The 55334-nt window shown below is 41.6% G+C and carries 43 protein-coding genes and 1 pseudogene (1 of these 44 cut by a window edge); 22 read left to right on the forward strand and 22 right to left on the reverse strand.

The window, feature by feature from the left end; all coding sequences use genetic code 11:
* From L2764_RS00495 to L2764_RS00505, 3 genes and pseudogenes are all read left to right on the forward strand, one after another.
* Positions 1–671 carry the 3' portion of an EamA family transporter gene (locus L2764_RS00495; RefSeq protein WP_248938278.1) on the forward strand. The gene continues 226 nt to the left of window position 1, outside the view, so 671 of the gene's 897 nt are visible here — the last part of the coding sequence; the start codon falls outside the window, past its left edge; it ends in the stop codon at positions 669–671.
* 600 nt (positions 672–1271) lie between these two features.
* Positions 1272–1526 carry a hypothetical protein gene (locus L2764_RS00500; RefSeq protein WP_248938279.1) on the forward strand — a complete coding sequence of 85 codons (255 nt, stop codon included), beginning with the start codon at positions 1272–1274 and terminating at the stop codon, positions 1524–1526.
* Positions 1527–1613: 87 nt separating this feature from the next.
* Positions 1614–2524: pseudogene (locus L2764_RS00505) on the forward strand (IS3 family transposase).
* Positions 2525–2753: 229 nt separating this feature from the next.
* On the opposite strand, the gene L2764_RS00510 reads toward L2764_RS00505, so the two are convergent.
* A complete protein-coding gene (locus L2764_RS00510; RefSeq protein WP_248938280.1) occupies positions 2754–3932 on the reverse strand; it encodes a S8 family serine peptidase in 1179 nt (392 codons plus the stop codon).
* Positions 3933–4570: 638 nt separating this feature from the next.
* On the opposite strand from L2764_RS00510, the gene gloA reads away from it, so the two are divergent.
* The 5 genes from gloA to L2764_RS00530 all read left to right on the forward strand — a co-directional run bounded on the left by gloA (position 4571) and on the right by L2764_RS00530 (position 8740).
* Positions 4571–5008: a lactoylglutathione lyase gene (gene gloA / locus L2764_RS00515; protein WP_248938281.1), complete on the forward strand. Its 438-nt coding sequence runs from the start codon at positions 4571–4573 to the stop codon at positions 5006–5008.
* A gap of 364 nt (positions 5009–5372) precedes the next feature.
* Positions 5373–5585: a hypothetical protein gene (locus L2764_RS00520; protein WP_248938282.1), complete on the forward strand. Its 213-nt coding sequence runs from the start codon at positions 5373–5375 to the stop codon at positions 5583–5585.
* Positions 5586–6015: 430 nt separating this feature from the next.
* Complete coding sequence (locus L2764_RS00525; protein ID WP_248938283.1) at positions 6016–6249, forward strand: hypothetical protein; 234 nt, start codon at positions 6016–6018, stop codon at positions 6247–6249.
* Between the two features lie 18 nt (positions 6250–6267).
* Positions 6268–6885, forward strand: a complete 618-nt coding sequence (locus L2764_RS28100) for a transposase (protein WP_376708359.1) — start codon at positions 6268–6270, stop codon at positions 6883–6885.
* 802 nt (positions 6886–7687) lie between these two features.
* Positions 7688–8740, forward strand: a complete 1053-nt coding sequence (locus L2764_RS00530; protein WP_248938284.1) for an OmpA family protein — start codon at positions 7688–7690, stop codon at positions 8738–8740.
* Between the two features lie 532 nt (positions 8741–9272).
* Here the strand turns inward: L2764_RS00530 and L2764_RS00535 are convergent.
* Positions 9273–11291 carry an alkyl/aryl-sulfatase gene (locus tag L2764_RS00535; RefSeq protein ID WP_248938285.1) on the reverse strand — a complete coding sequence of 673 codons (2019 nt, stop codon included), beginning with the start codon at positions 11289–11291 and terminating at the stop codon, positions 9273–9275.
* Between the two features lie 137 nt (positions 11292–11428).
* Here L2764_RS00535 and L2764_RS00540 point away from each other — a divergent pair, with 137 nt between their 5' ends.
* The gene (locus L2764_RS00540) at positions 11429–12337 is read left to right on the forward strand and encodes a LysR family transcriptional regulator (protein WP_248938287.1); all 909 of its coding nucleotides are present in this window, start codon (positions 11429–11431) and stop codon (positions 12335–12337) included.
* Between the two features lie 1413 nt (positions 12338–13750).
* Here L2764_RS00540 and groL read toward each other — a convergent pair.
* Together groL and L2764_RS00550 are read right to left on the reverse strand one after the other, a co-directional pair.
* A complete protein-coding gene (gene groL / locus L2764_RS00545) occupies positions 13751–15403 on the reverse strand; it encodes a chaperonin GroEL (RefSeq protein ID WP_248938288.1) in 1653 nt (550 codons plus the stop codon).
* A gap of 104 nt (positions 15404–15507) precedes the next feature.
* On the reverse strand, positions 15508–15798 hold the full coding sequence (locus L2764_RS00550; RefSeq protein WP_248938289.1) for a co-chaperone GroES: 291 nt from the start codon (positions 15796–15798) through the stop codon (positions 15508–15510).
* 225 nt (positions 15799–16023) lie between these two features.
* Between L2764_RS00550 and L2764_RS00555 the strand changes: the two genes are divergently transcribed.
* The 5 genes from L2764_RS00555 to L2764_RS00575 all read left to right on the forward strand — a co-directional run bounded on the left by L2764_RS00555 (position 16024) and on the right by L2764_RS00575 (position 22915).
* The gene (locus L2764_RS00555) at positions 16024–17355 is read left to right on the forward strand and encodes an MATE family efflux transporter (RefSeq protein ID WP_248938290.1); all 1332 of its coding nucleotides are present in this window, start codon (positions 16024–16026) and stop codon (positions 17353–17355) included.
* 172 nt (positions 17356–17527) lie between these two features.
* Positions 17528–17695 carry a hypothetical protein gene (locus L2764_RS00560; protein WP_248938291.1) on the forward strand — a complete coding sequence of 56 codons (168 nt, stop codon included), beginning with the start codon at positions 17528–17530 and terminating at the stop codon, positions 17693–17695.
* Between the two features lie 15 nt (positions 17696–17710).
* Entirely contained in the window at positions 17711–18289 is a 579-nt protein-coding gene (locus tag L2764_RS00565; protein WP_248938292.1) for a VWA domain-containing protein, read from the forward strand.
* 427 nt (positions 18290–18716) lie between these two features.
* Positions 18717–19799 (forward strand): efflux RND transporter periplasmic adaptor subunit, encoded by a 1083-nt coding sequence (locus L2764_RS00570; RefSeq protein ID WP_248938293.1) that lies wholly within the window; start codon positions 18717–18719, stop codon positions 19797–19799.
* A gap of 2 nt (positions 19800–19801) precedes the next feature.
* A complete protein-coding gene (locus L2764_RS00575) occupies positions 19802–22915 on the forward strand; it encodes an efflux RND transporter permease subunit (protein ID WP_248938294.1) in 3114 nt (1037 codons plus the stop codon).
* 92 nt (positions 22916–23007) lie between these two features.
* Here L2764_RS00575 and L2764_RS00580 read toward each other — a convergent pair whose 3' ends face one another.
* The 3 genes from L2764_RS00580 to L2764_RS00590 all read right to left on the reverse strand — a co-directional run bounded on the left by L2764_RS00580 (position 23008) and on the right by L2764_RS00590 (position 27883).
* Positions 23008–24168: a tetrahydrodipicolinate N-succinyltransferase N-terminal domain-containing protein gene (locus tag L2764_RS00580; RefSeq protein ID WP_248938295.1), complete on the reverse strand. Its 1161-nt coding sequence runs from the start codon at positions 24166–24168 to the stop codon at positions 23008–23010.
* 240 nt (positions 24169–24408) lie between these two features.
* Complete coding sequence (locus L2764_RS00585) at positions 24409–26514, reverse strand: neutral/alkaline ceramidase (protein WP_248938296.1); 2106 nt, start codon at positions 26512–26514, stop codon at positions 24409–24411.
* A gap of 433 nt (positions 26515–26947) precedes the next feature.
* Positions 26948–27883: a response regulator transcription factor gene (locus L2764_RS00590; RefSeq protein ID WP_248938297.1), complete on the reverse strand. Its 936-nt coding sequence runs from the start codon at positions 27881–27883 to the stop codon at positions 26948–26950.
* A 123-nt stretch (positions 27884–28006) separates the two neighbouring features.
* Between L2764_RS00590 and L2764_RS00595 the strand changes: the two genes are divergently transcribed.
* Together L2764_RS00595 and L2764_RS00600 are read left to right on the forward strand one after the other, a co-directional pair.
* Positions 28007–28879: an acetoacetate decarboxylase family protein gene (locus L2764_RS00595; protein ID WP_248938299.1), complete on the forward strand. Its 873-nt coding sequence runs from the start codon at positions 28007–28009 to the stop codon at positions 28877–28879.
* Positions 28879–29898, forward strand: a complete 1020-nt coding sequence (locus L2764_RS00600) for a ketopantoate reductase family protein (protein WP_248938300.1) — start codon at positions 28879–28881, stop codon at positions 29896–29898. The genes L2764_RS00595 and L2764_RS00600 overlap by 1 nt, the downstream gene beginning before the upstream one ends.
* A 97-nt stretch (positions 29899–29995) precedes the next feature.
* Here L2764_RS00600 and L2764_RS00605 read toward each other — a convergent pair whose 3' ends face one another.
* The 3 genes from L2764_RS00605 to L2764_RS00615 form a co-directional block, all read right to left on the reverse strand.
* Complete coding sequence (locus L2764_RS00605; RefSeq protein WP_248938301.1) at positions 29996–30346, reverse strand: hypothetical protein; 351 nt, start codon at positions 30344–30346, stop codon at positions 29996–29998.
* A 357-nt stretch (positions 30347–30703) separates the two neighbouring features.
* Positions 30704–34435 (reverse strand): response regulator, encoded by a 3732-nt coding sequence (locus L2764_RS00610; RefSeq protein ID WP_248938302.1) that lies wholly within the window; start codon positions 34433–34435, stop codon positions 30704–30706.
* Between the two features lie 397 nt (positions 34436–34832).
* Positions 34833–36227, reverse strand: coding sequence for a PhoH family protein (locus tag L2764_RS00615; protein ID WP_248938303.1), 1395 nt, complete (start codon positions 36225–36227; stop codon positions 34833–34835).
* 584 nt (positions 36228–36811) lie between these two features.
* On the opposite strand from L2764_RS00615, the gene rapA reads away from it, so the two are divergent.
* Complete coding sequence (gene rapA, locus L2764_RS00620; protein ID WP_248938304.1) at positions 36812–39712, forward strand: RNA polymerase-associated protein RapA; 2901 nt, start codon at positions 36812–36814, stop codon at positions 39710–39712.
* A 137-nt stretch (positions 39713–39849) separates the two neighbouring features.
* Positions 39850–40593, forward strand: coding sequence for a glycosyltransferase family 2 protein (locus L2764_RS00625; protein ID WP_248938305.1), 744 nt, complete (start codon positions 39850–39852; stop codon positions 40591–40593).
* 78 nt (positions 40594–40671) lie between these two features.
* Here the strand turns inward: L2764_RS00625 and L2764_RS00630 are convergent, their stop codons facing one another.
* A complete protein-coding gene (locus L2764_RS00630; protein WP_248938306.1) occupies positions 40672–41478 on the reverse strand; it encodes a crotonase/enoyl-CoA hydratase family protein in 807 nt (268 codons plus the stop codon).
* Positions 41479–41640: 162 nt separating this feature from the next.
* Between L2764_RS00630 and L2764_RS00635 the strand changes: the two genes are divergently transcribed.
* Positions 41641–42660: a response regulator gene (locus L2764_RS00635; protein ID WP_248938307.1), complete on the forward strand. Its 1020-nt coding sequence runs from the start codon at positions 41641–41643 to the stop codon at positions 42658–42660.
* Positions 42650–43621, forward strand: a complete 972-nt coding sequence (locus L2764_RS00640) for a GGDEF domain-containing protein (protein WP_248938308.1) — start codon at positions 42650–42652, stop codon at positions 43619–43621. Before L2764_RS00635 ends, L2764_RS00640 begins: the two co-directional genes overlap by 11 nt.
* 110 nt (positions 43622–43731) lie before the next feature.
* On the opposite strand, the gene rraB is transcribed toward L2764_RS00640, so the two are convergent.
* The 6 genes from rraB to L2764_RS00670 form a co-directional block, all read right to left on the reverse strand.
* Entirely contained in the window at positions 43732–44142 is a 411-nt protein-coding gene (gene rraB, locus L2764_RS00645) for a ribonuclease E inhibitor RraB (protein WP_248938309.1), read from the reverse strand.
* 35 nt (positions 44143–44177) lie between these two features.
* On the reverse strand, positions 44178–44918 hold the full coding sequence (locus tag L2764_RS00650) for a 1-acylglycerol-3-phosphate O-acyltransferase (protein ID WP_248938310.1): 741 nt from the start codon (positions 44916–44918) through the stop codon (positions 44178–44180).
* Between the two features lie 163 nt (positions 44919–45081).
* Complete coding sequence (locus L2764_RS00655) at positions 45082–45891, reverse strand: metal ABC transporter permease (protein ID WP_248938311.1); 810 nt, start codon at positions 45889–45891, stop codon at positions 45082–45084.
* 80 nt (positions 45892–45971) lie between these two features.
* Complete coding sequence (locus tag L2764_RS00660; protein ID WP_248938313.1) at positions 45972–46895, reverse strand: metal ABC transporter solute-binding protein, Zn/Mn family; 924 nt, start codon at positions 46893–46895, stop codon at positions 45972–45974.
* Positions 46879–48027: a hypothetical protein gene (locus L2764_RS00665; protein WP_248938329.1), complete on the reverse strand. Its 1149-nt coding sequence runs from the start codon at positions 48025–48027 to the stop codon at positions 46879–46881. The genes L2764_RS00660 and L2764_RS00665 overlap by 17 nt, the downstream gene beginning before the upstream one ends.
* 303 nt (positions 48028–48330) lie before the next feature.
* A complete protein-coding gene (locus L2764_RS00670; protein ID WP_248938314.1) occupies positions 48331–48618 on the reverse strand; it encodes an ABC-type zinc uptake system zinc chaperone in 288 nt (95 codons plus the stop codon).
* A gap of 261 nt (positions 48619–48879) precedes the next feature.
* On the opposite strand from L2764_RS00670, the gene L2764_RS00675 reads away from it, so the two are divergent.
* Positions 48880–49965, forward strand: a complete 1086-nt coding sequence (locus L2764_RS00675; protein ID WP_248938315.1) for an MBL fold metallo-hydrolase — start codon at positions 48880–48882, stop codon at positions 49963–49965.
* 91 nt (positions 49966–50056) lie between these two features.
* Here L2764_RS00675 and L2764_RS00680 read toward each other — a convergent pair whose 3' ends face one another.
* The 3 genes from L2764_RS00680 to L2764_RS00690 form a co-directional block, all read right to left on the reverse strand.
* Positions 50057–51205, reverse strand: a complete 1149-nt coding sequence (locus L2764_RS00680; protein WP_248938316.1) for an acetyl-CoA C-acetyltransferase — start codon at positions 51203–51205, stop codon at positions 50057–50059.
* Positions 51206–51643: 438 nt separating this feature from the next.
* On the reverse strand, positions 51644–51931 hold the full coding sequence (locus L2764_RS00685) for a type II toxin-antitoxin system RelE family toxin (RefSeq protein ID WP_248938317.1): 288 nt from the start codon (positions 51929–51931) through the stop codon (positions 51644–51646).
* Positions 51921–52172, reverse strand: coding sequence for a type II toxin-antitoxin system Phd/YefM family antitoxin (locus L2764_RS00690; RefSeq protein WP_248938318.1), 252 nt, complete (start codon positions 52170–52172; stop codon positions 51921–51923). The genes L2764_RS00685 and L2764_RS00690 overlap by 11 nt, the downstream gene beginning before the upstream one ends.
* Before the next feature lie 426 nt (positions 52173–52598).
* Here L2764_RS00690 and L2764_RS00695 point away from each other — a divergent pair, with 426 nt between their 5' ends.
* On the forward strand, positions 52599–53618 hold the full coding sequence (locus L2764_RS00695) for a Vgb family protein (RefSeq protein ID WP_248938319.1): 1020 nt from the start codon (positions 52599–52601) through the stop codon (positions 53616–53618).
* A 14-nt stretch (positions 53619–53632) separates the two neighbouring features.
* Here the strand turns inward: L2764_RS00695 and L2764_RS00700 are convergent, their stop codons facing one another.
* Entirely contained in the window at positions 53633–53848 is a 216-nt protein-coding gene (locus tag L2764_RS00700; protein WP_248938320.1) for a hypothetical protein, read from the reverse strand.
* Positions 53832–54557: a hypothetical protein gene (locus L2764_RS00705; RefSeq protein ID WP_248938321.1), complete on the reverse strand. Its 726-nt coding sequence runs from the start codon at positions 54555–54557 to the stop codon at positions 53832–53834. The genes L2764_RS00700 and L2764_RS00705 overlap by 17 nt, the downstream gene beginning before the upstream one ends.
* Positions 54558–55334 lie beyond the last annotated feature (777 nt).

The raw sequence follows: 55334 nt of genomic DNA on the forward strand, positions 1-55334 counted from the left end.
TGTATTATGCATTACAGGCTGATATACAGGCTGGTATTGCGGCTTTGCTCATGCAGTCTCAAGTGCTGTTTACTATATTGCTAAGTATGATTTTTTTCGGTGATAAAATGAAAAAAAATCAGATGATTGGATTTGCTGTCTCACTACTCGGCTTCAGTGTTTTCTTTATACATGCCAAAGGAGGCGGTTCAAGCTCACTCATTGGATTACTTTTTATACTCTGTGCCGGTTTTTTTTGGGCCATAGCAAATATGTTTTTTAAGCGCATGAAAGACGTTAACTTATGTCATTTTATGATTTGGACTTCTCTTATTCCGCCATTGCCTCTATTGTTAATATCTTATACCAAAGAAACTCATCATTCGATAGATTTATTGCTGAACACCAGCATATCAGCTTGGCTATCAATACTATACCAAAGCGTCATTGTCACTGTGATTGGCTATGCTTTATGGGGCGATCTGTTACGCCGTTATTCATCAATAAACATTGCCCCTTTTAGCTTATTAATGCCCGTAGCGGGTTTAATTGGCGCCAATATTATTTTGGGCGAAAAGCTCACGGTGATGGAACTAGTAGGCACTATTATTATCATGATAGGTTTAATGATTTGTGTGTTGGGCCATCATTGGAAACGATTCACCCCTGATTCGTTAGACCTCAAACCATAACATCAAACTGTATTGGCCAAGCCCGCCTCTCTTAATGGACGTTTTTCAACATTTTCCCCTTGGATCACCATTCTCTGCATTAGCTTAATGGATACAATTCGAAATATCAGGCCATTGCATTATTTGATACTTGCGATTTTGGCCTATTGATCTTTGATTATGTCTGTAGCCGTTTATGGATTATTTATACCAGTCAGATCTGGTGTGGTATCGTTGTTCTCGGCTGGGGTGCAAATGTCGCCCTACCGGCCCCATCCATGAGGATCCCGTCACTGATATTTACAGTGTACTTAGAGGACATCGAAGTCGTTCCCTATATTAACGCTCAACATCTAGCAAAGTGCGCTTGAGTAAGATTAAACTGTAAAGCGAAGTCAAAATAGCACATTATTTAAAACATTGATGTTGAAGATAAGGCTATTGAGGGCAATCCAAGTGAAGAGTCAGAGTCAGAGACATAACGTTTACTCTGACCCGATATTTCATAGGCCTCAACACTCCGTTAAATTAAGCCTCTAAAGTTGCCCCCCCCCTGATAATTAAATAAACACTGTAATTTTTACTATAATATAGGCTGTGATACTTACAATGGAAGTTGTTATGTACAAGGAATTTAGAGAGTGTTTACATGATGAAATTGAAACCATGAAAGATATGGGAGTTTCAATCACTGCCAGTACTATCAAGTATTACGAAACAACCTATGCCCAAGGTGGCTGTCCCTGCCCTGCATGTTTCATACGTAAAAACAAAAATGTTGCTATGCAATGCTTAAGTCATGATGGAGAGAAAAATATTCATGCCGATCTTTTTGAATGCCCAGAGTGTGAAGGATTTATTGAAGTTGGAGGTTAATCGGTCTATTTAGGGAGTATTAAATTGATCCTAGGCAGTACTTTCGGACACTCGGCTAAGTGAGTAAAATACTAACCGAGGTGTAATATAATGACAAAGAAAATACGCAAAATACACACAGATGAGTTCAAGACAGAAGCACTTGCTTTAGCTGAAAGAAACGGGGTTTCCAAAGCCGAAAAAGAACGGGGTATTCATGAATCACAAATCTATAGTTGGCGTGCAAAAACAGCCAAAAAAGTCAGTACTAGCCAGAGGGAAGCCGAGCTTGCCGCCGAAGTCGCTAAGCTTAAGCTTTCGGAGCAAGCAGAGGATTTAGCTATCTTAAAAAAAGGCGGCCACCTACTTCGCAAAAAATCAAAAATAGCCCGTTTTGAATTCATGCTCGAGCACCAACATTATTTATCAACGAAACGTATGGCGCGGGTGCTTCGAGTATCACGAAGTGGGTATTATCACTGGCGTCATTATGCTCAAGAGCCTAGCAATAGAATTCTTAATCGCGATTATAGAGATATGAAAATAAAACAAATTCTCGATGAAAGTAAAGAGCGTTATGGTGCCATTCGTATTCAACGAGAGTTGATAGAAGCTACAACTGCAATCAAGACCATATCTGATAGCATTCGTAGACAAAACTTGGTGGCCAAGGCAGCCAAAAAATTCAAGGTGACGACTGACAGTGACCATCAATTAGCTATTACTGATAATGTGTTAGAGTAAAACTTTGATGCTAGCGCGCCTAATCAAAAATGGGTGCAGGATATCATTTACGCTTGAGCATGAGCCGAAAAGGAAACTGTTGGGACAACGCTGTTGCTGAGATTTTCTTCCATTCACTCAAAGTTGAAGCTATCCAATATGAACCAATAATGACTTGTGACGAGATGCGTCATGCTGTCTTCTAATACATTGAAGTTAATTACAATCGTACAAGAAGGCATAGTGCAATTGGGTATCAAAGCCCACTGCATTATGAACAGCAAAAAGTCGCTTAATTGAGTGTCCAGTTTTAGTGCGGGGTATCACTAGCTTAGTACCAATTTAAACTGTAAACAACAATAACAGAAAAGATAACGGAATAACAAAACAGAATAGCTATCAACATGATAAATAGTGAACATAGCAGAAACAAATTAAGCCTATTCTAATGTACAGAAATGAACCTTTGAGTATGAATTTACCATTATCTTTACCGATCACAAAAAGTGGTAAAATTGACGTAAGTTAAAAATGAATAATGAGATCTGGATTATTATCCGGATCATTTTTAGCTGTGCCATCTGAAGTTGGCGAGCCTCCTGTGTATAAAATAACGCCACAAGCTGCTGGTGCTGCCATTGATGTCCCCGACATCGTACTCGTACCGCCACCACGTTTTAATGATAAAACATTGACACCTGGAGCCGAGAAATCAACGGGAGGGTTCCCCCAATTAGACCAACTGGGCATCGTATCTGTAATATCAATGGCCGAAATGGTGAATATATTCGAGCCCTCAACCCTCGCAGGGGAGTGATTATTGGCATCATCACTATCATTACCAGCAGCCAATACAAAAAATATGCCTTTGTGAGAGGCGGCTAGAACTGCGGCATCTAATGAAGGACTAATACCTCCTCCAAGACTCATATTCGCACAATCCCCCGCAGAGGCATGAGCCGCGACATGATCAATACCAGCAATGACACCAGAGGTTGATCCTGAACCTCTAGAATCAAGCACTTTTATCGGTACCACGGTTGCGCCTGCGGCAACCCCCACTACATCAATATCATTATCAATCGCTGCGATGGTACCAGCAACATGGGTACCATGACCATGACCATCATTCATTCCCGCATTTTTACCTTTAGTAAAAGCTGAAAAACCTACACTTGAGTCGATATGTAAATCTTGGTTGCTAAGATCGATTCCAGTATCAATTACCCAAGCTCTCATACCGACAGCGGAATGACTTCCGCCGACTCGCGTTACCCCCCAAGGTGTGCTTTGCAAAACAGTATTAGCACTGTCACCTTTACCCGGCTTTATCGGTTTGCCTCGATTAATCGTAATAATACTATCAGGAGTAAAGGAGTCTATTTCGGTGTCATCACCGAAGGCTCGCTGCGCCGCTGCGCAGGGCATTGATATGGTAAAACCTTTAATACTGTGCTGGTAAACGTGTTTCAGCTTGACTTGAGTTGTTGAACCTTTATTGGCTTTTGCGAGTAAATTGTTTGCGCGACCCGTTATTTCGCTCGAAGGTAAGTTATCATGAAAGCGCACAATACACTGTAAATGTACATTGTGTAGCTCTGATGAACTGGAATAAGTGGGCTCATTATCAACGGCCATAACCGAAATAGAAGTGATACCTGCAATAGCAAACGTAATAGATGATGCAAGGGCTGATTTCAACATGGTACCGCCTCCGAAAACCATCAAATCCTTCGCACGACACACCACACTAATGAGCCAAGAGCCCCATTAGTGCAATTTAATTAGTAAGTATTTTATATAGTGTAATAGCATGAATTAAATAATGAGTGGGTCTTAAGTATGATATTGACCTAAACTAATGAATATACTTTTAATAATAGATAGTACTTGTGTACTATTTTGGCGCTCGCTCTTAATCATGTTTTAGCTTTACCACATTGATTATGGGAGAGACTCGGAAATGCCAGATTAGCATGGGGTTAAAGTCAGCGAGAAGAAGCTTAACGACTGCCTCTATGGTTTTCCTTACCAATAATTAGCAGTACCAATAAGGATATGGGAAATGCCTTACTGTTGTCAGGAACAACAAAGGCCATTAGCATCACCTTTAATCAAAACTTTTCTAATCCCCGTCCCAATGCAGTACTCTTAAATGATAAAGATTAGCTATAGTAACAGTAATCACAATCTGGCTGTCATCGTCATCTTAACAATACATCTACAAGGTATAAAAATCATTCATTGAAAACAACTCAGCAAGCGATACAAAAAATGTTAGCCTAAAGCACTAATGGGATAACCAAACATAATCCAACCGCTGCCGATTAAATGGAGTCAATATGCGATATCTACACACTATGGTGCGTGTTAAAGACTTAACGCAATCACTTGTATTTTATTGTGACCAACTAGGATTAATGGAAGTACGCAGAATAGACAATGAAAAAGGCCGTTTTACTCTGATCTTTCTTGCCGCTCCAGAAGATCGGGAACAAGCAACAACCCAAGCACCGTTAATTGAATTAACCTATAACTGGGATACAGAAGACTATGGGAGCGGGCGGAACTTTGGCCATCTTGCTTTTTGTGTCGACAATATCTACGAGACTTGTCAAAAATTACTTGATAATGGCATTGCCATTAACCGCCCTCCACGAGATGGCCATATGGCCTTTATCCGATCACCGGATGGTATTTCAATTGAATTACTGCAAAAAGGTGAAGCGCTTCCTTTCAGTGAACCTTGGCAATCTATGGAGAACACAGGTAGCTGGTAGGCTCTAAAAGCATCTCACATGTTAGTTTAACTCAATAACATGTGAGTTCACAGCGTTAAAAAAATTGGGGTTTATTATACATCAAAATGCTGATTGTCAATGTCGGCTAAATCAGAACTTCAAGGCCTTTGTTCGCCACCAGATTGAGTAGTTTTAATGACCTGCCACGAGGTTTTTTACTGCCTTGCTCCCACTGCCGAATGGTCGATGGACTCGTATTTAGGTAAGCGGCACTTCTTGTTTAAGTAAGTGTTTTACTCACATAGGTTTGTTCACGAATAGACTTAATAGCTGCGACGTCAAATTCACGTATGGTTTACACATCCATGACCCTGCTTTAAAAGGGATTAATGAAAGTCCACCAATGTTTTTTAGTGTATCGAAACGAGGATATCCTAATGAAGTTGATAATCCCCTTTTAAATTTAACAATGGGTGGCTCAGTTAATTCTGCATGTTTCATACGTAAAAACAAAAATGTTGCTATGCAATACTTAAATCATGATAGAGATAACAATATTCATGCCGATCTTTTTGAATGCCCAGAGTGTGAAGGATTTATTGAAGTTGGAGGTTAATAGGTCTATTTAGGGAGTATTAGATTGTATAGGTTCATTTGAATGGTGATGTTATGCATATTTCCCATCACCCATAGCTGTATAACTAGAGCGTACTCATATAAATCATCTTTCCCTGTACACGACCAAACAGAATTAAAGTAACCTACTGATACATATACTTAATTTGGTTATAATATTTTTACTAAAAAACAATTATAAAATCTATCAGCAAGTTGTCATCTATTTTAAATACTTCTTTATCTTGGAACAAGCCTAGGATCACCTTATTATCTCATTTCTTGATGTCACTGTTTGCAGTAAGGACGGTCAACCTAAAACAAATTGCCAATGCAATGAGGGATACTGCAAAACCTGAATCAAATTATCGTAGACTCCAACGTTTTTTTCATCATACAACTTTTGCTACGATGAATTAGCAAGATTTATTGTGGGACTCTTTTTCAATGAAAAAGCCCATTGGTACTTAACCATGGATAGAACAAACTGGAAATATGGCAATTTAAACATCAACATACTGATGCTTGGTATATGTTACAAAGGAAGAGCTATCCCAGTGTGCTGGTCAATGCTCAATAAAAAAGGGAATTCAAATACTGCGGAGCGCATTGAGCTTGTCAGTCGATTCATGAGTATTTTTGGTAAAGAGCGGATCAAAGGTTGACTTGCAGACAGATAGTTTATTGGTGGCGATTGGTTCGGTTGGATTAACGAGGAAGCGCTCCCTTTTATTATCAGGCTCAAGAAGAATGAAATCACGACCAATAGCCGAGGATTAGAAGTTGATATTCATGGGTTATTTTTTCATTTAAAAGCAGGTCAAACACAATCCTTAGCAGGGGCCCGCATCCTCTGGAATAAAAAGGTTTATTTAGCCGCTAAACGTTTGTTAGATGGAGAATTGCTTATTATCGCTACAAACCATTTGTTACCTGATAGTGTTAACGTTTATTTGAAGTGCTGGGAAATTGAAACATTATTTGAATGCTTAAAAGGGCGTGGATTTAATTTTGAGGACACCCGAATTACTGAGCGAGAACGAGTGAGTAAAATGATTGCTGTTCTATCAATTGCATACTGTTGGGCTCACAAAATGGGGGAATGGCGCCGAGAACAAGGCGATGGGGTCAAAACGAAAAAACACGGGAGGCTCGAAAAGAGCTTATTTCGACACGGATTAGATTTATTGCAGCAAATATCCATCGGCTCATGCCGTGTTATAAAAACCATTAACCGTTGTTTGAATTTACTCATCCCAAGACCGATTCAGCCCAAAAAGATTGAGCTGTTCATATGGTGAACAAGAAAATGTCGTGTACAGGGATCATCTTTATGACTGATACTACATGGGATTATGTGCATGCAACCCATTGGACTAAAAACGTTTTTATTATTTATAGACTTTCTTGTAGGCTTCGATCATAAATGATATTGCGATGAATATCTTTTGGGTTAATACTCTAGTGGAAAACAGTATTGCGAAGCAAGTGACTTGACCCTTTGGCGAATTCAACCCGCAAGTGCAACACTCGCCTATGCCGCCTGACGTAGCTCTTCAAATGTTACTTTAACCCTCTTTTAGCCCATTGAATATCACTCAAATCCAGTTAAACATAAACCCCGATTGTCATCTCGGAGTTACTTAATGACTCTCTGACAAATATTGCCATCACTCCTTGATGATCCTATTGCTCGCTAACCAAACACATAACACATGACCAAAAAGATTTAACCGCGTGTAACTTAATCGATTTTTTTAATCAATTTCATACTCTACTATTTCACTAAAAATTCAAAAGTATGGATAACATGACCGTAATAAATCATTCCATTTTAAATGCAAAAGTTGTGTGTAAACTATCACTATTTAGTCAAGCTACTTCCAAACTTTACCACCACTCAACAAATTGTTTATTAAGTCTTTATAATGTATCGCCGTCGAATGCAGAATCCACTATTGAGTGAAGATTAGTGGTATGACATTGCCTCGGAAAGTAACAATGTCATATAGCACTTAAGTATAATACCTGATTTTATCTCATCACCTATTTATTTAGATTATCTGGCGAATTAAATTCTAATAAAAAAATAATAAGGGTTGTATGAAAAATAAAATATTACTAGCGACATTACTAACATCATTCATTTCATTTGCAGCATCTGCAGACAGTGAATTAAGTCCTTGGTATGTCGGGGCAGGTCTTGGCATCAATGATTATCAGAACCAATGTGCCAAGAGTGTAACAACATCTTGTGATGACAATACCCCTTATGGATGGGAGTTGTTCACAGGTTTTATGTTCAACCAATATATTGGTATCGAACTGGGTTATCGAGACTTAAGCAAAGCCAATTGGACAAATTTCAACGGCGAAGTCAATGATTACGGCTCTATCGATACTAAAGGTACCACATTAGGCCTAGTCGGTTATTACCCTTTCGCCGAACGCTGGAATCTTAATGCCGAAGTCGGGGCGATGCGTTACACTTCGAAGATCACCAATCAATGGGGTGATGTTTTTGGTGATAGCGAGACAGGGCATCATACCGATTACACTCCTTATATTGGCGCAGGTGTTGGTTTTAATGTTACTGACAACGTCATGCTCTCCGTTTTATATCGACATTATCAAGATTTGAACCCTACTCAAAACAATTTCTACGATCTGGAAAACAATTACTGGGGCATTAAACTGAGTTATCGCTTTGGCAGCAAGGCAAAAAGTCTACCTACGAGCACAGCGATAGTGACCAAGGTAGATACGATTGTTGCAGATAAAGTCCCCCTCATTGATACTCCTTATCGATTTGATATTGATTCAAAGTTTGATCATGACTCCACAGTCATTAATGAAGCCGCTTATCAAGACATTAAAAAAGTGGCTGATTTTATGAAAGCATACCCGAATAGCAAAGTCACGATATCGGGTCATGCTTCTAATATTGGCTCGGCGAAATATAATCTGTCACTATCAACACGCCGCGCTCAGGCCGTTGAGGCACTGTTAATTTTGAAGTTTAATATTGACCCTTCTAGAATTACCTCAAAAGGCTATGGGTTCACTCAGCCACTCATTAAAGGTCATTCGGCCGCTGCAAATGAGGTTAATCGTCGAATTGAAGCGGAAATAACAATAACGTCACCCACCCCGTAATATTTTTAATGACATAATTGACATAAATAAGGACCTGAGCGATTAACTGGGAATATCGTTGAGTCCCCCTCCCCTTATTTTCCCACTTTTTATAATAGAGAGTGGGATTTCACAACCTTTAATCGCACAAAATCTTACGTAAAAGTAGGTTTACAGCATTTAACAATGAATGGCTTCCTTGTTTTTTTATCAACAAATCAATGTCTGCTAAGCCAGTACTTCGAGTCCCTTATTAGCAACAAGATTGAGTAACTTGAGTGAAGTGCCACGCGGTTTTTTACTGCCTTGCTCCCACTGCCGAATGGTCGATGGACTCGTATTGAAGTAAGCGGCACTTCTTGTTTAGGCCAGTGTTTGACTCACATGCATTTGTTCACGAATTATCTTGAATACGTACAGCATCATACAGCCCAACTTCAGGAAAACAGAAGGTAACAATGTAAATTTAACAATGGGCGGCTTAGTTGATTGCTCTGATTAAATAGACAAAAGGCAAGCGATTTAACGCTTGCCTTTAACGTCAGACTAAGTGCTATTGAGTTGGCATTGGCAGGATTTCAAATAGGCCATCAAAGGTATCGAGTCCGTCTACAAGTTTACTTAATAAATCTGCATCCCCCTTAACTTGAGCTTGACCAGAATTAAGCAACTCTTTTAGCTCAACTTCTTTAAGAATAATCTTAGTGAAGTCTGTTTTATCGATGACTAACTCAACATCAACAATAGGCAACTTGTCTACAGCGATGTTTGACATGTTAGCATTGGATACCTCGCCATAGTATTGCTCGCCTAAGTCCGGGTGAGAGACTGCAAAGTTAAAATCTAGGTTTGTAGCCTCTGCTTTTTCAGCATTTAACCTAACAGCCATGAAGTCGAGGAACATACCTGTTGGAGTATTCGCAATAACATCAGAAGATGCCATTTTAATTGTTGGCTCAATCTTGCCTGTACGTAGCTCTACAGCACCTTGTAGATAGCTATTACGCCAAGCCATTGTTTCGGATTGATACCCCTGCTGTTCAAAACTATTGGCTAGTGCATTACGGTATTCAACGTTATTGGGATCACATTGAACTAAGTTATTGAATAGCTGTGATGCTGCTTGATACTCACCATCCTTAAAGTGCGACATACCCGCTTTGTAAAGTGTTTCTACACCAGAAGCTTCGACATAAACACATGACTTATCTTTAGTTTGTAATGGGTTCGTGTTGACAGGATTAAGATCATGGTAGCCAAGATATAAATTCACAACTGCACGCGCATTGTGGTTATATGAACCATGGTAACCGTTAGTATGCCATGTATCTAATTGTGCCTGAGGAACGAGTTTTTCAATTTCACGACCAACATCATTGATACTGACACCGTGGTTAGCCAATCTCATCGCTTGGTTGTGGATAAAGCCATAGTTGTCACGCTGTAGTGTGATGTAATCAGAGATTTCATTTTCACTCGTGTTAGGATCATTCCAAACAGGTGCAGAGTGAGCGGAGTGAATATTATCGACAAGGCCGCTATCAATGAAACGCATCTTCATTTCCGTTAGATACTTAGTCCAGATCAGGGAGTCACGCACTTTCGCGCCACGAAAGGTATAGATATTGTGCATACCATCGTAAGTAAGCTCTGCTGTATTTAAGCTTCGATACTTAGGTACATACATTACTACCTCAGCAGGTGCTTCGGCACCAGGCATGTTAATCATGTGGAAGTCTAGACCGTCGATGGTCACAACTTTTTCGCGCTCTTTAATTTCCACCGTTGGTGCGACTAAGGTTACCGTACCACGGGAAGTGCCAAGACCAAGAGCGTTATCAACGATACCTTTAGTACTATTTTCAAGATTCATGCCGTACTGGTAACCAGCACGACGTCCCATTGCGGTACCAGCAATAATATTTTCATCAGCAAGTTCTTTCAGGAAGTCCTTGGGTGCGTAAATTTCAGCATTATCGGCAAAGTCACCAGAATCAATAATGGCTCTAGAGCCTCCAAAATGATCTGCGTGCATGTGAGAGTAAATCATACCAGTGATTTTGTGCTTATCATTAATGGCAGGAAGATGTTTTTTCGCAAAATTCCAAGCGGCTGCGGCTGCAACATCAGAAAGAAGTGGGTCATGAATAACATAACCATTTTCAGTACGATAGATGGTCATGTTTGAAAGGTCAGCACCACGGATCTGATAGACGCCATCAGTGACTTCGTACAGACCCCCTGCCGCATAGTTAAGTAGGCCTTGACGCCACAGTGAAGGGTTTACAGAAGATGGGTATTTCTCAGGCGTTTGGCCATTCATGTAATCAAATCGATTCTTTAACTCACCCGCATCATGATCGTCAAATGCTGCAATGAGTCCTTGAGAAGTGCGTTCAAATGCAGCCCTATCAGCCCATGGTAGATTTTTTGCCACTTCTGCATTGGCTTTAACGGTATGCTTTGTCGCTGGCAGCCCCTCGTAGTTCTCTAGTGATGTGTAATCAGCATGTGCGCCGAAAGACATTAGGATTGCAAGAGAAACAGTCAATGGTGTGAAAATCTTGTTCATTTTGAGCCTCCAAAATTGTGTTTTTCAATTCTTGAGTTGAAATTACCACGTGAAAATATACGAATAAATAATCAATTTCGTATATAATACATAACAAGTTGCTATGTATTATCTAATGAAGTTAGACTGGTGTTCACATGTTGAATAAATTAGATTTAAACCTATTAACAGTATTTATCGCTGTTTACAGACATTGTTCTATAACGCTTGCAGCAGAAGAGATGGGGTTAACTCAGCCCGGTGTGAGTGGTCTACTGAAAAGGTTGCAGCAGCAGGTAGGCGTAGAGTTATTTGTCCGCTCAGGTAGAGGAATAGTCCCTACCACCCAAGCAAAAGAGTTGATCCGCACTGTGGAGCCCGCTCTTATTCAACTTAATAATGCAATCGAAAACTTAAAAACCTTTAGCATTGAGTCTTCAAGAACGTTTGTGGTTTACGCATCTGAGCCAGCAATGCTGTTATTGGCTCCAAAAATTGAAACAGACGATAGCTTGGGTAACATTAAGATAGAACTTCAATCTACATCTACAGATGATCAACAATTGGCAGATGATCTAAGTCGTAGCCAAGCTGATCTGGCTATTGAATATTCCAGTAATTATCGACCTTCCTTGTTTTCAGAAGAATTTCTAAAGGAAGACATTTGTGTGATAGCAAGAAAAGGTCATCCTCGTATTTCAGATCACATATCGAGGGAGCAGTATTACAAAGAAAAACACATCACCTTAAAGCTGCGCCGAGAAAATACCTATCTCATCGATTATTTTACAGAAGAAGCTATTGAAGATAGAAATATAGCCGCAGAATGTACCTCTCTTATGTCACAAATGGCAATGGTTTCAACGACGAATTCCATTGCAGTTATGCCTGTGAGTACCGCAAAACTACATGCGGATAATATGAGGATTCAGGTCATTAACAGCCCATTTAACACCCTGCCTGTTTTTTATCGAATGATTGCTCATAATCGAGAACGTAAAAGCCCCTCTAATATCTGGTTAAGAGAGAAATTGAAATCTTATTTTATTCAAGATAGTGAGGCCTAATAATACTAATCTGCACTTGTTACTTTTTCTTAATCTAAAAAAGCAGACAACTCACGAGCAAGGATGTTCAAGTGAAATTGACAACTCTCTTTTCTTTTAAATTTAACAATGGGTGGCTTAGTTAATTTTCATACAATAGCAATACTGGATACTTAAGCCATGAATACTTCGATGGAGATGACCGTTGTTTGACACGAGACAGTAATAACCATAACGCGCGAATTACTACACCGCTTTGCGCAGTTGCAACAGAGCTTTCTGAATGGGACTTCTAATATAAGTCACTCATATCAATTCCTACCATATCAGGAATATCACTGAAATCTCTGTCATCAGAAAAAGGGCCCTATTTCAAGCTGAGGCCCTAATGATGGTTAAACACTAATCGAGGAAAATGATAAAAGTAGAATTCAAAAAGAAGCTATAATAGCGTCTCAATAACGTATTTTCCCATCAGCCTGCGGAAGGCAATAAATACAAAAAAGGTTACAAGTTGAGAAACTCTAGCCAGTATCTGAATAGTTAAACGCTAGTTGATAATAACCCTATAATGTGGATGGGGCTCCACGATCTTAACCTGCGGCAGGCAATCAATACAATTGAACCAATGTAATCCAAACACACTGACGGATTACAATACTTATTACCCCATCGAAGTGGCTGAGATCATTCAATCAAAAATAGCGTGAGAGAGGCACGGGCGGCTCCTTAACATCCATGTTATCACCGCATTTGTGAATCCTTTCACATCACGTCGAGATAGCCTTAGTTGAGTCAGGACGACGAATATGAGGCGATAGCGAGACTGTGAATAAAATAGTGAGGTGTTTAACTTCGTCTGGGGCAGCAAAGGTGATCCAAGAGGGGATTGCTGTCGATCCCCTTTTGGCCTAGTGTGGATGGGGATCCACGACCTTAGCCCGCTGCAAGCGATAAGTCACTCTGAAGTAAATTAATCAAATACACTTAAAGATGACAATTTCACATAGGAATGTTACCCGCTTTCATTTAAAGCTTACGCACGCAGGGAGATTATTAGAGGGCGAAGTTTTACAGTGTAAAACGTTCTGAGCGAGAGATCGGGCCGTTCCTTAGCATCCTTGTTATCACGGCATTCATAAATCCGTTTATATCGACGTCTAACTGGCTTTTAGATAAGGATATCGATAAGGACGAGCAGTCCTCTTTACCCCACTCTCTATTACAAGAGGGAGTGGGCACTCACGACATTATCTTCACCGCAGGTGAGTGTTATCAATAACCCACCAAAAATCAGATACAAAAAAACCTCAGTCCTTTTGCTAATACTCGCGCAAGACACTGAGGTTTTTGATGAAGCTAAGTTGGAAAATTTAACCCTTAACTCGCTTAGTGAATAGCATAAGCGCTAAATCATCATAGGCTTAGGTATAATTACATCATACCGCCCATGCCACCCATACCGCCCATGCCACCCATGCCGCCCATATCTGGAGCAGCAGGTGCATCTTGAGCCACTTCAGCCACCATAGCTTCGGTGGTGATCATTAAGCCTGCAACCGATGCCGCAAACTGTAATGCACTACGGGTCACTTTAGTTGGGTCAAGAATACCCATTTCTAGCATGTCACCATAAGTATCGTTACCGGCATTGTAACCATAGTTACCGCTGCCGTTTTTCACATTGTTCGCGACAACAGAGGCTTCTTCACCCGCATTAGAGGCGATTTGACGAAGCGGTGCTTCCATGGCGCGAAGGGCAATAACAATACCGTGCTTTTGATCTTCATTAATCACGTCAAGCTCACCAATCTTACTGGCAGCGCGGATCAATGCAACACCACCACCTGAAACCACCCCTTCTTCAACGGCGGCGCGAGTCGCGTGTAATGCATCTTCTACACGGGCTTTCTTCTCTTTCATTTCAACTTCAGTCGCTGCACCGACTTTGATGACTGCAACACCGCCAGCCAATTTGGCCATACGCTCTTGCAATTTTTCTTTATCGTAATCAGAACTTGATTCTTCAGCTTGAAGTTTAATCTGTGTCACGCGTGATTGAATTTGCTCTTGCTCACCGGCACCATCAATGATAGTCGTATCATCTTTGGTGATCAGTACGCGTTTCGCTGTCCCTAAGTCTTCAAGGGTGGCTTTTTCTAGTTCTAGACCAATCTCTTCAGCGATAACTGTACCGCCCGTTAAGATGGCAATATCTTGTAGCATAGCTTTACGACGATCACCAAAACCAGGCGCTTTAACGGCAGCGACTTTAACGATGCCGCGCATGTTGTTCACAACCAATGTTGCTAAGGCTTCACCTTCAACATCTTCGGCAACAATCAATAATGGCTTACCCGTTTTCGCTAATCCTTCAAGGATAGGTAATAACTCACGGATATTAGAAATTTTCTTATCAACAAGTAGAATATAAGGGGTTTCTAATTCAACACTGCCTGTTTCTGGCTTATTGATGAAATAAGGAGAAAGGTAACCGCGATCAAACTGCATGCCTTCAACAACATCCAGTTCATTTTCTAACGCTTGACCTTCTTCAACTGTGATAACACCTTCTTTACCAACACGCTCCATGGCCGTGGCGATGATTTCACCAATTGACTCATCTGAGTTGGCTGAAATCGTACCGACTTGAGCAATAGCAGTGTTATCGGCACACTCTTGCGATAATATTTTTAATTCAGCTACCGCAGCAATAACCGCTTTGTCGATACCACGCTTAAGATCCATTGGATTCATGCCTGCGGCAACCGCTTTTAGACCTTCGGTAACAATAGATTGTGCTAACACTGTCGCGGTTGTGGTGCCATCACCAGCAGCATCATTGGCTTTAGAAGCAACTTCTTTCACCATTTGCGCGCCCATATTTTCAAACTTATCATCAAGTTCGATTTCTTTGGCTACCGTCACACCATCTTTAGTGATTAACGGCGCGCCAAAGCTTTTATCCAGCACGACATTACGCCCTTTTGGGCCTAACGTTACTTTAACTGCGTTGGCCAGTACATTGACGCCCTTTAACATTTTTACGCGTGCGTCATTACCAAATAATACTTCTTTAGCTGTCATTTTGATTATCCTTTAAGTTCTTTAATGCTTAATTTAAGTGCTACTTATTAGGTGAGCGACTTAATCATTAAGTTCGGTATTGGTCTATATGAATGAGAGGGTGATTAGCCCACTACCGCCATTAGATCGGATTCAGAAAGGATCAGTACTTCTTCACCATCAATCTTTTCTTTTTTAACGCCATAACCTTCATTAAAAATAACCATGTCACCCACTTTCACGTCTAATGACATTACTTCACCATTATCAAGAATACGGCCATTACCCACTGCGAGAACTTCACCTCGGCTCGACTGCTCTGCCGCACTTCCGGTCAGCACGATACCGCCAGCTGACTTTGATTCAACTTCTGAACGTTTAATTATGACACGATCATGTAATGGACGAATATTCATCGATGGATGCTCCTAGTAGGTTTTCCAACATTCATTGTTGGTCTTAAACAAATGTAATGGGCACTTTCATTCATAAAAATGCCGTTTATGTACGATATATGGGGGCAAATTAAGCACTTCCAAGGGGGGCTTTAAAAAAAATTCATTTTTATTGGCAAGATTTTATTAAACTTGAATAGATCCTGTTAGAATCTGCTTTTAATACCTGATTTGACAGACTTCTGAATGAATGACAGACATGGGCTACTCACTCAGCCTATTGGTCGTGTGCTATTGAAAATGAGCCTAGGGAACCTGATTGGTATCTTAACCATTTTGGGATTTAGTCTCGTTGATACTTTTTTTATCAGCCAATTAGGCACTCACGCCCTCGCCGCCATCAGTTTTACCTTTCCCATCACCTTGATTGTGTCGAGTATTGGCATCGGGATTGGCGCAGGCATCTCAACCAACCTTGGCCGTTTAATCGGCAGTAATAATCAGCCGCAAGCGAGACTTTTTTTACACGACACCTTGCTCATTACCTGTGCACTAATCTGCGCTGTCTCCTTGCTAGGCAGTTTAACGATCACGCCATTATTTACCTTATTGGGCGCCACTCCGGCCAGTTTGTCTTATATCCAAGATTATATGTTGCCTTGGTATTTAGGCGCACCGCTACTCGTTGTCCTCATGGTCGGCAATCAAGCGCTTCGTTCCACCGGTGACACTCGCTCTCCAGCGATGATCATGTCACTGGCCGCCATTATCAACCTGATCCTCGATCCCTTACTGATTTTTGGTCTCGGCCCTTTCCCGCGACTGGAAATGCAAGGCGCTGCCATTGCGACTCTGATCGCGTGGTTAGTGGCTTTTTTACTGTCAGGTTATCTGCTGATCATCAAAAAAAGAATGTTGCAATTCGCTCGAGTTGATTTCAAGCGCTATCAAAAAAACTGGAAAAAACTAGCCCACATCGCCCAGCCCGCCACCTTAATGAATTTATTAAACCCTATTGCCAATGCCTTAGTCATGGCGATGCTTGCCAGACAAGATCATCTCGCTGTGGCCGCTTTTGGTGCCGGTATTCGACTCGAGTCACTCATGCTCATTGTGGTGATGGCGCTTTCATCCAGTCTGGTGCCTTTTATTGCTCAAAATCTGGGTGCAGGACAAAACGCGCGCGCCCATCATGCGTTAATGTTATCGCTTAAATTTATTTTTATTTTTCAAAGCTTACTTTATTTACCTCTCATATTACTCGCCACCCCTGTGGCAATGCTTTTTAGTCAAGATCCTCAGGTAGTTACTTGGTTAAGCTTTTATATTCAAACTCTTCCTAGTGCTTATGGCTTCTTAGGGATCATTATTTTAGTGGCGACCAGCCTAAATGCTTACCATAGGCCCATGAGTTCATTAGTGATTAATGTATGCCGATTATTTTTCCTTATGCTGCCATTAGCCGCGTTGGGCTCTTATCTTTATGGCGTAGAAGGCTTGCTTTTAGCCCTGCCTATCACTAACGCCTTAATGGGAATAGCCTGTTATATTCTCGCCACTAAAATCTGCGAGCCTTAACGCCGCCTTTTAAAGGTTCCCCATACAAGCCATAAAAATAATCAATAAATAGACTTTAGTTTTATTGTATCGTCTCTTTTTTGAACTAGTCTATATTCATCCTCAACAAACATTGAGGAAAAAATAACATGTCGTTATGGAAGACGATTACATTTAAAAGGAATTATTCGTAATGAAAAAAAATCTCATCTCTCTGGCACTCCTGTGCAGCGCCAGTGCACTCCCAATATTATCTGCCACCGCAGCCGTGCCTTCTTACGGTGTACTCGTCATGGACAGAAGTGGCTCAATGATGAGTACGCGTACCGACGGTCAAAGTCGCTGCTCTTACTCCAAATAAGAAGCGATTGATAAAGTGTCTCGCTTCTTCTTTAACGTCAATATTAACGGGCAACTCATCGAGGTGCGCACCTTTAATTCTGCCAATAACATGCAGTCAGTGACGGGCGGTTTCGTTGATTTTGTCGGTGCAATGACCGCCATGAACAACCTCGATGCCGAAGGCTGCTCTGGCAGTACCGCGCTTGCTCAAGCCATGTGTAGCGCCGCCGATGATCTGCGCGCACAATTTACAGGAGAAGCCAATAACGGCGCAACATTACGCGTTTATGGTTCAACTGATGGCGATGAAAATTCAAGCCCATCAACGCCTTGTGGTGGCAGTAACTGGCAAGATGAAGTACGCAGTAAATATGTCGTAGAAACACCTGCTGTAGAATTTAATCCAACCATCTTTACGGGCACCGTCAGCATTACTAGCCAACATCTTGATGCCGTTGAGCAAGACAGTGGCAAAAAAGGAGTCATATCCACTCGCAGCAGTACCTTTGAGTTTCTTCAAGAACTCGCCGTGGCAACAGGCGGGGAAATTGAGTTAATCAGCGATAGTGATGGCGACAACCCTAATGAGCCATGGTTTGATAAAGGTAAATAGTTCGATGAAAGGCAAGCAATCGATTGACACATATTAGGCCTAGCCCCAAGAAGACTTGGTTCGCTAACCCATCGATTCCATACGACATGTGGCCTAATATTGTTCTGAAAAATGATTAAATCAAATATCAATAAGTCACTGCATATTATGTGTGCTTATTGATGTTTTTTTGTTACAAGAACACCGCAATCAAGTCGTAGCCTCACTTGCAAGGATACGTATGTTAATTTATTGTTTAATAAGTTTATTTGTCTTTTAATCTGGCTCGTTAGACAATATACATCCCTTCTATAACACAGCAAAAACCTTAACGATTATGTGGATTGAATAACACTCTTCACTTAGGTATAGTTTGCGGCAAAATAAGAATAAGACATTTTTTTGTCTTTTTTCAATAAGACTTTACCTCACAATTTAGGAGCCATGGATGAAACTTTCATTTAGCAGTATAACGTTAGTGCTACTAACCTCTCTCATCAGCGGTTGTAAACCCGCCACCAGCACTGTCGCCATTGACCCTATTCGTCCCGTAAAGTTAATGACCATAAACAGCCTTTCTCAAGGACAAGATCGTACCTTTCCGGCAAGAATAGAAGCAAACCAAGAAGCAAACCTCAGTTTTCGTATTGCTGGACAAGTTATCGCCTTACCTTTACTTGAAGGACAAGAAGTGCAAAAAGGCGAGTTACTGGCTCAACTTGATGACAGAGATGCCCATAACGCCTTATTAACGCGCGAAGCAAATTATGATTTAATCAGTGCTGACTTTAAACGTAAGACTCAGCTATTGAAGAAAATGCTCATTTCTCAAGCCGAATTTGACACTGCCAAGGCCGAATTAAAATCAACTAAAGCAGCATTAGCCAATGCCCAAGATCAACTCAGTTACACACAACTGAATGCGCCTTTTAGTGGGACTATCGCTAAACGTATTATTAATAATCATCAAATTGTTCAGGCCAACCAAGCGGTACTGACATTACAAAAGAACGCCACCATTGATGTGGTCATTCAAGTGCCTGAAACCTTAGCCGCATCGATTAAAGATTATGATGAAGCCCGCGCTCGCCATGCGCAAATCACCTTTAATGCAAAGCCCGAACGTCACTACCCAGTAACATTGAAAGAATATTCAACAGAAATCACTCCCGGCAGTCAAACCTATACGGTCACCTTTAGTTTGCAACAGCCCGATGATCTGAATGTTTTCCCCGGCATGAGCGCTGAACTGACCTTAGACTTAGTCAAAGCCGATCTTAGCACTGCCCCGATATTATTACCCCAAACGGCCCTTGCTAAACGTGATAGTGATAATGCCAGTATTGTGTGGATTTTCGATGACACCACTCAAACGGTCCATTCGAGTGTGATCTCGATTGGCGCGGTTCATGCTGATGGTATCGAAGTCCTCAGTGGCATAAAACTGGGTGAGCAAGTGGTTGTTGCAGGCATACAACACTTAAATGAAGATATGAAAGTAAAAGCGCTACGCTGGCAACGAGGAGTTTAGTCATGAACATAGCGCAATATGCTATACAGCATCGAGTTATTAGCTGGATGTTCGCCTTACTTCTGTTAATTGGTGGCGGTTTATCCTTTTTTAAATTAGGTCAACTTGAGTTTCCTGAATTTACCATTAAACAAGCGTTAGTGATCACGGCTTATCCTGGCGCTTCTCCTGAGCAAGTTGAAGAAGAAGTCACCTTGCCTTTAGAAGATGCATTGCAACAACTCGATAGTATTAAACACATTACCTCCATTAATAATGCAGGCATGTCGCAAATACAAATTGAAATAAAAGAGAATTACCCCAGCAATGTCTTACCGCAGATCTGGGATGAAGTCAGACGTAAAATCAGTGATACGGTGCCTAAATTACCACCCGGTGTAGCCACGCCTGCTGTCATCGATGACTTTGGGGATGTTTACGGCATTTTGTTCAATATTGCAGGTAAAGGCTTTAGCACCCGAGAATTACAAAACTATGCTGACTTTGTCAGACGCGAACTGGTGCTCGTGCCGGGGGTGAAAAAAGTCACCATTGCCGGAAAAGTCACCGAACAAATAGTTGTGGAAATATCACAGCAAAAACTCAATGCTCTGGGACTTAATCCTGACTACATTTACAGTTTAATTAATCATCAAAATGGGGTATCTAACGCCGGCAGTATTCGTGTAGGCGATAATCGTATTCGTATTCATCCCACAGGCGAATTTCACAGTATCAATGAAATGGAGCACTTGTTGGTGAGTGCGCCGGGTAGCCAGCAACTGGTTTATCTAGGGGATATTGCCAAGGTTTATAAAACCAATGATGAAACCCCCAACAATTTATACCGCAATCAAGGTGCTAGCGCGTTATCAATGGGCATTTCTTTCTCGAGTGGCGTCAATGTTGTCGATGTCGGCCAAGCTGTCGCCAAACGCCTAACAGAACTTGAAAGTGAACGTCCTTTCGGCATTGAGCTTAATCAAGTCTATGATCAAGGCAAGATGGTCAATCAAACCATCAATGGCTTTTTAATCAATTTAGCCGAGTCTGTGGCCATTGTGATTATCGTGTTGCTGGTGTTTATGGGCGTTCGCTCAGGCTTACTAATGGGAGTGGTATTATTGCTCACCATTTTAGGCACCTTCATTGTGATGAGCATGCTCAATATTGACCTACAAATTATTTCCTTAGGGGCATTGATCATTGCCTTAGGCATGCTGGTTGATAATGCCATTGTGGTCACAGAAGGGATTTTAATCGCGCTTAAACGCGGTCAAACTCGACTCGATGCCGCTAAAAGTGTCGTGAATCAAACCCAATGGCCCTTATTGGGCGCGACTTTCATCGCTATCATCGCCTTCGCCCCAATTGGTTTATCGGATACGGCGACCGGTGAATTCTGCGTCTCTTTATTCCAAGTATTACTGATCTCACTCTTTATCAGTTGGATCACGGCCATTACCTTAACGCCTTTTTTCTGTCATCTGTTATTTAAAGACGGCAAAGTCGAAGATGCGGGTAATGAGGATCCTTACAAAGGTTGGTTATTTAACCTTTATCGCCAACTGCTTGGTTTTTGCATGCGTTTTCGCTTATTGACCTTAGCCGTAGTGATAGCAGCCCTGGTGTTGTCTATGTCTGGATTTGGGCACATCAAAAATGTGTTCTTTCCGGCGTCAAATACGCCGATATTTTTTATTGACGTTTGGATGCCAGAAGGCACCGATATTCATGCGACTGAACATTTTGTCTCAAAATTAGAGCAACATATTCAGCAGCAACAAGATCAACAAGACGTCGGGGTCGTCAACATCACGACGGTAATAGGCCAGGGCGCTCAACGTTTTGTGCTGCCTTATGTCCCCGAAAAAGGCTACCCAGCCTACGCTCAGCTCTTAATTGAGATGAATGATTTACCAAATTTATATGCCTATATTAAAGCGGTATCCCATGATTTGCGTCTACACTTTCCTGAAGCACAATACAGCTTTAAGTATCTAGAAAATGGCCCAGCGCCTGCGGCAAAAATTGAAGCTCGTTTTTACGGCGAAGATCCCATCGTTCTGCGCCAGCTTGCTGCCAAAGCTGAAGTCATTTTAAAAGCAGAGCCTAGCGCTGACAGTGTCAGACATAATTGGCGCAATCAACTGTTAGTGATCCGTCCTGAAATCGCGACTGCCCAAGCACGAGAAGCGGGGATCAACAAACAAGATATTGATAATGCTTTACTCATCAATTTCGGGGGGAAAACCGTGGGTGTCTATCGTGATAACAGCCATTTATTGCCCATTATCGCCCGCTCACCCGATGAAGAAAGACTCGATGCCGATAGCATTTGGAAACTCCAAGTGTGGAGCGGTGAAAACAATATGTTTGTGCCTGGCACGCAAGTGATCTCAGCCTTTGATAGTCAATGGGAGAATCCACTGATCATGCGCCGCGATCGTAAGCGCGTCATTTCAGTGATGGCTAACCCCAGTCTTGATAGCGATGAGACGGCCGACTCGGTCTTTAGAAAAATCCGCACTGAGGTTGAAGCCATCCCCCTACCTGTGGGCTACGAGCTTGAGTGGGGCGGCGAATATGAAACCTCAACAGAAGCGCAAAAATCAGTGTTTAGCTCAATCCCTATGGGTTACCTTGCCATGTTCTTAATCACTGTATTGCTGTTTAACTCAGTCCGTCAACCGATTGTCATTTGGTTTACCGTGCCGCTGGCCTTAATTGGCGTGGTATCGGGACTGTTATTATTTGATGCCCCCTTTAGCTTCATGGCGTTACTCGGACTACTTAGTTTAACAGGGATGATCATTAAAAATGGTATTGTGTTGGTTGACCAAATTAATCTCGAACTCAGTCAAGGCAAAGAAGCGTATTACGCTGTGGTTGACTCTTCCGTCAGTCGTGTTCGCCCAGTATTGATGGCCGCGATTACCACTATGCTAGGTATGCTGCCATTATTAACCGATGCCTTTTTTGGCTCTATGGCCATCACTATTATCTTCGGATTAGGTTTTGCCTCGGTATTGACGTTAATCGTCCTGCCCGTCACTTACACTTATATTTGTGGCGTATCGATGCCGAATAAAAAAGCCAAACAAAGCAGTATTAAGCAGCCTGTCACGGCGCAATAACAACACTGTTTCAACCGTAAACAAAAAAGCGCTGACATTGACATGTCAGCGCTTTTTTAACGATTGAAGCAAATTCGATAAGCCACTATGTATTAATTGCTATGCAACGCCGAATTTAACTCAATCGTTTTAGGGTTCGGTTTACAAAAAACTTGGCCCGTCTGCGAATCTTGAATAAAGAGTAATTTCTCACGGCCTGACAGCGCCATCGCTTTAACAATATTATCACCTGCAGCAACACTATTGCCGCCTAAATCCACGGGCTTATCTTGCGCATCTAATAGTGACACTTTCATGCCTGCATAAATATACAAACCCGCCGCAATGGTTGAACCAAAGCCTAATGAAATGCCCGTACCTGAATTCGCGCCTAACAAGCATTTCTCACCGATACTAATGACATTATTATTACCACCCGATAAGGTGCCCATGATAGATGCGCCACCACCAATATCACTGTCTTTTTTGACAAAAACACCTGCAGAAACCCGCCCTTCAACCATGGCGTTACCTTCTGTTCCCGCATTAAAATTAACATAACCTGCTGGCATTACAGTGGTGCCTTCACCTAAATAAGCACCCAGACGTGCGCGCCCCACATCGGCAACACGCACCCCCGTTGGAATATGATAATTGAGCATGTAGGGGAATTTATCCACATGGGTCACAGTGAGCGGCTTGCCCGCCAGTAAATAACTCACACGCTGAGTTTCAACATCGGTAGGCAGCATTGGGCCTACATTCGTCCAAGCCACATTGGTTAATTGACCAAATGCGCCATCAAGACACAAACCATGAGGCTGCACTTTACGTTGAGATAAACACTGAAGTTTAAAGTAAGCTTCTTCCGCACTCGCTACCGCTTGCGCGCCATCAAACAAATAAAAGACACCAATATCGGTTTGACCATAGTCATTTTGAGGCTCTGGATTATCGACTAAGGTTTTGAACAATTGCACATTAGCATGGGCGTCGAGTGAATCATGAAAAGGGGCAAACTGATTAAACACTTCATTGAGCGTCTGTGCAGATAAAGAAACAAAACCACTCGCTTGCTGAAAGCCAGTTGCCTTTAATAACACCGCTGCGGTACCAAAATTAACATCAAAATTAATCAGAGGATACAGCACATCTAACGTTGCATCACCTTTACTGCGGCGAACGCCTAAACCGAACGCGACGGGTTTTTGATATTGACTATCGGCTTGGATCTCTGTGACATACTGCGTAAATGCTTCTTTTGTGCTGATCATCTTGGTCTCTTATTAATGAATAAAATGAACGGATATAAAGTCACCTGAATAGCCTTTATACCATCGAATGATGAGAATTAAGTATCAGAAGGATAAACGCCACCTACGGTAAAGTCTACTCCCACACTCTTGAGCTAAAAATTTGCCGCTTTTACTCAACAAGACATTTAAAAAACAATAACAAAAAAGCCTTGCAAACTTTAACTTGCAAGACTTTTTTAATCGATCACTATGACATCACTATTTTACTTCGAAAGTACTCGATTTACCCGAATAGCTATTTAAAGCGCCACTCCATCCACTTTTCCAGTAGCCATGATGACGAATACGATAAGTTCCTGTCGGCATGTCATCCTCAATCGTCCACTCTAACTTGGCATCAGAACACGCCATGCAATCAATATCCGTATCACGGATCCAAACAAACAGAGTGCTGGCATCATTTTCTGTTAACTGCGTTTCCCAACTGCCATTCACTTTACGTTGCACCTCAAAGAAAGCGTCCATGGTTTTGAAGTTATTTTGAGGGTGGCCTGACCGAAACTTCACCGTAACGGTATCGCCAAGATTATAGCTTGAAGAGGCATCTTTGGTGGTTTCACCAAATGATTCCCAAAGTCGCTTATCATCATATACCACTCCAGCGGCATAGATCAGTTGATCATTTTCACGATTAATCGGTGTTGGGCCATCGGATACAGAAGAACCTTTAGCGATGGAATCAGCCAGCTCGGTGAATATTTGACGATGTGCCGCTAATGAATCAGGGCCAAATACCGTATGAGCACCTTCATAATATTGCTGATCATACTCTTCATTTGTGGTGATATAACCACTATAAGCATTAGCCAAACCTGCGATAACAACATGCTTAACCCCACTGGCCTCTAATGCCGCTAACACATCACTACGTAAACGGCGCCCTGACATGGTGGTCATTTCGCCCGGCACGCCGACTAACGCTAACTCACCAATTTGAAATAACTGAAAAGGCAGAGTATCACTATATAAATCAATATTATCGCTTAACTCTATATTCACGAATGTGGGTTTTGGATATTGACATTCCTCATATTGATCACTCCCCGTCGCAATATTTGAAAACGCATCCAATAAACCGAGTAAAGGGTAACCTGCTAGCACATTACCAATTAAGGTATCGTTTTCATTCCAATAAGTCCCTTCGTTATCTTGGGTCATTCCTTCTAAAATACCGTCCATATCGGAAGGACCATCCCAAGCCGCTCCTGCAGTAAAGGACCAACCCACTGTACCGCCACAAAGTGCTTGCGCTATACCAGATTGTGTATAACTTGCACCCACTTGATAATTAGGCATTTTGACATATTGAAAACGGTAATTTAATGTCCCCGTTAATGAAGCCGTTGGATTATCATACAAAGACACTGCCATATCATATTGTTTGGTCGCCGATAAAATAACATCTTCTTTAGTTGTCTCCATACAACCATTTTGCACACCACAGACATTGGGTGACACATCACCTTCATCACTGTTTGCAAAAGCGGCAACAAACCCCATCTTTAAAGGTGGTTGTGTGCCTTTTAACTTTTCAAATAACTGACTCGCCATACCTTTATTATCACCACTGATATAGCGGTAAGTTTGCGGAGAAGAGACGTTATGGACCGCAAACCAATTGATCATACCAATTTCAGTACCATCATCTTTTAGTAGCTTGAGTACTGTCATGGTATCGTTAACATCAGTACTATAATCATCTTTATCTGGGTTAAAGGCATAGACATCTTTATTACGATTAATACTAGCATCCGTCAAACTGCCTTGCGCAAATTTAATATTGCCCGAAGCCTTATTACTAAATGCACTGGCAATCGACTGATAAATACCCTCCACGATCGTAGCGTAGTTATCTTCATCATAACCCAGCGAACTTAAGTTTAGCATTACAGTATGATCATAACCGCCCGGACCAACATGGGTATGGCTCGCGGTTAACATGACATTTTGCTCACTCAAATAAGGTGATAAACTGGAATTAGCTGCAATTTTAGCCATTACGCCTTGATGCACACTTTGTGGGATACTTTGTAGATCTGCACTGACAAAAACGACAAAGTCATCCGTGCCTAGCGCCCCAATGGTGAATGCACGAGACCACAGACGAGTAAAAATGCCCTGTGTCGTTTGGGCTGTATCACCGTAGCCCACCATGCCTCTATCTGCCGCCGGTCCAGTAATATCATACATACCACTACCGACAAGCCACTCCCCAGCTTGAGCAGAGAAAGAACAGGCAATCGCACTCGACAATAACATTGAGCTTAACGTTAACGGTTTAAGTACAGAATTGAATCTATTCATAAAGTATCCCCAGGCTTTAAAGCCATTAATTATTATTAGATGTAATCAGCAACCCAACCACACCCAATATAACAACTTGGCAACCAATGGGTCTTTACGCATGATAATTCAAAACTTTTTCAAAACACAAATCGACATATCGACAAATCGACAAATATAATGAAAACATTATTTACAAGTGCGTTACCAGTAGAGGTTAATCTTTCATCAATCGAGTATTTTAAAATGAAATAACCTATCTCAAGTATTTGAAAATAATATTTAAACAGGCCTTGCTTCGGCCTAAATAATGAAAGGGGAAAATAGAAGTTAGTCGACAAAAAAAGAGAAGTGTAAATTAGAGTAAATACACGACTTAAGTCGTAAGAGCATCCACACGAAGGCAAGATATAGAATTAACAGTTTCCCCCAAAACAACTGAGTTACTTCATATTCATTGAGTTTGAGTTTCAAGTTGTGCCAACTCAGTACGGCTAGCAATATTGAGTTTTCGATATATTTTATAAAGATGATTCGAAACCGTTGAAGGCGCAACGCCCATTTCTCTGGCCGCTTCTTTAAAAGACAAGCCCTTTGTCACCCATTTAACGACTTCTTTTTCCCGCAGACTGAGTAAATCAACCGTGCGAGTTTCCCATAGTGCAATACAATATAAATCACCAAAAGCATTTGATGTCATCTGTAATCCTTTTTCAAGCAAGGCATGATCAAATACACTAAAGGGTAAGTGACCCGATGAATATTGAGGGTAATATTGACGCAGTAACGCCATGAAACGGGGTTGTGCTTCAAAAAACAAACCATATTTATCACAAATGGCTAACGCTTCTTGAGCATGACTTTTTTTTCTTTGAGTAAGATGTAAAAAATAATAATGGGAAGCGCTACTCACCAAGTGAAAACCTAAACGATCTAAGTTCTGCGTGTCATTAAGACTAAAAGGATTATGTTTTTCGAAACGATATAGGCTAATGAGATCGACAATACCCGTTGAAGCATCGGGTAATAAAATGCCTATAATACGCTCCACGCCATATTGAGAGAAAAAATCAATATAAACGGAGCTTGAATAAAACAGCTCATCAGCAAGAACAGATGACATATCTAACGTCACTCCAGGCTGTTTTTTTAACGCTTCAAAAAAGGGATTAATGGTTTTTGTTTGCGCCAAAGCACTAGAATACGTCTCATCAACACCTAGAACATCAACACTATGAAAACTATCAGAATCTAGCCGACCACATCCCCATAATGCACCATCAAAGTCTATTACTTGGGCTATTTGTGCCAGTGCGCGACGGCGATAGTCACTACTGCTCGTTGCCGCTAAACGATATAAATCTGCAATACAGATATCGATATTACTCATCATTCACCTTGGCTCGATCGGTATAGGTATGGCAATAGGTCATTTTTACTATTTTTATTTCTCCACATAAACGTAATACTCAGCACCAAATCTATCACTTTTCAAACCTGTAGGGGTGTTTTCATGGATGTTAATTTAAAGATCAACCCAGAACTGCTATCAAATGAAGAAAAATTCAACAATAACTTCTTTAAGCGCTTTCACTTAAGACACGCCGAACAACCATTACAATTGAATGAAAATATAGAAAAAAATTATCAATTTCCCACCTTTTATGCTGATGCGAGTTGTGCCATCGCCATTTTTCATTGTGACTATGCCGCCGCTAAAGCCATGATGCCCGATCCAAGCATGGAGCCCGTTAAAATGACGAAGGGACGTTCATTGGTCATTTTTTCATGTTATGAATATCGCCATGTCATGAATGTCGCCCCTTATAATGAAATTGCCATAACGATCCCCGTTGTTAGCGACGGGGGGATGAACTTGCCCATATTAACCATGCTGCTGGGGGATAAATTAAAGAACTTCGGCTATTACGTGTTTCATATGCCCGTCACTTCGCTAGAAAACAGACTCAGAGGACGCAAAATTTGGGGACTACCTAAAGAAGTTGAGCAAATTAACATCACCAAAGATGAGCAATCTTCAAAAATTGAAGCCTCAATCGATGGACAAGCCCCTTATCTGACACTCTCGATTCCTACACAAGGTCAAGCCCAATCATTTGATGTTAAGTCAAATCTGTTGTCTGTACTGAACTCTAACAGGCTTAAAAGTACCACTCAATTTAAAGGCACCTTCAATTTAAACAAAAATATGAAGACCTTACTGACAAAATCGGATGTCGGTAATGGGATCAATATACAACTTGGCGATGGGCCTATGGCTGATAAATTAAAGGCCTTAAAAATAGAACAGCACGCTTTTCAATATCGCTATACCGATAACATGAATGCGTGTTTCGACCTTCCCCATGAAACAAGGAGCTGTTAATGGCAAACAAACATTATCTTATTTTTGGGGCGGGTGCGATTGGCACCACTGTCGCCACTTGGTTGAATCAAGCTCAGTTAAATGTGTGTTTATTTGATACACAAGCAGTCGCTGAACATATTAACCAACATGGACTCGATATTTATCATGGCGAAAAGCCCAATGTGCGCCACAAGAGCCAAGTTCACGCTTATTGGCAATTAGCCGATGTCCCGAAACCCGATGTCATTATTCTTTGTGTTAAAAACTATAGTTTACATGGTGTGAGTCAATTATTATCGGAGCACTTTGGTAAAGAGACGATGATAGTCGGTCTTCAAAATGGAATAGAGAATCAGCAAGTACTGCCTGAATACTTCAGTAAAATCATTTATGGGGTACTTTGTTTTAATGCTTGGGTCGATGGTTTTGGCGTGGTGGGTTACCAGAAAAAAGGGCCTATCGCCCTTGGACATAACGGTGGAATAAAAACAGAAGAAATCAATGCGATCACCCGTGACTTCAATAAAGGAGTTGAAAGTATTGTTTATCAAAACCTTGCCGATACGGCTCATTGTAAAATTGTCATCAATCTAACCAATTCATTAACGACATTAGTCGCTTTACATCAAAATGATCAATCCAAGAGTAAGAAGTTTCAAAAATTACTGACCAGTATGACCTACGAAGGCATAAAAGTGATGAAAGCGGCAGGGTTCAAAGAAAGTCAATTAGGCGGAATGCCTAGCTGGGCTCTGATCACCGCAGCAGGACTATTACCCGGATTTTTGACTCGAAAACCTTATTTAAAAAACTTAAAAAAGTTAGTTGTTTCGAGTATGGCTCAAGACATTATTTTAAAGGGTGGCAGTGTCTCTGAACTCGAATCTATTAATGGCTATGTTATCGATTTAGCTAAAAAACATAATGTCAATATTCCGGTCAATAATGCCATTTATGCACTCTGTAAAGAGGCCTTTAGCCAACAACCCTTTAAAGCCATTTCGATTGATGCCATTTGGGCACGCGTAAAATCATAGCCTCTTCTTGATAGCTTGATAGCCAAATAAAATCACACTAAAAATAGCCAATAAAAAAGGTAGCGTTATCACTACCTTTATCTTTACTGCTGGTTACTTAAAAATCAGACATCGATTTATCATGCTGACTTTGCTTAAAATCACTTTGATCATCACTGGCTAATTGTGTTGGGATTGCTGCCGCCGAATTACTGGCAAAATGGTATTCAGGGGAAGCGGCATAAGTATGGGATAAATCATGTTGCGTTTGATTAAAACCTTGATTGACTATTTTAGTGATCGCACCTTGCAGCTGAGGATTTTTATCAAATTTATAACTATCATTGACTTGCCGAGTTCTAGAAAAATCATGTTGGCTCATTGAATATTGCTCTGCTATTTCGTCAGCGATACTTGTTGCAGAGACAACCACTACACTTAAAACACACGCAAAGTTAAACACTTTCATACAAGCCAACCATTATTATTACATTATTTTAACATAATAATACAAAACACTCAATTAGTGAATAGTTAAGCTCTAAATGTTAACTTATGTTACATTTGAATTGTAAAGTAAGCGACTCTGGACGAGTAAGAATAGAAAAGTAACATGATAAAAGGAGGATTATCCCCATCCACCTGATTGGCATTATGCCTAACTGAACGTCATTGGCGGACTTCATTTCATGTTCAACCAACCTGAAGTCAGATAATTGACCATAAACAAGCCTATTCATCTGCGCAGAGATGAATAACGACTTTAGACAAAAATCTTTATTCAATTCATCAAGGACTGTAGAGTATGAAACATCGGCTAGACATCCTATTTATTTTTAATCCAATAACTCAATGTATCAAACAGTTCATCCAGAACGATGGGTTTAGTAATATGGGCATTCATGCCTGCATCCAGACTTTTTTCCCTGTCACCAGACATTGCATGAGCCGTCATCGCAATAATCGGTAAATGGTCCCGATCATATTTTTCACGCAATTGCTTTGTGGCAGTCAATCCATCCATAACCGGCATTTGAATATCCATCAAGACAGCATCAAACGCTTCGTTTTCAATCATATCAATGGCGACTTGCCCATTTTCAGCCACCTCAACATGGTAACCAGCACTCTTTAACAGCTCTGTTGCCACTTGTTGATTGATGAAATTATCTTCCACTAACAAGACCTTGCCAGCCAGCCCTTCTTCATCAATACTGATGGCTTCCTCAGCTTGCGCTTTTTCATCAATACTGCCCGCTAATAGCAGCGCCTGATCAGGTTCATTTTTTGCCGAAAACGCGGCAATAATTTCATCAAATAAAGAAGAGGCTTTAAACGGTTTTTGCAATAAAGCTGACACTTTGGCATGACTCAATTCTTTTTGCATTGGCTCAGCAGAATAAGCCGTCATCATAATGATCACGGGCCTTTTTTCCAATCGACCATCTGCCACCATTTCATCGATATGCTTAACCACCTCTGGACCATCCATTTTCGGCATCATCCAATCCAATAAGAGAAGATCAACGCTCTTCTTGGCTAAAATGGTCAAGGCCTCTTCACCGCTCAATGCTGTATCCACATCGAAATGGAATCCACGAGTGACGCTTGAATAGATTTGCAAGGCTGTTGGGTTATCATCCACGACCAGCGTGGTTAAATTTCCCAGCCAAGAAGGAAAAACTAACGGTGGGGCGACAGCTTCTTCAGCAATTTCAAAACTCACCGTGAAGCTAAAAATACTCCCCACATTGGGCTCACTTTCCACTTGTAAGATCCCCCCCATCATGGAAACAAGATGTTTACTAATGGATAAGCCTAATCCCGTTCCACCATATTGGCGTGTGGTCGAGCCATCAGCTTGTGCGAAAGCATCAAACAGACTCGCCTGTTTTTCACCACTAATTCCAATACCGGTGTCACGAACCCAGAATTTTAAGCTAATATAATCATCTCGCTCACCCATATCTTCACAACCCAGCTCAATTTCTCCCGTTTGAGTGAATTTGACCGCGTTGGAGAGCAAATTGACTAACACTTGTCCAAGACGCAGAGGATCTCCCTCTAACATAAGCCCTGCCGTCACAGGGGCATATAAGAGTAATTCAACACCCTTTTCTTGGGTTGTCAGAGTATTAAGATCTAAAGCATGATCAAGCACTTTATCTAATGGGAATGACACCTTTTCAAGCTCTAGCTTGCCCGCTTCAATTTTAGAAAAATCTAAAATATCATTGATAATTCTTAATAAGGAATGCGCAGAAAAATCAGCTTTATCAAGATAATCAATTTGCTGAGGTGTCAAAGTGGTTCTTTTCGCCAATTGTAACATCCCTATGATGGCGTTCATCGGCGTTCGAATTTCATGACTCATATTGGCCAAAAATTCACTTTTATATAAATTAGCCATCTCCGCATCTTGCTTAGCTTCAAGCATGGCCACTTCATTGCTCTTATGCTTAGTAATGTCTTTATGTGTCCCCACCATACGTTTGGCTTGGCCATTACTCATAAACTCTACAACACGCCCACGAGACTGTAGCCAATGATACTCGCCACTCTTGCCCTGCATCCTAAATTCCACGTCATAAGTACCCGATGGCAAGGCTAAATATTGTTCCATCGATTGCTCAACTCGCATACGATCGTCTGGATGAATTAATTCGCTAATGGTAGAGACCAATGCAGGGAACTCATTACTGTCATAGCCCAACATAGTGTAATACGCCGGATTACAGATAATTTGTTCTGAATCGAGATACCAATCCCATAAGCCATCTTCGACGGCATCCATGGCTAAGTGATAGCGCTCTTCAGATAGGCGTAATTGTTCTGCTGACTCATATTCTCTAGTGACATCACGCCACACCGCAATTAATCCGAGCAGCTCACCACGACGATTGTAAAAGGGTAACTTTAACGTATCGAGTAAAATAGACTTACCCGCTAGTTCGACTTTTTCTTGGTATCGGAGTGTCGTTTTATCTTCCATCACTCGTAAGTCTTCGGTTAAGATCCGACCAGCTTGATCATCACTCGCGACTTTATCCGAAAAACGCCCTATCATTTCACTTTCAGTAAAGCCTAGCATGCGCTCAGCCGATTTATTACAACCTAAATATCGCCCTTCTTTATCCTTAAAAACAATGGCTTCAGGTATTGAATCTATAAGTGAACGTAATAGTGAAAATTCACGTTCTCGACGCTCAGTGGTTTCTTTCAATCGTTTGGTACGTTGCGCGACTAACTTATCTAGGCGCCTATTTTGCTCTGCTAAATGCCGGGTATATTGTTTGTTTTCTTCAAAAATTCGGCTCACTAATTGGTACCATGGCTCCCAACCATCTGACACACGTTCAGGTACTTTAATCGGCTCTTGCGAGCACATTTCTAAATGCGTTAATAAACGCGTGGCGGGATTAACAAACGAGCGCCGAGTTTGCCAATGTACTATGGTCACCAAAATGGATAACGCCAACACCACCAATAAAAATGACAGTTTCAGCTTTTCCCAAGAATCTTTAAATAAATCATCTACAGGTTGCAGATATAACAGTCGCCAAGGCGCATTATGCAATGCCACAGAATGAATATAATAGCCATTACGGATCATGCCTTCATGGGCATCAAATAGCACAGATTCCGGAATTGAGTGTAATTCAGAGGGGATTTTCTGACTAATGTGATAAACCCGATTAATGTGTGTCGAGTCCACATCACTGTTCGATAATATATTATTGCCTTGATCCAGCAGGATCACCGTCCCCGGCATTTTAAAATATAGACGAATTTGTTTTGCCAGCGACGCTAAGGTCATGTCTAAGTTAATCGAACCAATAAATTCGTCTTTCAAGTAAATCGGTACACCTAAGGTCGTTAATAACCCCTTATTGGTGGGATCGACATAGGCTTCACTCCAAAAAACACTGCGCTGCGGATTCATGGATGGCGTCGCTAACTGAAAAGGTTTCTTATTCAGTAGCTCTTCTCGAAAACGCTTTTCGTTGGACGGCCACGGATAATAAGACATCATGCGCCGCTTAGAAATATAGTAAATCGAAGACGCCTTCGGTGCTGCTTCCGTAGCGACAGGAAAGGATAACGATAACTCAAACAACATTTCCAGTTCTTGATAGAACTTTTCACTACGGCCATTGAGTGAACCCACACCCGTAATACGCCCCATATTAGTGAAAGGTTCACCATTATGAGCGTAACTAGGCTCTAAGGTAAAATACTGACCTGTTTCTTTGAACTTTTGATATTGAGGCAGATTGTCTTTTCGCACCAGTTCATCAAAGCGTAGATGATCGACAGCAACATTTCGTAAGCTTTTAACCGCTCTGATACTAGATTCAAGTAAAAGATCAATTTGTAAAACATGACGTTCAACTTGTTCTTCTCTTTGTTCAATTAAATGCTGCTTCTCTCGATCGAAAAAAAACCATGCCGTCACTAATGCCATGATAATCACACCAATATAGGTATAAAAAACAGCTCGGTTATAATTTTTTTGTATCGGAGATTTTAATTGAAGACCTAGTTCAGTTGGTTTCATTCACAACCCTTGGTGAAACACGCTTTTTGTCCATAATGATACCATGCAGGCCAACTTCTGGCGCCGAAAAAGAGCATTCACTACCGACATCTTGACTACACAAAATCAGTTAGACCCAAACATTAACAATAAATCAAACTTTACACATCAACTGTTTACAATTGATGTGTATTATTATCTTAAGCCAAATAGAAAAATGTATCGGCTTGATTCAGTATATCAAATCATCGAGATCAAACGATTAATTTTTCTTAAAAAATCGACGACATCGCTTGAAAGAAATAGTCTAAAATAACCCGTTAACGCTAACAAGTTATTGCCGCTGAATTCAGCTGACTTAGATATTACTACCTAAGCCACTTTAACGTACTGAATTCTAGATAATTGCTACATTCCCCTATAAGTTTTCCTCAGCAAATTCTGCCAAACGTGAGCGTACAACCCCATTTAAATAAATATTAGCACTGCCATCGAAATCTTTGAAGCGCTCAACGATATAGGTTAATCCTGACGTCACCGCCGTTAAATAATTCGTATCAATTTGCGCTAAATTACCACTGCAAATCAATTTTGTGCCTTCTCCCATACGCGTTATCATCGTTTTAAGTTGAGAAGCGGTTAAATTTTGACATTCATCCAAGATCACCACCGAGTTCTGAATAGAACGTCCTCGCATGAAATTAATCGATTTAAACTGAATATTGGCTTTTTCCATGATGTAGTTCATGCTACCCGCTGGGTTCACATCATTTTTATGCAACACTTCCAATGTATCGGTAATAGCCCCTAACCAAGGCGTCATCTTCTCTTCTTCCGTACCCGGTAAAAAACCAATTGATTCTGCAATCTCTGGGGTATTACGAGTCACAATAACCTTATCATATAAGCCTCGCTCGACCACGAGTTCTAACGCGGCAGCCATGGCTAATAATGTTTTACCGCACCCCGCTGGCCCCGTTAAAATAACTAAATCGATATCGGGATCCATTAAGGCCTGCATCGCCATACCTTGATAAATATTTTTAGGCTTAATCCCCCACGCCTCAAGGTGCATGAGCCTATCTTTACCTAAATCAAGAAATTTCAATTCGGTTTCTGTTTTCTCAACAATTCGACCACAAAAGTTAGACTTATCATCGAGCATATATTGATTACAATAAAAAGGCTCATCACCAAAAGCGGTTAATGGCACCTTATGCACCGTATGTCGTCCGTAACTTTCGGTGCTCACCTTATCCGTATAATCCCAAAAATTCCCCTCAAATTGATGAAAACCTTTCGTTAAAAATCTGACGTCATCAATTAATTGATCTCGGCGATAATCTTCCACCATTAAGATCCCAGCGCCTTTGGCTTTGAGGCGCATATTGATGTCTTTTGTGACCAATACTAACGTTCGAGGGGCATGTTTTTTCTGTAAGTGAAGTGCGGTGTTAATAATGCGGTTATCGTTATTAATATCAGGAAGGGAACCATTGGTAAAATCGAGTTGATGATCGGGGAAAATGGATAAGCGACCAGATGCGTCACTATGATCTTCTCGTCTCGGGAGGTTAACGCCTTCAACAATTTCTTCAGGGGTAATTTCCCCCCCTAAAATATCCTCCAACGCTCTAATGGCCACACGGGCATCACGACTCACATCCCGTTTTCTGTCTTTAATCTGATCGAGCTCTTCCAATACCGTCATCGGAATGATGACATCATGTTCCTTAAATGAATATATGGCCAAAGGTTCATGCAGTAATACATTGGTATCTAATACAAACAACTTTCTGTCGTCTTTATTCATGACGCCTCCATTTGTGTATTATTTGATGATTATCCTATTAAAACGCTCCTATTGATCCGCTATACATAATATATTAATACGCCTAAACGAGATAATTTGCCAGCCTGTAAAACTTAACTTGCTAATAAACAGCTCATATCAACATTACTAATCCTCACTATATATAGCTTAGAACAATATGTTAATCTTATGTTGCCCAACTATTTACGCCTTCATAGTGCCAGCAAACTTTTTGAGTATCAAGTCAGCTTTACGCTATACCCAAGTGATAAATAAAAATCCCCGCAGCAAGCTATCTCGCCTTTGGCTCAACTTCGCTACGCGAAGCGGGGTATTAAGATACTGAAAGACTAAAACTCACGCAGCCAGCTGCGGGGAATCAGACCCACTGAGATTAAAATGATAAATATTTCGGCTAAACTCACTTATTTGGAGAAAAATCATTAATCACTTTTTTATCACTAATCTGTCTGAAAAAAGTCTAACAATGAGAAAGAGAATGACTTGGGTAAATCTTGCAGTTTTACGGTGTTTGGGTATACCATACGCGCCCATTGTGTTCCCCCTGTAAATGAGAATTTTAAATGCCGTTTTCCTTAGGTCAGCGCTGGATAAGTGATACTGAATCTGAACTTGGTTTAGGTACTGTTGTTGGGGTCGAAGGCCGTATGGTCACCGTGTTATTTCCTGCAACGGGTGAAAACAGATTGTTTTCACGAGCAGAAGCCCCACTCACTCGCGTGATTTACAACCCTGGCGACAAGGTTGAGAGTCATGAGGAATGGAGCTTGAAAGTGACTGAGGTTGAAGAAAAAGATGGGCTTATTGTTTATCATGGTATTCATGACGAAACGGGCAAAGAGGTCAGTTTACGAGAGACTCTTTTAAACCACAACATTCGCTTCAATAAGCCACAAGACCGTTTATTTGCAGGACAAATCGATCGTTTAGACAGATTTGGCATACGCTATCAATGCCAATTACTCAGAAATAAACTCGCCACCTCTGACTTACTCGGACTTCAAGGTCCCAGAGTCGGATTAATCCCTCATCAACAGTGGATTGCCCATGAAGTCGGTCAACGGTTCGCACCACGGGTCTTATTAGCGGATGAAGTGGGATTGGGTAAAACCATTGAAGCCGGTTTGATTATCCATCAGCAATTGCTCACTGGCCGCGCCGAACGTGTATTGGTTATCGTCCCCGATACCCTGAGACACCAATGGCTGGTTGAAATGCTAAGACGCTTTAATTTGCGTTTTTCTGTCTTCGATGAAGATCGCTGCGTTGAAGCCTATGCTGATAATGATAATCCTTTTTATACTGAGCAACTGGTCATCTGCTCACTGGAATTGTTACGTAAAAAGCGTCGTCTTGAACAAGCCGTCGATGCCGACTGGGATTTATTAGTCGTCGATGAAGCACATCACCTTGAATGGTCAGAAGACTTACCGAGTCGTGCGTACCGCATTGTCGAAGCCTTAAGTGAAGAAATTCCGGGGATATTACTGTTAACCGCCACACCGGATCAATTAGGTCATCAGAGTCACTTTGCTCGCCTGCGTTTGCTCGATCCCGATCGTTTTTATGACTATCAAGCTTTTTTAGATGAAGAAGCCAGCTATAAAGATGTCGCAACGGCTGCAGATGCTCTGGCAAGCAATGAGCCCATCAGTGAAGACATCATCAATAAACTCATTGAACTCGTCTCTGAAAAAGATATCAGCGAGACTATCACTCTTATTCAAAGTAAGGACGCTGATAAACGTCACCAAGCCAGACAAGCATTATTGCAAGAGTTACTCGACCGTCACGGTACAGGCCGCGTGCTTTATCGTAATAGCCGCGCATCGGTAAAAGGCTTCCCTCAACGTATTTTTAATGCTTATCCGCAACCCATGCCTGAGCAATATGTGACGGCAGGACGTGTCAGCGCAATGATGAACAAACATCTTGATACTGCGGCAAAAGTGAAACAAATTCTTAGTCCTGAAAAAATCTATCAAGATTTTGATAGTGGCAGTGCTAGCTGGTGGAAGTTTGATCCACGCGTCGACTGGCTGATTGATTTCCTAAAAAACAATCGCAGTAAAAAAATCCTGATTATTGCCAGTCAAGCCGATACCGCTTTAAGCCTTGAAGAAGCTTTACGTACCCGAGAAGGCATTCAAGCCACGGTATTCCATGAAGGTATGTCTATCATTGAGCGTGATAAAGCCGGCGCTTATTTCGCACAAGAGAGTGGCGGGGCACAAGCATTGATCTGCTCTGAAATTGGTTCAGAAGGGCGTAACTTCCAATTCGCCAGCCATTTAGTACTGTTTGATTTACCCCTAAATCCTGATTTATTGGAGCAGAGGATCGGACGTTTAGACCGAATTGGTCAAAAAAATGATGTCGAAATTCACTTGCCTTACCTTAAAGATACGGCGCAAGAAGGCCTAATGCAATGGTACCATAAGGGACTGAGTGCCTTTGAGCACACTTGCCCAAGTGGTCATATTCTGTTTAGTGAATTTTCAAGTGCCTTACTTGATAGCTTGCTACTCAATGATGAAACCAGCTTTACGCCTTTACTCGAGCAAACCCAGCTGCGCTATCAAGAGCTAAAACTTGCCATGGAGCAAGGCCGCGATAAGCTGCTTGAAATTAACTCTCATGGTGGAGAGAAGTCCACTGAACTAGTCAGAAAGCTCGCCAGTCGCGACGAAGATACCCACCTTATTGGTTCCGTTATTCGCCTGTGGGACATTATCGGTGTCGAACAAGAAGACAGCGGCGAAAATGCCATTGTACTGCGCCCAAGTGAGCATATGATGTTCCCAACCTATCCTGGGTTACCCGAAGATGGCATCACCGTGACCTTCGATCGTGATATTGCCTTATCTCGCGATGATATTGCGCTGATCACTCAAGAGCACCCATTGGTGCAGACGGGTCTGGATTTAATCACCTCATCAGAAACGGGTACCACTAGTGTTGCAGTATTGAAAAACAAAGCCTTACCTGCTGGTACCTTGTTTTTAGAGCTGATTTACATGGCCGATGCCTCGGCCCCTAAATCGAGTCAACTCTATCGATACTTTCCACCGACACCTGTACGTATTTTACTGGACCAAAATGGCAATAATTTATCCGATAAAGTGAGTTATGAAAGTTTTGATAAGCAGCTCAGTGCCGTTAATCGCCACATTGGCAGCAAGCTCGTCAACGCCTACCAAACAGCGCTGCACCCTTTATTAAGTCAAGCACAAGCCTTTGCCGATAAGGAATTAATCTTATTAACCGACAGCGCTCGCGCCAAGATGACCACACAATTATCCGGTGAGCAAGCTAGGCTCGAAGCCCTTAAAGCCGTAAACCCTAATATTCGCAGTGAAGAAATTGAGCACATTAAAACGCAAATCAGTGAGCTTAACCGTTACCTTGATGCAGGACAGCTACAACTTGACGCCATCCGTTTAATTGTCGTGAGTCACGCCTAAACGTTAAATAGAAAATAACCAGAAGTAAGATTTGAAGGGAGCCTATGGCTCCCTTTTTTCGCTAACTGTAACTAACTTGTTATTCCATTGAAAAGGCATTAATATATTGATTATAATAATTATATTGAGTGTTCTAAGTGAATAATTCAGCCGTTTCTTTCGTACTAACAAGTTGTAATCGATTTGATTTACTTGAAAAAACATTAGCCAGCTTTTTAAAATTTAATACTTATCCTATCGCACAGTACATCATTATTGAAGATAGTCACAATCGCGATAAGTTAGCGGCTGTGCTGGCTAAATTTCCTACGGTTCAATTTACTGTGTTGCTTAATGAACAACAGCTTGGCCAGATGAAAAGCATAGATAAAGCTTATAATAACGTCACCTCTGAATATATTTTTCATTGCGAAGATGATTGGGAATTCTACAAAAAAGGCTTCATCGAAGCCTCGTTTAAGGTATTAGATAGCGATGATAAAGTTGTCACCGTTTGGCTAAGAGAACAAAACGATACCAACAAGCACCCCATTGAAGCTGAATTGTTTTACTGTGATGATAATGCGACCCCCTATCAAATTATGCAACGAAATTATCATAATCCTCAAGAATGGCATGGCTTTACCTTTAACCCTGGATTAAGAAGATTACAAGATTATCAAATCTTTGCCCCTATAGGTGAATTAGGCGGTGAGTACGAAATGAGTCAATTGTATTTTGAGCACGATTTTAAAGCGGCTATTTTCCCCAAAGGCTTTGTCCGCCACATTGGCTACCATAGAGGGATCCGCTATAAACTTAATCAAAGTGAATTAACAAAAGATTTGTCTGTGTATGTCAAAAAAATCAGAGCCCATATCTGCCAAGCATTCCGCATTTAAAATACTCAAATATTAAGATCCCAACCTGAGTGCCTTAATATAACACTCAGGGTTTTTATTACCCTTAATGAGGTTCTATTACCACCTTGATTGGCGTTTTTCATAGGGCCGTTCGGGTTCTTTACCTTGCCTTAACGCTGCTATTGCACGGTTCCTCCCCATTAATAATTTAATTTGACTAAAGGTTTCTCGTCTGAGTAAGCACCTTATACTGGCCGTCCAACTCAAATTAATACTCAATTTAATCGCCGCATTCGCATCCGGAGAGGTTTGCATTAACATTTGAGCTAATGTCTCTGCTCTTTGCATAGGATCGACGACGACTTCAGTCACCAGCCCTTTTTTAAGAGCTTCATCCGCCGTTAATACTGCTGCTGTCATGGTTAATAGCAAAGCTTGATCTTTTGGCATGATCTCTCTCAATGTCACTAGCCCTGCCATATCGGGTACCAGCCCCCATTTAGCCTCCATGATGGAAAACTGCGCGGTGGGCGATACGACTCTAAAATCTGCTCCCAAGGCTATTTGCATACCGCCGCCAAAACAACAACCTTCAATAGCCGCAATAACTGGCACCGGAAGTTGCCGCCAGCCTAACGAAATTCGCTGCGCTAAATTGGCATTCCCCGGCAGTCCTTTCAATAATATTCTCACCGCTTGTAATGGTGATTTCATCACGCTCTTAATATCCAAGCCTGAGCAAAAATTATTACCAACGCCGTATAAAATCACCACTTGTAAATCACGATCTTTTTTTAATTGCTTAATCACACGATCTATGGCAATAAAAGCATTAAAATCAAGCGCATTATATTTATCAGCTCTATTGAAGCTCACATAGGCAATACCCTGCTGTTTTTTAACTTGTACATAATTCCCTTTCATTTCAACCACCGTATAATTAACCCTATAAAAACAAAAAAATATCGTTTGACCAACATTGCTCTAAATATGCTAGCATCATTGCCTACGGTAGCAGCACTAAAAAACAATCTTTTTATAATGAAAACAAACGCTGATCCCCCATAAATTTGAGGACATTGATTAATGCCATTCCCAGTACTCATCTGTGATGATTTTGCATTAGCCCGAAAACAAATTGTTCGTAGTTTACCTCCCCAATGGGATATTGACGTCACCCATGCGGTTAATGGATTAGAAGCGATTGAAGCCATACGTCAAGGTAAGGGCGCATTGGTTTTTCTTGATTTGAATATGCCAGTTATGAACGGATTTGAGGTGCTTGAAAAAATACAATCTGAAAAAATAGTCTGTCAGATTATTGTGGTTTCCGCCGACATTCAAATTAATGCCCTAATGAGAGTGAAGGCTCTTGGTGCGCTTGATTTTATTCAAAAACCCGTTAATCCCGAATCACTCAAGCACATACTCGATGAACACAATTTATTTCGCGTTCACCGTACGCATATCCCCCCCTTGCCCGACATTTTCCCCCTTAGCCTCCTTGATGCCTGCAAAGAGCTGGCTAATGTCGCCATGGGCAGAGCGGCGGCTTTATTATCGACCTTACTGGATGTATTCGTCATATTACCCATCCCAAATGTTAATACGCTTGAAGTCAGTGAGCTCATCATGGCGTTAAAGTCAACCGACGAGCAAGAGAGCATTTCCGCTTTGTGCCAAGGATTTATTGGTGCCGGTATTGCGGGTGAAGCTTTATTATTATTTCACGACTCTTCTTTTAAGGACATGGCAGCCCTGATGGACTTGCCTTCCCCGCCGGATCAACATGCCGAAGTCGAAATCATGATCGATATTGGTAATGTATTAATCGGGGCATTTCTTAACGGCTTATCTGAACAGCTCGATATGACCTTTAGTCAAAATCACCCCGTTATCTTAGGGCGACATTGCAATGCCAATGATTTAATTCAAGAGAACTCAGATAAGTGGACTAGAAGCTTAGCCATGGAAATTAATTACCGCATTGAGCATCATGATATTCAATGCGACCTATTACTCGTGCTCACAGAAGATTCGTTGCCTACATTAACAAGCAAGCTGGCTCACTTTATCGATAGGAATACCGCCTCTCATGACAAATAACGCAAAGGTAAATGATCAATGGCATTGGCTCGTCGACATGGTACAAACCATAGAAGTGGGACTAGTTGTACTCGATAAAGACTTTAACATACAACTGTGGAATGGCTTTATGGAGAACCACAGTGGCATCACTTTCGATACACTGCACAATAAAAACCTTTTCGAGCAATTTGATAGTCTGCCCAAAGTTTGGTTACGGCAAAAAATGGAGTCCGTGCTCCTGTTAAAGAACCGCTCTTTTATTAGCTGGGAACAAAGACCTTTTGTGTTCCAATTTAAAAATTACCGTCCTATTAGCTGCCGAGCTGATTTCATGTATCAGAATGTCACCTTACTCCCCCTCACCTCACATGCTGGCGACATCACTCATATCAGTATGATCGTGTACGACGTTACCGATGTTGCCATGAATAGACAACAATTAAAAACCGCTAACGATAATTTGGAGCGCTTAAGTCAAATTGATGATTTATCACAGCTCTATAATCGTCGACATTGGCAAATTTGTATGCAAAAAGAATTCGATAGACATCATCGTTATGGACACCCAACTTCATTGGTCATGCTCGATATCGATTATTTCAAGAATATTAATGATAATTACGGTCATTATGCCGGTGACAAGGTCATTCAAACCATTTCTCATACCATTAGCCAATCCCTGCGAGGAACCGATTTTGCGGGGCGCTATGGAGGAGAAGAATTTGCTATCGTACTGCCAGAAACAAGCATAAAAAATGCCCTTTTCCTTGCAGAAAGACTCAGACAAAAAATAGCACAAACCACTTTTATTTTCAGTGGTAGCGCCATCCAAATTACCATCAGTATTGGCCTGTGTGAAATAAACATCAACAGTCAAAGCAGTGAACAATGGATTGAAAATGCTGATATTGCGTTATACGAGGCTAAAAGAAAGGGTCGAAATTGTTGTATCCAGTATCAAAGACCTAAAGCGAATTGAGGATGGTACCCTGCCAAAGAGACTTGAACTTAGAGTCGACACAAATACTGATTTTATTATAAAAAAGCCTATCCGAAAGATAGGCTTATATTCTTTAATTCAACTCACTCCTAATGTAAAGCCTGGCCTTGACTGTCTGCTTGGATCTCATCTTCAGCCTCGTCTTCGTCACCCATAAAATGAGTACCCCAACCGTCATAATCCACTTTTTGTTTAGCGGCAACTTGAAGCAATTTTTCACAGGCATCGTCCAATAACTCAACTTCGAGTAAATGGGTACTAATGGCATCAAAGCAAAAAATAACAGAACCATCTTCCAGCTCCATTTCTTCTGCATCATTCACGTCAAACCCGAGCTTAAATGCCTCAACAGCCGCTTTTTCTAATTTATCAAAATTCGTTGATGAAAAATGATGTTCGATACTGTACTGCGCATCGGGATCAGAGCCATCAACCAACATGGCTTCAACAATGTCTCTATTTTCTTGTTTCTGTAACTCTAATTGTCGTGCAATAGACATGAATGACTCCAAATCATTAAATATTATTTGATAGGCTAGGGCCTGTTGATCATTGGTTTGCTCATGAGCGCTTGAGCTTCTTTGTTTAGTAGTGCTAATTTTTGGGTCATTTGAACATGGATCCGCGCCGATAATTCCTTTACATGAGATTTATCGAAACCTTTGGTAGTAATAGGCTCCATCATTTCAATCAATACCACACCGTTATTCCAACGATTTAATTTAATATGACATTGGTTCGATGCCAGCACCGGTACCATAGGCACTCCAGCTGAAATGGCCGTATAAAAAGCCCCCATTTTGAAAGGTAACAATCCTCGACCTTGAGAACGAGTCCCTTCTGGAAACATCCAAATCGATAAACACTTATTTTTTATTTTTTGGGCTGCTTCAGCCATGGTGTCAAACGCTTTACCACGATTTTTACGATCCAGTAAAATATTACCTGTTAACCAATATATTTGTCCTATAAAAGGCATCCAAGCAATGCTTTTCTTTCCTAAACTCACCGTCCCTTTCGGCACAGCAGCAGTATGAGTAAATATGTCAAAATTATTCTGATGATTAGCTAAGAAAACACAAGGATCATCATTCTTTTTTGCCTGATTACGGACAATCACTTTAATGCCCAAAACGGGGGCAGCAAAAGAAAACATCTTAGCTAACATATGGACATTATTACGGTGACGTGGCCTAACTAAACAAACTAAGCTGCCAAACATAAAAACAAATAGCAACATAATAGCCAATATTAAACATCTAAAAATTAAAAGCACCGAACTCTCCCACAACTTAAGTCGGCACAGTATAGCTAGCCAACATACTCGACTCAATATATTGTTTACACATGTATGCTGAATTCATGTTAAGCATACGGCGTTAATAGGTTTTAATTTTGTTACCCATTCATGTCACAACTCTAAATTGATGATTTTATCATCATTTACTAAGCACACTTTGTTCCGTTTCTTTTTTATAACATACTTTCAGTGTCACTCTCATGAGCATCGCACTCAACGCTAGACAGGCGACAATAACCGCACCACTGGGTAAATCCCAGCTTGCCGATAACATTAGACCACCACAATAGCCAAAAATTCCGACTAAATAAGCTAAAGCCAATCCGAAGCGACCATAATAACGATTAATGGCTAAAGCGGGTAATATTAAACTGCTAAAAACCAAATAAACGCCGACTAATTCCACCGATAAGGTGATCACAATGGCAAAAATAAGATAAAAAGCACGCCCTTCTAACAAGCAAGGCTTAAGTATTAACAATAGTAATATGAGGGTATAAGCAATGGCTGGAAAAACTAATTGAGATAAATTCACCCAAAGAATTTGCCCCGATAAAAGCTGCTTTAATAACTCGGCACCATGAGGATCATTCGCTAAAATCAACATAGCGGCGACAGCCGCCAATACATAAAAACAACCAATAAAGGCTTCGAGTTCATCACTCATTCGACGTGAAAGCCAAGCAATAATACCGGCACCTGCAATCGCAAAAATAGCAGGCATCCACACGTTTGAGAAAGGCAACTCGGCTAAATCATGATTTAAATGTCCAATAATGGTACCGAGTGCAGCCACTTGGGCAATCGCTAGATCAATAAAAATAATGCCCCTTTTAAGTACTTGTTGCCCCAAAACCACATGCGTTGACAGTACTAGCAATCCTGCAAGCAATGCGGGGATCAAGATAGACACTAACTCAATATCAAACCCTATACCATTATCAAACATGGAGAAAAACCTCATTCTACTTAAAAAAAGAGCATCAAGATTGATGCTCTTTAACGTACACTGTTCATTAAGATAAACCGCTACTCAGCCTCTAGCTTCTGCACATTTAATAACAAATTAAGTGTACTGCTGTACAAGCTAAATAAGTCTTGGCTTTCGCTGTTTCCGCCCACAGACATAGGTAAAGTCACCACCGGTAATTTAGCCCGTTCTCCCAGCCAAATCGCACCACGATCATTTTGGTAAGACGCTATCACGATTGCCATAATATCTTGCTTAGCCGCACTTTTTAATAGTTGGGCTAAATGTGTACTGCTTGGCGGTAATCCCGGTTTTGGCTCAAGATCGCCGACTTGCTCAATGCCAACCCAATGAAATAAATAGCGAAAACTTGAATGATAAGCGATCACTTTCTGTCCTTGCAAAGGGGCAGCCATCTGCTTCCAGTTCAGCATTGCCGCTTGCCAACGAGTAGTGAAATTCGCTAAATTGGCTTTATATTGCGCACTGTGACTCGTATCCAATTGGATCAGTTTATCCGTTAATGCTGCCGCAATTTTAAGCAGTCTTTCTGGATCAAAATGAACATGAGGATTGCCCTTGGCATGCACATCCCCTTGACTTAAATCCACACTATCAAGCTTATCTAAGGTCTCTATTTGATCGGTAGCAAAAAACAAACCTTGATCCGTTGAACGCACCTTGGCATTAACCGATTTCATTTGCAGCATCGGTAGCCAGCCAATTTCAAGATCGGCCCCCGCACAAACGACTAAATCAGCTTGACGCATTTTGGCAATTAAGCTGGGTCTGGCTTGCACTTGATGAGGATCTTGCATGGCCGTCGTTGCCGCATAAATCTTAGCATCGGGGGCGAGTTCTTTTGCAAGAGAAGCGTATTCTGGCTCACAAGCAAAGATATTAAGCTGAGCATAACTCACTGAAGAGATAACCACACCCAGTCCCAAAATCGCAGTTTTAATAAAATTAGAATTGATGCGCACCGTGAGCTCCTAATGTCATAACATATTGAAGAGTGACGACGTTATCATTTTCAATACCGTCAAAGTTAGTGCCTTTTTGCAGTGTATATTGCAAACGGACCGTCGAAAAATGACTGTGATGCCAAAAAAGACTCACATCGGTCTCTGTTAATTTTTGATCCTCAAAAGCATTGCCATCCAATTGCATGGTATCCACTTGTCCATGACGTAACCCTACGCTCCACTGAGGCGTAAACTGATAAACCCCACTCACATACCAACCTTGCTGATAATGTGATGAATAGGGATAAATATAAGCTCCCTCTGCAGGCGCAAAATCGGTTAAACGGATCCACTCACCACTCAAGGCTAAATTTTGATATTTATAATTGCCATTCGGTGCCCACTTGTAAACGACATCGGCGATATACATATTCTGGCCCGTATAAGCCGCATCATGGCTGTGTTCATCGCTACTATGATCATGACTGTGGTCATGTTCATCTGCGGTAAGTTGGCCATTTTTGTTATGTAAGTAGCTCAAGCCCGCTTGCCATGAGCTTTCTATGCCAATATCACCGCCCACCTTAGTATAAATAGTGTAAACACCGAGATTGTCATATTCCCGCTCATTATGCTCATCCTCGGCGCGCAAACTATCGCCTTGGAAAATCTCCGACCCCATGGTCCAATACAGATCAGTCGGGGCAAGATAAGTCAAACGCACGCCATCATCGTAATAATGACTGCCTAAAAAAGCCCGATAAACCGCAGGTCTATCCGCAAACGAATCGGTATGAACATGCTGATTATTCAAATAACCAATATCGGATAAAAAGCGGCCACCTCGCATAGAAAAACCAGCTGGCATAGCCAACGTTTGTATAAAGGCCTCTTCAACATTCAGCTCAGTTTCACCGTCATTGACTTCAAAGACAGTGGTTAACTTACCGTAAAATAAATCATCAATATTGGCACTTAATGACAGCTCTGTATGCCCTAGACCAAAACCCTCTGTCGCTTCCGATAACGGACGCTCGGCATTTTGGTAATAGCCATCCAATACTACGCTGACTGCTGGATTGGTTAATGTAGGCGCTTCGGCCCATAAATTTGCAGAAAATAAGCTGCAAAACAGCCCCGTAAAAGTCATGTGTTTATTTAACACTGAAAATTCCTCTCAATCGCACATTTTCCGTTTAAGCCTCATAGGCTTACGGAAATTAATTATAGTGTTTCATTTATCAAATCTTTTCATAGCACATAAAAAGATACACATTCTGACATCAGTGATACGCAATGATTTTTAGCACAATAAAATCGAGTTCCATCAACATAAATAAGCGCTCGATAGCAATGACATTATCCAATCAATATAAATGAATCAATATTGATGAACCGATCTCATTGGTAGCGCTATTGATCACTAACGACTTGATGCAGAATATAAAAAACCTTAAGAGGTAACGGGAGGACCACGGCTGTTAAAAAAACACCTATGAATGCGAGAATAAGCAATGACGGGAGGGTCGAAAAGCAGATAGCTTTGTTTAACCTGCAACACATTCAATGTGGTTTGCGGCAGATACTTATTATAATGGTGCAGATGAAAACAAAGCGTACAATGATTTTTAGCACCGTCATCAACATGACGAACATGGTGGGCAGAGGCCACAAATGATAAGCACATCAACACCACACTTAGCCACAAGGCTAAAGCGCGTCTGCTGCGTTGACTCATCATCGGGGTATTCCACTCATGTTAAATCGGGTTTCTCTATTTTGTCATCAATGACCGATTGCTAAGCTATTCATAACAAAAATTAAATTAGATGCTAAAAAACAAGACAAGTGTAAGGATCCTTTAACCTATGTCAAGTTAACTCTACATAGAATACCAGTAAGGACTGAATCACCTCCCTCTACACTCCTCATTGACTGTATTGCCAAAGTCACTCATCGCGGTGTGATATTCATGTTTTATTAAAACATGGACATTAATGAGATGGAACGCCTCCCTTTACTCGTTATCGTGATGATAGCCACTGGTTGTGCAACAAAAAATACCGTACAACATATCGTACCAGTAAACTCGATAATCAAATATCAAGACGAGTCAGCCAAACCAAAGCGATTTTCTAATTTATACCCTAAAAAACCATCCTATCCTATGACATGTACAGGCAATTGCTATCCCGCATCTTCATGGGTCAAATGTGAGCAACCCGCTGAAAATTGTCAATTCACTGCCAAGCAACTTAAACCTCAACTCAATACCGGCTATAAGATCCGCTGGCTCGGACACGCCAGTTTTTTGATTAACAGCCCAGAGGGTACCAACTTACTGGTTGATCCTGTCAGTGAACAATTCGACTGGCCTGTTAATTGGGCATTTTGGCTTAGCGAGGGCTTCAATCGCAAACCACCTACATGGCCTGCTGAGGCCGAGCTTGCCACTACGGATGCGGTGTTATATTCACACATTCACTATGATCACTTTAATAAAGACGATTTGCAGCGACTCGGTACTCATGCCGAATATTATGTACCGTTAGGCTTTGCTAATCACTTTCCAAAAAATGGATACCAGATCAATGAAATGGCTTGGTTTTCAACTAAAAAACAGCAACAACTAAACATTCACTTTGTTCCAGCACATCATTTTAGTAATCGAATCTTGATGCCTTATCTATACGAAGATAACAACACCACACTTTGGAGTGGCTGGATCATTGAATATCAAGGGAAGCGATTATTTTTTGCCGGTGATACTGGCTATTCACAACATTTTAAAGATATACAGCAAAGGTATGGTGATATGGACGTTTGCCTGCTCCCAATCGCATCCTATTACCATCCTGAAAATGCCGATTGGTATCGTTATGTCCATACCACGCCAGAAGATGCCTTAACCGCCTCTCAAGAACTTAATTGCAAAATCATGATCCCTTGGGGTTATGGTAATGCCAGTTGGAAAATGGGGGATCATAGCTCTCACTCCGCCTTACTGCGTTTATTGCACATGCATAAAGAAATGCAATCGAACATACCGCTGTACATTCTTAACGAAGGCGATACAGTGCAATTTTAACAGGCTGGGGAATTTGCCCAACCTAGCTGAGAGTAAAGTTATAAACAGAAGACTTGCTGCATTTTTACATACAGCCTCCAGGACATTCAAGCTACAATCTTTCAATAATCGTCACGTTGGCCAGCCCCCCACCTTCACACATGGTTTGTAAACCATAGCGGCCACCGCTTCTTTCCAGCTCGTGCAAAAGTGTCGTCATCAACTTAGTGCCCGTGGCCCCCAGAGGATGCCCCAGCGCAATCGCGCCACCATTAACATTGGTTCGAGCATGATCGTAACCCGTCTCCTTTAACCAAGCCATCGCGACTGAGGCGAAGGCTTCATTGATTTCCACCACATCGATGTCATCTAATGCCATTCCTGATTTCTGCAGCGCATATTCCGTTGCAGCAATCGGTGCCGTTAACATCCAAATGGGATCGTCGCCGCGCACACTCATATGGTGAATGCGAGCGCGGGGTGTGAGGTTATAACGTTTTAACGCGGCTTCTGACACAATTAACACTGCCGATGCAGCATCACTGATTTGGGAGGCCACCGCCGCAGTCAGTTTGTCACAGCCAAACAGGCTGTCCAGCTGCGCCATTTTCTCCAAAGTAGAATGACGTGCGGTTTCATCCATCATCACACCTTCAAGCGGGATAATTTCCCTGTCGAAACGGCCTGCCTTAATCGCCAGCAAAGCCCGAGTATGTGACTCTAATGCGTACACTTCTAATGCTTCACGGCTAAAGCCCCATTTATCGGCGATAATTTGCGCAGCTTTATATTGGGTTGGCATCTGGTTGCCATATCGGTTCACCCAACCTTTAGATCCCGTAACAGGATCACTAAATCCCATCGATTGTGCAACCGTCATGGCCGAGCCAATGGGAATTTGCGTCATGGTTTGCACGCCGCCAGCCACCACCACATCCATCACGCCCGACATCACCGCCTGAGCCGCAAAATGCACCGCCTGTTGTGACGAGCCGCATTGGCGATCAATGGTGGTACCGGGTACGGCTTGACTCAAACCAGCACTAAGCCAACAGGTGCGGGCGATATTGCCCGTTAAAGGGCCGATATTATCTAGGCAGCCAAAAATAACATCATCATATTCATCATCAGGGATCCCATTGCGCTCAACCAGTGCTTTCAATACGTGGGCGCCCAGATCGGCGGCATGCACATGAGACAGTCCACCTTTACGACGCCCCGTGGGGGTTCTTAGCGCATCGACAATATAAGCTTGGGTCATGTTATTCCTTTTATACTAAGGTCAAAGAATCACTCTCTTACCTTCAACAAATCATTTTGTCTAAAACATTGTCCATTAACATCTTACGATTCAAGTTAAATAGCAAGCCGTTTATATCAGAGAAATATTCAGAGGATTGTTAACGAATGACATTGAGCGCGATTTAGCAAGACAAGTGGCCAGCATTGATATAATTGAATTAAGCACGCAAAAATAAAACCTAGCCTTATCACTAATAGTTACCATGACCTTGGCTAGCTCTCTACGTTCAAAAAGGCTAGAACAGCCCTGACACAAGAGAATGCCATGTATGTCTAATTTTTTGTCAATTATAAGTAATGTGCCTAAAAAAACCAAAAGCTATACAAGTATGAGTAAACTTGGTTCATAATTAAAACCATTAAAAATTAATTAAGGCATCCATAATTAATTTCTATCTTATTTAGCTCTTGAGGCTAACTTTTTATATACCGCATCTTTATCACGCTTACCTATCGCCAATACATAGACAACAATCTCATTATCTATCACTTCATAAGCTAACCTATAACCTGCAGTTCTCAATTTAATTTTATAAACTGACTCATAGCCTTTTAGCTTGGCTGAAGGAACATGAGGATGCTCAAGTCGCTCCGCCAGTTTCTTTTTAAATTGTGTTTTAATTGGCGGGGCTAACTTATTCCACTCCTTCAACGCCTGCGGGAGATACTTTAGTTTATAAGTCATCTAAACTGACTTCTACAGCGTCAGATAAATGCAAGCGACGACTCTCAACTAATTGACCCAATTCATAATCATCGAGCCTATCCATCAACCATTCATAGGTTTCAGCAGGCACAAGATAAGCTGTGGGCTTATTGTGATTTAATATCGCAATGGCTGCACCATCAGCCTCATTAAGTAACGCAGTGGGATTTTTCTTTAACTCTGAAATACTCGCTGAGCAATCCGCTAAGACCTGTCTCATACCAACCTCAAAAAAGCACTAAATTTAAACCTAATATTAGCACTTAATTTAGCGACTACCTAGTATTCTTTATATGGGGGCAACGTTAGAAAGGAGTAGTGATCACTCATAAAATGAAAGAGATTAAAGAGAGTCTTGAGGACTGGGGCTTTGAACAAGGGGAGGTTTAAAATATGCCATTAATGATGGCTGTCTATATCCCAATCAAAGCCTGATTTATGTACTAAAACTAGGTAAATAATCGAAAGTGTCTTGATTATACTTATTTAAATGCTGAGGAAATGGAGTTAATGAAATGCTCTTATTTAGTTAGTTCTTAAGCCGAATTCAGGTTTATTAGCCTATGCTTTACCTACCCTAAAGTGGAGCTATCATCCAGTCGACCTCCACAAGGTCAACAGTAAGATACCTTTCAGGAGCCAGAAAATGTCTGTTAATACCAACCTACTGCCCACTTGTCGGCTTATAACACTATTTATCTGCCTCTGTTCTCTCGGACCTGCTATTGCTTCAGCACAGGAAAACAGCCTACCTAGCCGGCTCTCATTAAACGAATGGAAAGTACCTTGGGAAGGACTTCCCAGGGATCCTCATGTCGATACCACAGGTCAAGTCTGGTTCTGTGGGCAAACCGGTAATTATATTGCCCGATTATCTCCCTCAAACCAGCAATTTAAAAAGTACAAGGTGCCTGAGGGAACACACCCACATAACCTGATTGTGGATAAACAAGGTCAGGTTTGGTACGCCGGTAACCGCAATGCCCACATTGGACGCATGGACCCTGAAGACGGAAAAATTCAACAATATCCCATGCCTCAGGGCGTCGACGATCCTCACACACTGGTGTTTAATCAGCAGGGTAATATCTGGTTCACCGCCCAACAAAGCAATCGTATCGGCCTGTTAAATGTGATCAATGGGCAAGTACAGCTCGCCACACCAGCAACAGCTAACGCCCGCCCTTATGGAATCAAAATTGATGCCCAAAACCTCCCTTGGATAGCACTATTTGGTACCAATAAACTGGCCTGGATAAACCCAAAAAATATGGCAGTGACCGAAATAAACCTCCCCCGCCCCGACGCCCGCCCCCGCAGACTTGAGATCGATCCAAGCGGCAATATCTGGTATGTCGATTACATCGGTGGATATCTAGGTCGCTACTCCCCCAACAACAAAGAGTTTAAAGAATGGAAACTCCCCACCAAAAACCCTCGCCCTTACGGCACCGCACTGGACAACAAGGGGCAGCTATGGATTGCAGATACCGGAGAGGTACCCAATATTCTCTTTGCTTTTGATACATCAAAGGAGAAATTCACCAGTAAAACGACAGTACCCAGCGGTGGAAATATTCGGCATATGTATTTCGACAATAGCGACGGCAGTTTTTGGTTTGGGGTGGATAGCGGGTATTTGGTTCAAGGAAAGCCTGATAAATAACATCTAAATACCAATTAAATAGGATCAGGAAAAACGGCCTGATCCTCAACAAAAATCACAGTAAACAAGAGGGGTAATACCAATAAATGCCAAAAAAAAAGTAGCTTGACCTTCTTCGCTTTAGCCATCGGCATGCGATTCAGTTTCGTCTTTCTACAGAACACGAAACCACACCCTGTGGGATCCGCCCCCTCTAATGCTAGGAGTGATTCTTTATAAGGTAACAACATTTTGATTCACATGAGCAAAAACCTTGTCAGCGTAAGCTCCGTTACAACCCGCTGTAGAAGTACTGCAAATCAAACCACGGACTTGGTATCTGTGATCCTTACCATCCACTGACTCAGTTACTATTGTCCTCCTCTTCAAACTCCCCCCAGTCTGATTCAACAAATACTGCATCGCGCCCATTCTGGCACCGTTAGCCCTATTTTCTGTTACAAAGAGGCCACCACTGAGTGCTGAGGCTGTGCCGCCAATGGCGGCCGAGATGATCGCTCCACCGACAACTTCATGGGTTTTTAAGTCCGAGCCACCGGGTAAAAAGGCGCCGCCAGCCCCTTTGGTAACCCCCGCTGAGATGAAGCCATGCCCAAACTTACCGCCTTGCAACTCAGCCGAAATGCCCCCCACCATGGCATGAGCACCAATTTGCGCCGCCGCTTGCCCAGAGGTTAGCATATTGCTGCCAAATTCCACAAAGGCATCCTTGGCCCATGCCCCTGAATCAATAGCCACTTGGTTTATATTACCAAGCTCATTAAAGTATTCACCAATGCCTTGCAACGCATACCCTACAGCCGCACTAATAATACCAACCTTTAAACCTGCTGATAGACTCCCTGTCATCGAATAGGTCATGGCTGCATTAAAGAGTGCTGAACACCAAACCTGGCAACCCGGAATAAAGTTCAATGCAATGCTAATCACTGAACTCAACCACTTTACCTTACCAATCGCCTTAAACAACTTCTTAAAAAAGTACCCACTAGGATCTGTGGCATTAAGCGGATGATTTTTTACAATCTAAGCAGCACATAGGATTAGGCATTGTCATTTTGCAGGTTGTTAGTGGTGAGGTGGCTGCACCACAGCACGACTTAACAATGCCTGTCCATGTCACTCACCACAAGCACAATTGAACAATTTAACAATGCCTGTCCATATAACTCCTGCAAAATGATAGAGAGTCCTCAATGTGCCTGATGGTGTTGATGGTATCGACTATCAAGATAGGCTCGTTCAAGACAAGGGCCGATACTGAACCCGACTGGGTGTTGTGAGCACTTGATAGTCACCTCTTAGATAAGTGATAAAATTGATGATAAAAGACTCAGTTCATCTTACATCAACCCGTAAAAGACAAGAGTAAACAACTCGACTGGGTGCCATTTACTTTTGGGTATGTAGGTACGGAATACATCAGGGGCGCAAGCATAAGCTTGTTAAGCCCGTATATATGTCAGCACTATTGCTTAAAGCAAAACGAGTCAGTCAATAAATATCGAACTAAGAGACAACAACATTCACATGCCAAGACAAAAAAGTCTTAGCTGGGAAGCTTATGTCTTGACTCTATGGGAGCGTCCATATATGTCTTAATTACAGGGCGGGATCGCACTTTGTTAACAAAGATTGAATCTGCTGAATTACTGTGATCTAATCGCACCTCACTTTCTGAGAGGTAACCCAATGACCCTGATCGAACACCTTACC

The sequence above is a fragment of the Shewanella surugensis genome, from assembly GCF_023284005.1.
Taxonomy (GTDB): domain Bacteria; phylum Pseudomonadota; class Gammaproteobacteria; order Enterobacterales; family Shewanellaceae; genus Shewanella; species Shewanella surugensis.

What these genes read in the sequence shown, in the direction of transcription:
- L2764_RS00500 (WP_248938279.1), top strand. Translation starts at nt 1,272, where the DNA reads ATGTACAAGGAATTTAGAGAGTGTTTACATGATGAAATTGAAACCATG.
- L2764_RS00510 (WP_248938280.1), bottom strand. Translation starts at nt 3,932, where the DNA reads ATGTTGAAATCAGCCCTTGCATCATCTATTACGTTTGCTATTGCAGGT.
- gloA (WP_248938281.1), top strand. Translation starts at nt 4,571, where the DNA reads ATGCGATATCTACACACTATGGTGCGTGTTAAAGACTTAACGCAATCA.
- L2764_RS00520 (WP_248938282.1), top strand. Translation starts at nt 5,373, where the DNA reads ATGTTTTTTAGTGTATCGAAACGAGGATATCCTAATGAAGTTGATAAT.
- L2764_RS00530 (WP_248938284.1), top strand. Translation starts at nt 7,688, where the DNA reads ATGAAAAATAAAATATTACTAGCGACATTACTAACATCATTCATTTCA.
- L2764_RS00535 (WP_248938285.1), bottom strand. Translation starts at nt 11,291, where the DNA reads ATGAACAAGATTTTCACACCATTGACTGTTTCTCTTGCAATCCTAATG.
- L2764_RS00540 (WP_248938287.1), top strand. Translation starts at nt 11,429, where the DNA reads ATGTTGAATAAATTAGATTTAAACCTATTAACAGTATTTATCGCTGTT.
- groL (WP_248938288.1), bottom strand. Translation starts at nt 15,403, where the DNA reads ATGACAGCTAAAGAAGTATTATTTGGTAATGACGCACGCGTAAAAATG.
- L2764_RS00550 (WP_248938289.1), bottom strand. Translation starts at nt 15,798, where the DNA reads ATGAATATTCGTCCATTACATGATCGTGTCATAATTAAACGTTCAGAA.
- L2764_RS00555 (WP_248938290.1), top strand. Translation starts at nt 16,024, where the DNA reads ATGAATGACAGACATGGGCTACTCACTCAGCCTATTGGTCGTGTGCTA.
- L2764_RS00560 (WP_248938291.1), top strand. Translation starts at nt 17,528, where the DNA reads ATGAAAAAAAATCTCATCTCTCTGGCACTCCTGTGCAGCGCCAGTGCA.
- L2764_RS00570 (WP_248938293.1), top strand. Translation starts at nt 18,717, where the DNA reads ATGAAACTTTCATTTAGCAGTATAACGTTAGTGCTACTAACCTCTCTC.
- L2764_RS00575 (WP_248938294.1), top strand. Translation starts at nt 19,802, where the DNA reads ATGAACATAGCGCAATATGCTATACAGCATCGAGTTATTAGCTGGATG.
- L2764_RS00580 (WP_248938295.1), bottom strand. Translation starts at nt 24,168, where the DNA reads ATGATCAGCACAAAAGAAGCATTTACGCAGTATGTCACAGAGATCCAA.
- L2764_RS00585 (WP_248938296.1), bottom strand. Translation starts at nt 26,514, where the DNA reads ATGAATAGATTCAATTCTGTACTTAAACCGTTAACGTTAAGCTCAATG.
- L2764_RS00590 (WP_248938297.1), bottom strand. Translation starts at nt 27,883, where the DNA reads ATGAGTAATATCGATATCTGTATTGCAGATTTATATCGTTTAGCGGCA.
- L2764_RS00595 (WP_248938299.1), top strand. Translation starts at nt 28,007, where the DNA reads ATGGATGTTAATTTAAAGATCAACCCAGAACTGCTATCAAATGAAGAA.
- L2764_RS00600 (WP_248938300.1), top strand. Translation starts at nt 28,879, where the DNA reads ATGGCAAACAAACATTATCTTATTTTTGGGGCGGGTGCGATTGGCACC.
- L2764_RS00605 (WP_248938301.1), bottom strand. Translation starts at nt 30,346, where the DNA reads ATGAAAGTGTTTAACTTTGCGTGTGTTTTAAGTGTAGTGGTTGTCTCT.
- L2764_RS00610 (WP_248938302.1), bottom strand. Translation starts at nt 34,435, where the DNA reads ATGAAACCAACTGAACTAGGTCTTCAATTAAAATCTCCGATACAAAAA.
- L2764_RS00615 (WP_248938303.1), bottom strand. Translation starts at nt 36,227, where the DNA reads ATGAATAAAGACGACAGAAAGTTGTTTGTATTAGATACCAATGTATTA.
- rapA (WP_248938304.1), top strand. Translation starts at nt 36,812, where the DNA reads ATGCCGTTTTCCTTAGGTCAGCGCTGGATAAGTGATACTGAATCTGAA.
- L2764_RS00630 (WP_248938306.1), bottom strand. Translation starts at nt 41,478, where the DNA reads ATGAAAGGGAATTATGTACAAGTTAAAAAACAGCAGGGTATTGCCTAT.
- L2764_RS00635 (WP_248938307.1), top strand. Translation starts at nt 41,641, where the DNA reads ATGCCATTCCCAGTACTCATCTGTGATGATTTTGCATTAGCCCGAAAA.
- L2764_RS00640 (WP_248938308.1), top strand. Translation starts at nt 42,650, where the DNA reads ATGACAAATAACGCAAAGGTAAATGATCAATGGCATTGGCTCGTCGAC.
- rraB (WP_248938309.1), bottom strand. Translation starts at nt 44,142, where the DNA reads ATGTCTATTGCACGACAATTAGAGTTACAGAAACAAGAAAATAGAGAC.
- L2764_RS00655 (WP_248938311.1), bottom strand. Translation starts at nt 45,891, where the DNA reads ATGTTTGATAATGGTATAGGGTTTGATATTGAGTTAGTGTCTATCTTG.
- L2764_RS00665 (WP_248938329.1), bottom strand. Translation starts at nt 48,027, where the DNA reads ATGACTTTTACGGGGCTGTTTTGCAGCTTATTTTCTGCAAATTTATGG.
- L2764_RS00670 (WP_248938314.1), bottom strand. Translation starts at nt 48,618, where the DNA reads ATGATGAGTCAACGCAGCAGACGCGCTTTAGCCTTGTGGCTAAGTGTG.
- L2764_RS00675 (WP_248938315.1), top strand. Translation starts at nt 48,880, where the DNA reads ATGGAACGCCTCCCTTTACTCGTTATCGTGATGATAGCCACTGGTTGT.
- L2764_RS00680 (WP_248938316.1), bottom strand. Translation starts at nt 51,205, where the DNA reads ATGACCCAAGCTTATATTGTCGATGCGCTAAGAACCCCCACGGGGCGT.
- L2764_RS00685 (WP_248938317.1), bottom strand. Translation starts at nt 51,931, where the DNA reads ATGACTTATAAACTAAAGTATCTCCCGCAGGCGTTGAAGGAGTGGAAT.
- L2764_RS00690 (WP_248938318.1), bottom strand. Translation starts at nt 52,172, where the DNA reads ATGAGACAGGTCTTAGCGGATTGCTCAGCGAGTATTTCAGAGTTAAAG.
- L2764_RS00695 (WP_248938319.1), top strand. Translation starts at nt 52,599, where the DNA reads ATGTCTGTTAATACCAACCTACTGCCCACTTGTCGGCTTATAACACTA.
- L2764_RS00700 (WP_248938320.1), bottom strand. Translation starts at nt 53,848, where the DNA reads ATGTTGTTACCTTATAAAGAATCACTCCTAGCATTAGAGGGGGCGGAT.